At 70.6% G+C, this 57,671-nt stretch carries 46 protein-coding genes and 2 tRNA genes (1 of these 48 only partly in view); 6 read left to right on the plus strand and 42 right to left on the minus strand.

Annotated elements, in window-relative coordinates:
• Positions 1-70 precede the first annotated feature (70 nt).
• Complete coding sequence (leuS, locus tag AB0B29_RS02150; protein WP_362232763.1) at positions 71-2,950, minus strand: leucine--tRNA ligase; 2,880 nt, start codon at positions 2,948-2,950, stop codon at positions 71-73.
• Positions 2,951-3,418: 468 nt separating this feature from the next.
• Here leuS and AB0B29_RS02155 point away from each other — a divergent pair, with 468 nt between their 5' ends.
• Together AB0B29_RS02155 and AB0B29_RS02160 are read left to right on the plus strand one after the other, a co-directional pair.
• Complete coding sequence (locus tag AB0B29_RS02155; RefSeq protein WP_362232765.1) at positions 3,419-4,684, plus strand: cytochrome b/b6 domain-containing protein; 1,266 nt, start codon at positions 3,419-3,421, stop codon at positions 4,682-4,684.
• Positions 4,681-6,291, plus strand: coding sequence for an NADH-ubiquinone oxidoreductase-F iron-sulfur binding region domain-containing protein (locus AB0B29_RS02160; protein WP_344453469.1), 1,611 nt, complete (start codon positions 4,681-4,683; stop codon positions 6,289-6,291). Before AB0B29_RS02155 ends, AB0B29_RS02160 begins: the two co-directional genes overlap by 4 nt.
• A gap of 120 nt (positions 6,292-6,411) precedes the next feature.
• Here the strand turns inward: AB0B29_RS02160 and AB0B29_RS02165 are convergent.
• The 10 genes from AB0B29_RS02165 to AB0B29_RS02210 all read right to left on the minus strand — a co-directional run bounded on the left by AB0B29_RS02165 (position 6,412) and on the right by AB0B29_RS02210 (position 11,649).
• Positions 6,412-6,484, minus strand: a tRNA-Ala gene (locus AB0B29_RS02165).
• A gap of 122 nt (positions 6,485-6,606) precedes the next feature.
• The gene (locus AB0B29_RS02170; RefSeq protein ID WP_006136074.1) at positions 6,607-6,840 is read right to left on the minus strand and encodes a hypothetical protein; all 234 of its coding nucleotides are present in this window, start codon (positions 6,838-6,840) and stop codon (positions 6,607-6,609) included.
• Between the two features lie 3 nt (positions 6,841-6,843).
• The gene (locus AB0B29_RS02175; protein ID WP_104780615.1) at positions 6,844-7,017 is read right to left on the minus strand and encodes a hypothetical protein; all 174 of its coding nucleotides are present in this window, start codon (positions 7,015-7,017) and stop codon (positions 6,844-6,846) included.
• A 200-nt stretch (positions 7,018-7,217) separates the two neighbouring features.
• Positions 7,218-7,290 (minus strand) — tRNA-Ala (locus tag AB0B29_RS02180).
• Positions 7,291-7,388: 98 nt separating this feature from the next.
• Positions 7,389-8,057: a histidine phosphatase family protein gene (locus tag AB0B29_RS02185; RefSeq protein WP_362232768.1), complete on the minus strand. Its 669-nt coding sequence runs from the start codon at positions 8,055-8,057 to the stop codon at positions 7,389-7,391.
• Positions 8,054-8,500: a ribosome silencing factor gene (rsfS, locus tag AB0B29_RS02190; protein ID WP_053669099.1), complete on the minus strand. Its 447-nt coding sequence runs from the start codon at positions 8,498-8,500 to the stop codon at positions 8,054-8,056. Before rsfS ends, AB0B29_RS02185 begins: the two co-directional genes overlap by 4 nt.
• 105 nt (positions 8,501-8,605) lie before the next feature.
• A complete protein-coding gene (locus AB0B29_RS02195; RefSeq protein WP_362232771.1) occupies positions 8,606-10,318 on the minus strand; it encodes an LCP family protein in 1,713 nt (570 codons plus the stop codon).
• Positions 10,319-10,334: 16 nt separating this feature from the next.
• Positions 10,335-11,078, minus strand: coding sequence for a nicotinate-nucleotide adenylyltransferase (nadD, locus tag AB0B29_RS02200; protein ID WP_362232774.1), 744 nt, complete (start codon positions 11,076-11,078; stop codon positions 10,335-10,337).
• Positions 11,079-11,163: 85 nt separating this feature from the next.
• On the minus strand, positions 11,164-11,328 hold the full coding sequence (locus tag AB0B29_RS02205; RefSeq protein ID WP_003990192.1) for a hypothetical protein: 165 nt from the start codon (positions 11,326-11,328) through the stop codon (positions 11,164-11,166).
• A 162-nt stretch (positions 11,329-11,490) separates the two neighbouring features.
• Entirely contained in the window at positions 11,491-11,649 is a 159-nt protein-coding gene (locus AB0B29_RS02210; protein ID WP_362232776.1) for a hypothetical protein, read from the minus strand.
• Positions 11,650-11,773: 124 nt separating this feature from the next.
• Here AB0B29_RS02210 and AB0B29_RS02215 point away from each other — a divergent pair, with 124 nt between their 5' ends.
• Complete coding sequence (locus tag AB0B29_RS02215; RefSeq protein ID WP_362232778.1) at positions 11,774-12,913, plus strand: M48 family metallopeptidase; 1,140 nt, start codon at positions 11,774-11,776, stop codon at positions 12,911-12,913.
• Between the two features lie 95 nt (positions 12,914-13,008).
• Here AB0B29_RS02215 and AB0B29_RS02220 read toward each other — a convergent pair whose 3' ends face one another.
• The 5 genes from AB0B29_RS02220 to proB form a co-directional block, all read right to left on the minus strand.
• Positions 13,009-14,091, minus strand: coding sequence for a hypothetical protein (locus AB0B29_RS02220; protein ID WP_362232781.1), 1,083 nt, complete (start codon positions 14,089-14,091; stop codon positions 13,009-13,011).
• Positions 14,092-14,180: 89 nt separating this feature from the next.
• Complete coding sequence (locus tag AB0B29_RS02225) at positions 14,181-14,783, minus strand: hypothetical protein (protein ID WP_362232783.1); 603 nt, start codon at positions 14,781-14,783, stop codon at positions 14,181-14,183.
• 169 nt (positions 14,784-14,952) lie between these two features.
• Entirely contained in the window at positions 14,953-16,239 is a 1,287-nt protein-coding gene (locus AB0B29_RS02230) for a glutamate-5-semialdehyde dehydrogenase (protein ID WP_362232786.1), read from the minus strand.
• 72 nt (positions 16,240-16,311) lie between these two features.
• Entirely contained in the window at positions 16,312-16,770 is a 459-nt protein-coding gene (locus AB0B29_RS02235) for a hypothetical protein (protein ID WP_362233881.1), read from the minus strand.
• A 133-nt stretch (positions 16,771-16,903) separates the two neighbouring features.
• Entirely contained in the window at positions 16,904-18,010 is a 1,107-nt protein-coding gene (gene proB, locus AB0B29_RS02240) for a glutamate 5-kinase (protein ID WP_362233883.1), read from the minus strand.
• A gap of 475 nt (positions 18,011-18,485) precedes the next feature.
• On the opposite strand from proB, the gene AB0B29_RS02245 reads away from it, so the two are divergent.
• Complete coding sequence (locus tag AB0B29_RS02245) at positions 18,486-20,519, plus strand: hypothetical protein (RefSeq protein ID WP_362232789.1); 2,034 nt, start codon at positions 18,486-18,488, stop codon at positions 20,517-20,519.
• A 24-nt stretch (positions 20,520-20,543) separates the two neighbouring features.
• On the opposite strand, the gene AB0B29_RS02250 is transcribed toward AB0B29_RS02245, so the two are convergent.
• The 13 genes from AB0B29_RS02250 to AB0B29_RS02310 all read right to left on the minus strand — a co-directional run bounded on the left by AB0B29_RS02250 (position 20,544) and on the right by AB0B29_RS02310 (position 39,868).
• Positions 20,544-21,752 (minus strand): glycosyltransferase family 2 protein, encoded by a 1,209-nt coding sequence (locus tag AB0B29_RS02250; protein WP_362232792.1) that lies wholly within the window; start codon positions 21,750-21,752, stop codon positions 20,544-20,546.
• A gap of 212 nt (positions 21,753-21,964) precedes the next feature.
• Positions 21,965-24,079 carry a hypothetical protein gene (locus AB0B29_RS02255; protein WP_362232795.1) on the minus strand — a complete coding sequence of 705 codons (2,115 nt, stop codon included), beginning with the start codon at positions 24,077-24,079 and terminating at the stop codon, positions 21,965-21,967.
• Positions 24,080-24,253: 174 nt separating this feature from the next.
• Entirely contained in the window at positions 24,254-25,750 is a 1,497-nt protein-coding gene (locus AB0B29_RS02260; protein WP_189588927.1) for a bifunctional cytidylyltransferase/SDR family oxidoreductase, read from the minus strand.
• Positions 25,751-26,355: 605 nt separating this feature from the next.
• Positions 26,356-27,906, minus strand: coding sequence for an alkaline phosphatase D family protein (locus tag AB0B29_RS02265; RefSeq protein ID WP_362232797.1), 1,551 nt, complete (start codon positions 27,904-27,906; stop codon positions 26,356-26,358).
• A gap of 288 nt (positions 27,907-28,194) precedes the next feature.
• Entirely contained in the window at positions 28,195-29,682 is a 1,488-nt protein-coding gene (locus AB0B29_RS02270) for a VCBS repeat-containing protein (RefSeq protein ID WP_362232799.1), read from the minus strand.
• A gap of 133 nt (positions 29,683-29,815) precedes the next feature.
• Positions 29,816-31,252 carry a GTPase ObgE gene (obgE, locus tag AB0B29_RS02275; RefSeq protein WP_362232801.1) on the minus strand — a complete coding sequence of 479 codons (1,437 nt, stop codon included), beginning with the start codon at positions 31,250-31,252 and terminating at the stop codon, positions 29,816-29,818.
• A gap of 124 nt (positions 31,253-31,376) precedes the next feature.
• On the minus strand, positions 31,377-31,631 hold the full coding sequence (gene rpmA / locus AB0B29_RS02280) for a 50S ribosomal protein L27 (RefSeq protein WP_003990207.1): 255 nt from the start codon (positions 31,629-31,631) through the stop codon (positions 31,377-31,379).
• 14 nt (positions 31,632-31,645) lie between these two features.
• Positions 31,646-31,966: a 50S ribosomal protein L21 gene (rplU, locus tag AB0B29_RS02285; RefSeq protein ID WP_030836278.1), complete on the minus strand. Its 321-nt coding sequence runs from the start codon at positions 31,964-31,966 to the stop codon at positions 31,646-31,648.
• Between the two features lie 267 nt (positions 31,967-32,233).
• Positions 32,234-36,559 carry an Rne/Rng family ribonuclease gene (locus AB0B29_RS02290; RefSeq protein ID WP_362232803.1) on the minus strand — a complete coding sequence of 1,442 codons (4,326 nt, stop codon included), beginning with the start codon at positions 36,557-36,559 and terminating at the stop codon, positions 32,234-32,236.
• Between the two features lie 261 nt (positions 36,560-36,820).
• On the minus strand, positions 36,821-37,603 hold the full coding sequence (locus AB0B29_RS02295; RefSeq protein WP_362232805.1) for a TIGR03936 family radical SAM-associated protein: 783 nt from the start codon (positions 37,601-37,603) through the stop codon (positions 36,821-36,823).
• Between the two features lie 48 nt (positions 37,604-37,651).
• Positions 37,652-38,881 carry a hypothetical protein gene (locus tag AB0B29_RS02300; protein ID WP_362232807.1) on the minus strand — a complete coding sequence of 410 codons (1,230 nt, stop codon included), beginning with the start codon at positions 38,879-38,881 and terminating at the stop codon, positions 37,652-37,654.
• Between the two features lie 259 nt (positions 38,882-39,140).
• Entirely contained in the window at positions 39,141-39,371 is a 231-nt protein-coding gene (locus tag AB0B29_RS02305) for a helix-turn-helix domain-containing protein (protein WP_362232809.1), read from the minus strand.
• Positions 39,371-39,868 carry a DUF2975 domain-containing protein gene (locus tag AB0B29_RS02310; protein WP_362232811.1) on the minus strand — a complete coding sequence of 166 codons (498 nt, stop codon included), beginning with the start codon at positions 39,866-39,868 and terminating at the stop codon, positions 39,371-39,373. The genes AB0B29_RS02305 and AB0B29_RS02310 overlap by 1 nt, the downstream gene beginning before the upstream one ends.
• 705 nt (positions 39,869-40,573) lie before the next feature.
• On the opposite strand from AB0B29_RS02310, the gene AB0B29_RS02315 reads away from it, so the two are divergent.
• On the plus strand, positions 40,574-41,431 hold the full coding sequence (locus AB0B29_RS02315) for a helix-turn-helix domain-containing protein (protein ID WP_362232813.1): 858 nt from the start codon (positions 40,574-40,576) through the stop codon (positions 41,429-41,431).
• Here the strand turns inward: AB0B29_RS02315 and AB0B29_RS02320 are convergent.
• The gene (locus AB0B29_RS02320) at positions 41,416-41,685 is read right to left on the minus strand and encodes a DUF397 domain-containing protein (protein WP_362232815.1); all 270 of its coding nucleotides are present in this window, start codon (positions 41,683-41,685) and stop codon (positions 41,416-41,418) included. The genes AB0B29_RS02315 and AB0B29_RS02320 overlap by 16 nt on opposite strands.
• Positions 41,686-42,005: 320 nt before the next feature.
• On the opposite strand from AB0B29_RS02320, the gene AB0B29_RS02325 reads away from it, so the two are divergent.
• The gene (locus AB0B29_RS02325) at positions 42,006-42,218 is read left to right on the plus strand and encodes a hypothetical protein (RefSeq protein ID WP_362232817.1); all 213 of its coding nucleotides are present in this window, start codon (positions 42,006-42,008) and stop codon (positions 42,216-42,218) included.
• A 63-nt stretch (positions 42,219-42,281) separates the two neighbouring features.
• On the opposite strand, the gene AB0B29_RS02330 is transcribed toward AB0B29_RS02325, so the two are convergent.
• From AB0B29_RS02330 to AB0B29_RS02385, 12 genes are all read right to left on the minus strand, one after another.
• Positions 42,282-44,246 carry a TIGR03960 family B12-binding radical SAM protein gene (locus AB0B29_RS02330; RefSeq protein WP_362232820.1) on the minus strand — a complete coding sequence of 655 codons (1,965 nt, stop codon included), beginning with the start codon at positions 44,244-44,246 and terminating at the stop codon, positions 42,282-42,284.
• 86 nt (positions 44,247-44,332) lie between these two features.
• A complete protein-coding gene (locus AB0B29_RS02335) occupies positions 44,333-45,838 on the minus strand; it encodes a CYTH and CHAD domain-containing protein (protein ID WP_362232823.1) in 1,506 nt (501 codons plus the stop codon).
• A 67-nt stretch (positions 45,839-45,905) separates the two neighbouring features.
• On the minus strand, positions 45,906-46,514 hold the full coding sequence (locus tag AB0B29_RS02340; RefSeq protein WP_362232826.1) for a hypothetical protein: 609 nt from the start codon (positions 46,512-46,514) through the stop codon (positions 45,906-45,908).
• Positions 46,515-46,533: 19 nt separating this feature from the next.
• Positions 46,534-47,736, minus strand: a complete 1,203-nt coding sequence (rodA, locus tag AB0B29_RS02345; RefSeq protein WP_362232829.1) for a rod shape-determining protein RodA — start codon at positions 47,734-47,736, stop codon at positions 46,534-46,536.
• Positions 47,733-49,979 (minus strand): penicillin-binding protein 2, encoded by a 2,247-nt coding sequence (gene mrdA, locus AB0B29_RS02350; protein ID WP_362232832.1) that lies wholly within the window; start codon positions 49,977-49,979, stop codon positions 47,733-47,735. Before mrdA ends, rodA begins: the two co-directional genes overlap by 4 nt.
• 148 nt (positions 49,980-50,127) lie before the next feature.
• Positions 50,128-50,802 carry a rod shape-determining protein MreD gene (gene mreD / locus AB0B29_RS02355; RefSeq protein WP_362232834.1) on the minus strand — a complete coding sequence of 225 codons (675 nt, stop codon included), beginning with the start codon at positions 50,800-50,802 and terminating at the stop codon, positions 50,128-50,130.
• Positions 50,803-50,815: 13 nt separating this feature from the next.
• Positions 50,816-51,763, minus strand: a complete 948-nt coding sequence (mreC, locus tag AB0B29_RS02360; protein WP_362232836.1) for a rod shape-determining protein MreC — start codon at positions 51,761-51,763, stop codon at positions 50,816-50,818.
• A 143-nt stretch (positions 51,764-51,906) separates the two neighbouring features.
• Positions 51,907-52,926 carry a rod shape-determining protein gene (locus AB0B29_RS02365; protein WP_004001297.1) on the minus strand — a complete coding sequence of 340 codons (1,020 nt, stop codon included), beginning with the start codon at positions 52,924-52,926 and terminating at the stop codon, positions 51,907-51,909.
• Between the two features lie 274 nt (positions 52,927-53,200).
• On the minus strand, positions 53,201-53,614 hold the full coding sequence (gene ndk, locus AB0B29_RS02370) for a nucleoside-diphosphate kinase (protein ID WP_362232839.1): 414 nt from the start codon (positions 53,612-53,614) through the stop codon (positions 53,201-53,203).
• A gap of 66 nt (positions 53,615-53,680) precedes the next feature.
• Positions 53,681-54,037, minus strand: coding sequence for a DUF4233 domain-containing protein (locus AB0B29_RS02375; protein WP_362232842.1), 357 nt, complete (start codon positions 54,035-54,037; stop codon positions 53,681-53,683).
• Between the two features lie 5 nt (positions 54,038-54,042).
• Positions 54,043-55,566: a bifunctional tetrahydrofolate synthase/dihydrofolate synthase gene (gene folC / locus AB0B29_RS02380; protein ID WP_362232844.1), complete on the minus strand. Its 1,524-nt coding sequence runs from the start codon at positions 55,564-55,566 to the stop codon at positions 54,043-54,045.
• A 174-nt stretch (positions 55,567-55,740) separates the two neighbouring features.
• Positions 55,741-57,671, minus strand: the 3' portion of a protein-coding gene (locus tag AB0B29_RS02385; protein WP_362232847.1) for a valine--tRNA ligase. Its footprint extends 700 nt past the window's final position; 1,931 of the gene's 2,631 nt are visible here — the last part of the coding sequence; its start codon lies off the right edge, out of view; the stop codon is at positions 55,741-55,743.

A 57,671-nucleotide genomic window follows, 5' to 3' on the forward strand; every position in this document is an offset into this window, starting at 1 on the left:
AAGGCCACCTCCGAGAGGGTCCAGTCCCCGAGAGGACCATCCCCCCCGAGCGCGGCCGTACGCCTGGCGGCTACGCCGGAACGATGTTCACCAGCTTCGGCGCGCGCACGATCACCTTCCGGATCCCGGCTCCGCCCAGCGCTGCGACGACCTTCTCGTCCGCCAGCGCGACCTTCTCCAGCTCGTCGTCGGAGATCGACGGCGCGACCTCCAGCCGCGCCTTGACCTTGCCCTTGATCTGGACGACGCAGGTCACCGTCTCGTCGACGACGTATGCCGGGTCGGCCACCGGGAAGTCCCGGTGCACCACCGAGTCGGTGTGCCCCAGCCTGCGCCACAGCTCCTCGGCGATGTGCGGGGCCAGCGGCGCGACCATCAGCACCAGCGGCTCGGCGACCGAGCGCGGCACGGCGCCGCCCGCCTTGGTCAGGTGGTTGTTCAGCTCGGTGACCTTGGCGATGGCGGTGTTGAACCGCATGCCCTCCAGGTCGCCGCGGACCCCGTCGATCGCCTTGTGCAGGGCGCGCAGCGTCTCCTCGTCCGGCTCGGCGTCGACGACGGTCACCTCGCCGGTGGCCTCGTCGACGATGTTGCGCCACAGTCGCTGCAGCAGCCGGAACTGGCCGACCACGGCGCGCGTGTCCCAGGGCCGGGAGACGTCCAGCGGGCCCATGGCCATCTCGTACAGGCGCAGCGTGTCGGCCCCGTACTCGGCGCAGATCTCGTCCGGAGTGACCGCGTTCTTCAGGGACTTGCCCATCTTGCCCAGCAGCCGGCTGACCTTCTCGCCCTGGTACCAGTAGGCGCCGTCGCGCTCCTCCACCTCGGCGGCCGGCACGGCGATGCCGCGGCTGTCGCGGTAGACGTAGGCCTGGATCATGCCCTGGTTGAACAGCTTGTGGAACGGCTCGGCGGAGGAGACGTGGCCCAGGTCGTGCAGGACCTTGGACCAGAAGCGCGCGTACAGCAGGTGCAGCACGGCGTGCTCGGCGCCACCGACGTACAAGTCGACACCGCCGTGCGGCTGCCCCTCGCGCGGGCCCATCCAGTACTGCTCGATCTCCGGGTCGACCAGCTTGTCGGGGTTGTGCGGGTCCAGGTAGCGCAGTTCGTACCAGCAGGAACCGGCCCAGTTCGGCATGGTGTTGGTCTCGCGGCGGTACGCGCGCGGGCCGCGGCCGTCGCCCAGGTCCAGGGTGACGTCGACCCAGTCCTCGTTGCGCGACAGCGGCGTCTCGGGCTGGGTGTCGGCGTCGTCCGGGTCGAAGGTGCGCGGCGAGTAGTCCTCGACCTCGGGCAGCTCCAGTGGCAGCATCGACTCGGGCAGGGCGTGGGCGATGCCGTCCTCGTCGTAGACGATCGGGAAGGGCTCGCCCCAGTAGCGCTGGCGGCTGAACAGCCAGTCGCGCAGCCGGAAGTTGACGGTGCCCTCGCCGACGCCCGCGTTTTCCAGCCATTCGGTGATGCGTGCCTTGGCCTCGGCGACGCCCAGGCCGTCCAGGCTCACCTGGTCGTTCGAGGAGTTGATGATCTTCGCGTCGTACGACGAGAAGGCGTTCTCCCAGGTCGAGGTGTCCGTGCCGCGGCCGTCGGTCGGCTCGACGATGCAGTGGATCGGCAGCTCGAAGGCGCGCGCGAACTCGAAGTCGCGCTGGTCGCCGGCCGGGACGGCCATGATCGCGCCGGTGCCGTATCCCATCAGCACGTAGTCGGCGATGAAGACCGGGACCTGCTCGCCGTTGACCGGGTTGGTCGCGTACGCGCCGATGAAGACGCCGGTCTTGTCCTTGGCCTCGGCCTGGCGCTCCACGTCGGACTTGGAGGCGGCCTGGGCGCGGTAGGCGGCGACGGCCTCGGCCGGGGTCGCATGACCGCCGGTCCACACCTCGTGGGTGCCCTCCGGCCAGGCGGCCGGGGTGAACTTCTCGACCAGCGGGTGCTCGGGCGCCAGCACCATGTAGGTGGCGCCGAACAGGGTGTCGGGGCGGGTGGTGAAGACCGTGATGCGCTCGCCGTCGATGGGGAAGTCGACGCGGGCGCCCTCGGAGCGGCCGATCCAGTTGCGCTGCTGCAGCTTGATGGCCTCGGGCCAGTCCAGCGCGTCCAGGTCCTCCAGCAGCCGGTCGGCGTAGGCCGTGATGCGCATGTTCCACTGGCGCAGCTTGGCCTTGAAGACCGGGAAGTTGCCGCGCTCGGAGCGGCCCTCGGCGGTGACCTCCTCGTTGGCCAGCACGGTGCCCAGCCCGGGGCACCAGTTGACCGGCGCGTCGGAGGCGTAGGCCAGCCGGAACCCGCCCAGGACGTCGGCCTTCTCGGCGGCGTTCAGCTCGCTCCACGCGCGCGTGTGCCCCGGTACGGGCCGCTCACCGGACTCGAACTCGGCGACCAGCTCGGCGATGGGGCGGGCCCGGCGGGCGTCGTGGTCGTACCAGGAGTTGAAGATCTGCAGGAAGATCCACTGGGTCCACTTGTAGTAGTCCGGGTCGATCGTGGCGAACGACCGGCGCTTGTCGTGGCCCAGGCCCAGCCGGCGCAGCTGGGACTTCATGTTCTCCATGTTGGCTTCGGTGGACACGCGCGGGTGCGTGCCGGTCTGCACCGCGTACTGCTCGGCGGGCAGGCCGAAGGCGTCGAAGCCCAGGGTGTGCAGGACGTTGTGGCCGGTCATCCGCTGGAAGCGCGCGAACACGTCCGTGGCGATGTAGCCCAGGGGGTGGCCGACGTGCAGACCCGCACCGGAGGGGTACGGGAACATGTCCATGATGAACTTCTTGGGGCGGGCGACGATCTCCCGGTCACCCGCCAGGTCGCCCTTGGGGTTGGGCGCGGCATAGGTGCCGTCGGCGTCCCAGAAGTCCTGCCAGCGGGCCTCGATCTCGGCAGCCATGGCGGCCGTGTAGCGGTGCGGCGCCGCCACCTCGGAGGTGGCGGCGGGGTTCGTCTCGCTCATGATCCTCAAAGCTCCATCGATCGTCTCTGCCTGCGGCTGTCTGGTTCGAGAAACGAAAAATCCCCTCACACAGGAGGGGACGCCGCGCCGATGCCGGCCACTCGACTTCTCCGGTGGCCGGGACTGATCAGCGCGGCCCGCTAAGCAGAAGGCGTACGGCACGCATGGCGCTAGGGTACCGCAGGCCCTCAGCGTGCCGCGACGCGCTTTCGGGGGGCCGCCCCGCACCCCAAAAGCTGAACCATGGTCAATAGTTACTTCGCGTAACAGCAGCTAAGGGACATCGCTACGACCATATTGTCCTTTGATAACAACGCAATAACTCAAACCTCGTACTGATCGGTATGACTCCGCTTAGAGTTCGGCCCGGGACCGCTGCTTTCCCGAACCGCTCGGAGTTGCCCCCATGAACCCTCATCGCAGTAACACCTCCCTACCCCCGGCCGCCGGGACGCGGGGAGGCCGGTCGTGAACCCCTACGACTCCACGGCAGACGACTCGTTCGCCGAGTTCCTCAACTTCGGTGCGGGCGTGTTGTCCCTCGTGTGCCTGACGTGCTCGGTGATCTGGGGGCTGATCGCCCAGGACCGGGTCCTGCTCGACACCCGCCGCCGCATCCTGGCGCAGGCCGTGCACCGGACCACGGCCGTCGCCTCGATCGTCTTCCTGCTGGTGCACATCGGCGTGAAGCTGGCGCTGGCCCACACCTCGTGGATCGCCGCGGTGATCCCCTTCGGGCTGCTGCTCACCGATGACGAACTGGTCACGGGCCGGTCTTTCCTGATCGGCCTGGGCACCCTGGCGGGCATGCTCATGATCTTCGTGGGCATCACCGGCGTGCTGCGCAACCGCTTCGCGTCCCCCGCGCCCGTCGCGGCCCGCTGGCGGGCCATGCACATGCTGGCCTACCCGGCCTGGTGCGCCGCCCTGGTCCACGGGCTCTACGCGGGTCGCGCCGCCAAGCCGATCTTCGTGATCCTGTACTGCCTCTCCCTGGCCGGCGTGGCCGGAGCACTCGCCCTGCGCGCGGCTCCGCGCCAGGTCAAGCGCAAGGTCGCCGACAAGATCGCCTCCATGATCGGCCCCGGCGAGGGCCAGGGCCGCAGGGACCTGGAGGAGAGCCGGGCCCGGGCGGGCGGCGGCTTCGGGTTCCCCGACCAGGAGGGCCGGGGCGCGTCCGCACGCGGCGCGGCGTCCCCGTCGGGGCCGCTGTACGAGAAGGCGGAACGCCCCGCGGCCAAGGAACCGGCGAACGGCTTCGCCGCGGCCTACCGGGCCGTCTCGGGCCCTCCCCAGGGCCGCCAGGCCTTCGCGCCCGGGCCGACCACCAGCATGCAGCTGCCGCTGGACCTGCAGCCCACCGAGACCATCCCGACCGTGGACGGCCCCTCCAGCACCTCGGGCAACTGGCCGATCCCGTCCCCGCCGCCGGTCGGCGAAGCCCCGCCGTCCGCCTACGACCCGCTCCAGGACACGGGCTTCAACATCCCGCCCTACGACCCCCTGCAGGACACCGGACAAAGCATCCCGGCCTACGGCAATCCAGGCACCGCCGGTTACGGATCGAGTGACGTGTACGACACGGGTGAGACGAACGCCGCCTTCGACACGTACTACCCGAACGACACGTACAACAGCGGTCCCGCCACTGACACACGTCCCGGTGCGTCCTACGACTTCGACGCACCGGGATCGGGCGAACCTTGGAACACGCCTTCCGGAGGCTTTAAGTGAACGAGGCCCTGCCCGACGTACCCGAAGTCCGCGTGGTCGGGCTTCCCCAGCTCACGTCGGGCTTCGACCTTGTCGATCGGCTCGATCTGCCCATGCACCTCAAGGTGCACGGGCCGCTCGAGCCGATGGGCGGCGAGCAGCTCGCGCAGCTCGCCGAACGCATCAACCTGAAGGGCCGCGGCGGCGCGGGCTTCCCCTTCCACAAGAAGCTGCGCTCGGTCGCCGAAGCGGCGATCAAGCGCGGCGTCCGGCCGGTCGTCGTCGTGAACGGAAGCGAGGACGAGCCGGCCTGCCGCAAGGACACGGTGCTGATCAACCGTGCCCCGCATCTCATCCTGGACGGCGCCCTGCTGTGCGCCGAGGCCCTGGGTGCCCGCACGCTCGTGGTGGGGGTCACCCGTGAGTCGACCCAGCGCTCCATGGAGGCCGCGCTCGCCGAACGCGGCCTCAGCAACGGCCGCCGGTCGGCGCTGCGCGCGCGGGTCCAGCGCAATCCCGTCCGCATGGTCACCGGTGCCGCCGCGTCGCTGATCCGCTCGATCGACGGTGGCCCCGCCATCCCGCCCGGCCGCAAGGTCAGCGCCTCGCAGAACGGCGTCGGTGGCGCACCCACCCTGCTCTCCAACGCCGAGACTTTCGCCCAGCTGGCGATCGCCGCCCGCATCGGCCCCGAGCGCTACGGCAACACCGGTCTGTACGACGAGCCGGGCACCGTGATGCTCACGGTCTCCGGCGCGGTCGCCCGCCCCATGGTGATCGAGGTCCCGACGGGCGTGCCGCTGCGCTACGTCCTGCAGCTCGCCGGCGCGCCGCCGGTACCGCAGGGCGTGCTCACCGGCGGCTACCACGGCAAGTGGATCGACGCGGCGACCGTCAACGAGGCGGTCGTCTCCCGCAACTCGCTGGACGCGGTGGGCGGCGCGCTCGGCGCCGGCGCGATTCTGCCGATCACTCAGGACACCTGCCCGCTGGGCGAGTCGCTGCGGGTGGCGCAGTGGCTGGCCGAGGAGAGCGCGGGCCAGTGCGGACCCTGCTACCTCGGTCTGCCGGCCGCCGCGCGCGGTCTGGAGGACATCCTCAACGGCGGCGGCCCTGCCGCCCTGGAAGCACTCAAGCAGGTCGCCAAGAACGTGAAGCGGCGCGGGGCGTGCTCGCACCCGGACGGCTCCGCGATGTTCATCGAGTCGACCATCAAGGCCTTCACCGACGACCTCGCCGCCCACGTCCTCGGCAACGGCTGCGGACGGCCCGTGGAGGGCGTTCTGCCGCTCTTCGAGGGGGGCAGGGCCCCGACGGGCATCCCGGGCGGCGGCGAGTCCGAGGAGAACGGCCCGAGCCGCCAGAAGATCTACGTCGACTGGACGCTGTGCCGGGGCCACGGGCTGTGCGCGGACATCCTCCCCGAGGTGTTCCAGCTGGGCGCCGACGGCTTCCCGACCGTGGCGCAGGCGCAGGTACCGCGGTACGCCGAGGCCAAGGCTCTACGCGCGGTGCGCCGCTGCCCGGCGCTGGCGCTGCGCATCGAGGAGTCGGGGGCACCGGGCGCGCCGTCCCGCAACCTCCCGGTCCTCTCCCAGGGCCGCGGCCGCCGCGCTCTCGGCCGCTGAGCGGACACGACGGCGGGCTTCCCTCCGGGGAAGCCCGCCGTTCGCGTACGTACGACAAGCACGTCGGACGCGACAAGAAGGCGGGCCATCCGATCGGATGGCCCGCCTTCTCATCTACTGTGGAGCTAAGGAGAATTGAACTCCTGACCTCCTGCATGCCATGCAGGCGCTCTACCAACTGAGCTATAGCCCCTTGTTGTGCTCCGCCCGGTTTCCCCGGCGGCGACGCCAACATTACTGGTCCTGTGGGCCCAACACCAAATCGGTTTCGCCGTGCCCGATATGACCGTTATGTCAATCCCGGGGCTTCGAGCGTCAGGCCGTGACGAACGAATAGAACCGCTTGAGCGTGCAGTGCTCCTCCAGGAGCCGGCCGTAGATCGGCTCGCCCTCCAACTCGCGGTACGTCTCGATCGGGTCGCCTTTTATGATCAGCGCCCGCGCGCATTCCTCGCACCAGTACTGGTAGTCGGGATTGATCGGCTCCATGTCGCGGACGATCGGCGTCCCGCTGCCGCACCAGTCGCACTTCCGCCTGTGTGCACCCATCGATCAGCTCCAGCTGTGGCCGCAGGCCGTGCACACGTAGGAGATCCCGCCGTTGTCGCCGAGCATCTGGGCCACGTGCGCGGAACCGCAGGAAGGGCAGCTGAGTCGGGTGGACATGTCCCGTGTGAACGCTGCTTCGAGGAGGTGGTCGACCTCCTCGAGGATGCTCGCAGGCATCGCTACTCCTCCCGTCGGGCCGCGCCCCCTTCCGGCCGTTTGATTCTGCCACGGCCGGGCCAATACGGTCAGCGACGCCTCAGTACCAGTCCGGACACGCCACCCGGCGGGGCCGTAGAGGTATACGCCTCAGCAAGCCCGAGTGACTCAAGCCGGAGCACGAAAAATCCCGCCCCCACACCGGGAACGGGATCTTGTCGTGGAGCTAAGGAGAATTGAACTCCTGACCTCCTGCATGCCATGCAGGCGCTCTACCAACTGAGCTATAGCCCCTCACACGCGGCGGAACCGCATGTTGTTCTGTTGCCCCGCTGGCGGGGCGAACAAGAAGAACTTTAGCCTGCGACCTGCCGGAAAGTGAAATCCGGGGGTCAGTCGTCGTCGCCGAGCACCGGTTCCGGCAGCGTGCCGGCGTTGTGCTCCAGCAGGCGCCAGCCGCGGGCGCCTTCGCCGAGCACGGACCAGCAGCAGTTGGAGAGTCCGCCGAGGCTCTCCCAGTTGCGGGGGTCGAGATCCAGCAGACGGCCGATGGTGGTGCGGATCGTGCCGCCGTGGCTGACCACGACGAGTGTGCCGCCCTCGGGGAGCTTCTCGGCGTGCCGGAGCACCACCGGGGCAGCGCGATCGGCGACCTCGGTCTCCAGTTCGCCGCCACCCCGGCGCACCGGCTCGCCGCGCTTCCACGCGGCGTACTCCTCGCCGTACCGGGCGATGATCTCCTCGTGCGTCAGGCCCTGCCAGACGCCCGCGTAGGTCTCCCGCAGCCCCTCGTCGTGGGTGACGTCGAGGCCGGTGAGCGTGGCGAGCTCGGCGGCCGTGGCCGCTGCGCGCCGCAGGTCGGAGGCGACCATGGCGTCCGGCTTGAGGGAGGCGAGCAGCCGGGCGGCGCGGCGGGCCTGGGAGACGCCGGTCTCGGTCAGCTCGACGTCCGTGCTGCCCTGGAAGCGACGCTCCACGTTCCACGAGGTCTGGCCGTGCCGCCAGAGGATGATGCGACGGCCGCGGCCCTTCCCGGCGGCCGCCTCACGGGAGGAGGTCACCGCCAGTCACCGTCCAGTTCCGCCTCCTCCTCGGCCGCCCGCAGCTTGGCGTGCTCCTCGGCCTTGCCGCGGGTGGCCTTGGCCTCCTCGGGCAGGTCGAGCTCGGGGCAGTCCTTCCACAGCCGCTCCAGGGCGTAGAAGACGCGCTCCTCGCTGTGCTGGACGTGGACGACGATGTCGACGTAGTCGAGCAGCACCCAGCGGGCCTCGCGGTCGCCCTCGCGGCGGACCGGCTTCGCGTCGAGTTCCTTCGAGAGGCGCTCCTCGATCGCGTCGACGATCGCCTTGACCTGGCGGTCGTTGGGCGCGGAGGCCAGCAGGAAGGCGTCAGTGATGGACAGCACGTCACTGACGTCGTAGGCGACGATGTCGTGGGCCAGCTTGTCGGCGGCCGCCTGGGCGGCGGTGTTGATCAGCTCGTGAGAGCGGTCGGTCACGGTCACTGCAAGGCTTTCGGTCGGCGGACTCTTGACACCCAAGGGTCTCACGGACCGCCGCGGGCCCCCCACGCGACAACGGGGATCGCATGGGGAGCGCGCTCCCGCCGGTCAGCCGGCGGACGGCTTGTAGTCCTGGCCGAGGACCACGGAGACGTCGGCACTGCCGGAGGTCTTGCCCTTGGTGACGGAGCCCGCGGGCAGTCCGAGGGTCTTGGCGACCTCGGCGGCGTTCGCCTTGTCGGCGGCGTCGGCGTACACGACCTCGGAGGTGGCCCGGGCGGTGCCGGTGCCGCTCTCCAGGAAGGTGAAGCCGCCGTTGAGGAGCACGACGCGGGCCTTCTCGGTGTTGTCCTTGACGCCGGTGGCGTTCTGGACGGAGACGCTGACGGCGGCGTCCTTGTCGGGGCTCTTGGCGGTGCCGCCGAGGACGTTCTTGACGACCCCCGCGCTCGCCTGGGCGCTGAGCGTGCCGTCGCTCCGGACGGGCAGCAGGTCGGTCTTCACGTCGCCGCCCTTGGCGAGGTCGGAGAGCCCGGCGAGGAAGGTGCCGAGGTCCTTGTCGGTGAGGGACGGGTCGAGGATCTGGGCGAGGGTCTGGATGGTGGTCGTGGCGGCCTGCGGGTCGGACGACATCTTGCGCAGCACGCCCTGCATGACCTGCCCGAACCGCTTCAGCTGGGCGTCCTGGGCCTCGCCGGGAGCGCGGTAGGTGGCGTAGGCGACCGCCATCTTGCCGCTGAGGGTCTGGTCCTGGCCCTTGTTGACCAGGGGGGCCTCCCCCTTTTTCTTGGCGGCCGGGTCGGGGACGTCGGTGTCGGTGTCGACATCGATGTTGCCGACGAGGTCGACGAGGTTCTGCAGGTAGGGGGTGTCCAGGCGCCAGGTGCCCTCGATGTCGGTGCCGAGGACCGTGTCGAGCGCGTCGCGGGTGCCGTCGGAGCCGTCGTCCTCGACCGACTTGGCGAGCGTCGTCGTGGTGCCGTCGTCGCTGGTCAGGGCGAGGGAGTTGGGCAGCAGGACGGTGGTGCCGCGCCGGGTGGTGGTGTTGTCGACGAGCAGGGCCGTGGAGGTGCCGCCGCCCTTGGTGTCGTGCAGGTGGACGACGATCACGTCGCGCTTCTGGGCGCCGGCGGCCGTCGCCGTGCCCTCCTTGGAGTCCTCGGAGGACAGGCCGGGCAGCTTGCCCGCGTACCAGAGCCAGCCCACGCCGCCGGCCGCGACAAGCGCGAGGACGACCGCCAGGGCGACGATCCGGCTGCGGGCCCGGCGCCGGGCCTCCTCGCGGCGTTCGGTGCGGTTCTCGGTGAACTTCAGCCAGTCGATGACGTCTTCGGAGTTGGCGTCCGGTTCCTCGACGAAGGCGAACTGCTCGGTGTGGTACTCCCGTTCAGGCTCGGCGGGAGTGTCCTGGTCGTGGGCCGGGCCGGCCTGCTGCGGGATGTGGGCGGTCTGCTGGGCCGGCTGTTGCGCGACGCGGGGCTGCCGGCCGGTGGCACCGGCGGCGGCCTGGCCGTAGGGGTCGTGCGGGGCACCCTGCGCGGGTGCGCCCTGCTGCGGGGCGGTGCCGTACGGGTCGTAGGAGCCGTAATCGGTGGCGGGCTGTGCGCCCGTGCCGTAGCCGTACGCCGACGGGGGCTGTTGCGCCGCCTGCGCGTACGGGTCGTAGCCGTAGCCCTGCTGGTGCTGCTGGGCGTACGGGTCGTACGTCTGCTGCTGGGTCTGGACCTGCCGGTAGACCGGCCGGCCGTACTCGTCGTAGCCGACGAGCTCGTACTGGTCGGCGCCGTGGTCCGCGGCCCCCGCGTCGTATCGGTCGTTCACCGGTGCCCCTCTCGGCTCACTCGCCGCGGTACAGCTCGCGCTTGTCGATATAGCGCACGACGCCGTCCGGCACCAGGTACCAGATCGGATCGCCCTTGGCGACTCTCGCGCGGCAGTCGGTGGAGGAGATGGCCAGGGCGGGAACCTCCACCAGCGAGACACCGCCCTCCGGGAGTCCGGAGTCGTCCAGGTGGTGACCCGGCCGGGTGGCCCCGATGAAGTGCGCCAGGGAGAACAGCTCCTCACTGTCCCGCCAGGTGAGGATCTGGGCGAGCGCGTCGGCGCCGGTGATGAAGAACAGGTCCGTGTCGGGGTTGAGCGCGCGCAGGTCGCGCAGGGTGTCCACGGTGTAGGTGGGGCCGCCACGGTCGATGTCGATACGGCTGACGGAGAACTGCGGGTTCTCCGCGGTCGCGATGACCGTCATCAGGTAGCGGTCCTCGGCCGGGGAGACGCTGCGGTGGGTCTTCTGCCAGGGCTGGCCGGTCGGGACGAAGACCACCTCGTCGAGGTGGAACGCCGCGGCGACCTCGCTGGCCGCCACCAGGTGCCCGTGGTGGATCGGGTCGAAGGTGCCGCCCATGACGCCGAGCCGGCGCTTGCCCGGCCGTGCAGGACCCTTCCCGGTGCCGTCGGTGCGGGGGGCCGTCGTGGAGACACGGCGGGGCTCCGAGTGTCGCTCGGTGCCGCTCGCCGTCTCCTGTGCCGGGTCGTGCGGCGTCTCGTTCGCCGGACCGGTAGGCATGTCCTGCTCTCCCATGCGTGCAGACCCTACCGGCCCTGCCTGAGGGCTCCGGCCGCCCCCGTGGTCCCCCGGGCATCCGCGGCGGGATGCCCCGCCGGTCTCAGCGGTCGCGGTTGAAGCGGGTGGTGATCCACAGCAGGAGCAGCAGGATGAAGAGGGCGCCACCGCCGGTGAGGTAGGGGCTGAGGCTCTCGTGGTTTCCGCCGTGCTCTTCGCCCTCGGCGGCGAGGGTGACCAACTGGGCAGCGGTGCTGTGGAAGCTCATCTTCGGCAGGACCTATCGCGTGAGGGCGGGTTAAAGACGTCGGCTCATCGTAAGCGGGCGCCCGTTCCGCGATCACCCCGACTCCGCTTGTTCGTGCCGTGGGCGGTCACGCTGCCGCCCCCGAGGCCGGTCCCGGGCCCGGCGGGGAACCTTCGTGTGGCCTCAGTCGTCCTTCCGTCTGTAGCCACGCAGCAGGAACCACGCGGTCAGCGCACAGCCCAGGATCATCACGATCAGCACGATCCGCAGCAACCCCGGCCCCTCCCCCTCGGCGGCGCTCGCGGCCTCGGCGAGCCAGGCGGTGGCGGGTTGGTGGTGCATGGCGGTGGTCTCCTTCGCTGTACTGCCCGACCACCGTAACTCCGCCTAGGCTGGGCCCTGCCTCGGGGAGGCAAAAGGCCGCACAAGGGGCCGCAAAGGTCACACCAGACGCATGGGGGAAGACATGTCCGACGGCCGTGAGCACCAGGAGCACGAGCGCGTGCCGAGCAGGCAGCGCAGGCGCTTCCCCGGGATCTCCTCGCGTACGTACGAGCACCCGGCCGACCGTTCCGCCCTGGTGGCGCTGCGCAAGCTGAGCGGTTTCGACACGGTGTTCAAGGCGCTCAGCGGTCTGCTGCCCGAGCGCAGTCTGCGGCTGCTGTTCCTGTCCGACTCGGTGCGCGTCTCGGACCAGCAGTTCGCCCACCTGAACGTGATGCTGCGGGACGCCTGCTACATCCTGGACCTGGAGAAGGTCCCGCCGATGTACGTGAACCAGGACCCGCAGCCGAACGCGATGTGCATCGGCCTCGACGAGCCGATCATCGTCGTCACGACCGGTCTCGTCGAGCTGCTCGACGAGGAGGAGATGCGGGCGGTCGTCGGGCACGAGGTGGGGCACGCGCTGTCCGGGCACTCCGTCTACCGGACGATCCTGCTGTTCCTGACGAGCCTCGCCGTCCGGGTCGCCTGGATCCCCCTGGGCAATCTCGCGATCATGGCGATCGTGACCGGGCTGCGGGAGTGGTTCCGCAAGTCGGAGTTGTCCGCGGACCGCGCGGGGCTGCTGGTCGGGCAGGACCTGCAGGCCTCGATGCGGGGTCTGATGAAGATCGCGGGCGGCAACCACCTGCACGAGATGAACGTGGACGCGTTCCTGGCCCAGGCCGAGGAGTACGAGGCCGGGGGCGACCTGCGCGACTCCGTGCTGAAGATCCTCAACGTGCTGCCCCGCTCCCACCCCTTCACCACCGTGCGGGCGGCCGAGCTGAAGAAGTGGGCGGAGTCGCGGGACTTCCAGCGGATCATGGACGGCCACTACCCGCGGCGTGACGAGGACAAGGACACCTCGGTCCGGGACTCCTGGCGGGATTCGGCGAACCACTACACCTCCCACGTCAAGAGCTCCAAGGACCCGCTGATGAAGCTGGTCACGGACCTCGCGGGCGGCGCCGGCGACCTGGGCGACCGGGTCCGCCGCGGCTTCAACGGGTTCACGGCAACGCCCCCGAAGCCGCCTCAGGGGCCCGGGACGGACGCGCCGGACTCGTCGGGCCCGACGGACTCCTCGGGTGGCGGCCAGCCGCCTCGGGACGAACGCTAGGCACCCGCGCCGCACCCCGCCCCCCGGCCGGCGCGGCAGGGGTGGGGCCCTCCCGGTCCAGCCGGAGGCTTCTCTCCCGCCCGGTGAGGGCCTCTCTACACCTTCGGCTGCGCGCTCGTCGCCAGAGTGCCGCACAGGGCCGTCGCGCCGCCCGTGGCGTAGGGGTCGGTGCCCGCGGGGCCGCCCTCCTTGGCCGTCTGGCCGGCCAGCAGGGGTCGGAGGTGGTTCGTGGAGTCCTCGGCGCAGGACAGGGGCCCGGCCTGGACGTAGGAGACCACCAGCTGGGCCTGGTGCAGCCGCAGGTCGTCGCGGTCGAAGCGGAAGTGCAGCTCGCGCCGGAGGGTGAACAGGGACACCTCGTCCTTGTCACCGGAGCCGGACCGGGACCCGGCCGCCCGCAGCGCGTACACGAACGTGTGGTCGGCGGTGACCTCCAGCGTCGACGCGTCGGCCTCGGCGGCCTGCAGCGTGCCCTGGACCCGGACCTTGCGGTCGGCGAGCTCGGCGCGTGAGGGGTCGAAGCGCACCAGCCAGCCGGTGGGCGCGTGGCGTCCGTCGGCGGTGGGGCGGGCGAAGCTCTGGTCGAACTGGTCCAGTTGGTCGGCGTCGAGCAGCACGCGGACGGCGCGGACCTCACCGCCCGTGAGGACCTCGGGGTCCAGGGCCGAGCGGACGATGTAGTCCTTGGCGGTGGTCAGGGCACTCACGACCTGGCTGTCCGAGAAGTGCGCGGTGCGTCGCGAGGCGGGCAGGGGCACCCCCTCCGCGCCGGTGCGGAACTGTGCGGCGGGGCTGTGCTCGTACAGGTAGGCCGGGTCCGCCGTCCCGGGCACCTTGCCCTCGGGGGAGAGCGGGATGACGGTCATCCGCAGGGGCTCGACGGGCTCCCGGGCGGCCGGGGTCTGGTAGGGGTGCCGTACGCCCATGTAGATCGCGGTACCGAAGGCGACGGCGATCAGCAGGACGAGGACCAGGGCCTGCCGGGACAGGCCCCGGCGCAGCGGCCGGCGGCGTCGGACCGCGGGGGCGTGGTCGGCGATGCGCTCCTGCGCGGAGAACTCCTGGAGCCGGGCAGCACGGACGAACGACTCGTCGAACACGACGGATCGGTACTCGTCCTCTCCACCTCCGGGGGCGCCCTCGGCAGGCCCCTCAGGTGGGTTTCCAGGCCCGCCCATATCTTCAGGGTAGGTCGCCGGGAGCTCGGGTAAACGCCCGGCTGCTCCACAAGTTCTGACAGGTTCTCACCAAGATGGGCGGGTTCCGGTCAGGGGCTGTGGGGGATCACCGAGACGGCAGGCGGAGAGTACTCGGCGGAGGTCGAGGGGGCCACCGCGCTGCCCTGTTCCAGCCCGGTCGAGGCGGGCGGCGGCGCGGGCTCCTCGCGGTGGGAGGACGCACCCCGGTAGACCGCCGTGAAGGCCAGGGCGACCATGCCGACACCCATCACGAGAGCGAGCAGCCAGGCGACGGGGCGATGCCAGCGCACCTGTTTGGAGTACGGCCCGGTGCCGCCGTAGGGGTCCTCGAGGACGTCGGGGTCGTCGAACTCGTCGAGGCCGGGATCATGACCGAACACACCCCGCCCGTCCGGGCCGTACCGGTCGTCGTAGCGCTCGCCTCTGGTGCGGGTGCGGCGTGCCTCTGCCTCGGAGGCCTCGGCTCTCGCCTGTGCGGCGGCCAGGAGGCGCTCGACCGCCGACGGCTCGTGCACCACGGCCGCGCGTACGAAGGCCTCGTCGAAGACCACGGAGGCGAACTCTTCGTCCGACACCCCGCGGTCGTGGTCGTCGTCGGGCTCCCGGCCGTCCGGAAACGGCGTGCCCCCCACGTCCTCCGGCACGGATCCAGAGTAGACCTGGGGGGTCAATTTGGGCAGACGGTATGCACATTCATCCACCGGTCGAGACGGCTTCCACGGGGCGCGGGACGGCGCACGCCCGCCCGGCACTCCTCCTGCACGCGACTACGCCACCCGGGTGACCCTGCACGGGCATGCGACGGTGCGCATACCCGTACTGCTCCACCGGGAGCACGGCTCAGCGCCTGACGTGCCCGTCCCCGGTGACGATGTACTTCGTGCTGGTCAGCTCCGGCAGGCCCATGGGGCCACGGGAGTGCAGCTTCTGCGTGGAGATGCCGATCTCGGCACCGAAGCCGAACTGGCCGCCGTCGGTGAAGCGGGTGGAGGCGTTCACGGCGACGGTGGTGGAGTCGACCAGCTGGGTGAAGCGGCGGGCGGCCTGCTGGGAGGTCGTGACGATGGCCTCGGTGTGGCCGGAGGTCCACAGCCGGATGTGCTCGACGGCCTTGTCCAGCGAGTCCACGACCGCGGCGGCGATGTCGTACGACAGGTACTCGGTCTCCCAGTCCTCGGCCGTCGCCTCGACGACGGTGGCCTTGGAATCCTTGGCGTAGGCCTGCACGCGCTCGTCGGCGTGCACGGTGACCCCGGCCTCCGCGAGGGCGTCCAGGGCGCGCGGCAGGAACTCCGCGGCGATGTCCTGGTGGACCAGGAGGGTCTCGGCGGCGTTGCAGACGCCGACCCGCTGAGCCTTGGAGTTGATCAGGATCTCGACGGCCATGTCGAGGTCGGCCTGGGCGTCGACGTAGACGTGGCAGTTGCCGGTGCCGGTCTCGATGACCGGGACGACGGACTCCGTCACGACCGCGTTGATCAGGGAGGCGCCACCGCGCGGGATGAGCACGTCGACCAGGCCGCGGGCGCGCATCAGCTCGCGCACGCTGTCCCGGCTCTCCCCCGGGACGAGCTGGATGGCGTCGGCGGGCAGCCCGGCCCCGCCGACGGCGTCGCGCAGGACGCGCACCAGGGCGGTGTTCGACTGGTACGCCGAGGAGGAGCCGCGCAGCAGGACGGCGTTGCCGGACTTCAGGCAGAGGGCGGCGGCATCGACGGTGACGTTGGGCCGGCCCTCGTAGATGATCCCGACGACGCCGAGCGGCACGCGGACCTGGCGCAGGTCGATGCCGTTGGGCAGCGTGTTGCCGCGCACGACCTCGCCGACCGGGTCGGGCAGCGCGGCCACGTCGCGCACGTCGGAGGCGATGGCCCGGATCCGCTCGGGGGTGAGCGTGAGCCGGTCGATCATGCCCTCGCTGGTGCCGGCCTCCCGGGCCTTGGCGACGTCCTTGGCGTTGGCCTCGACGATCTCGCTCGCACGGACCTCCAGTGCGTCCGCGATGGCGAGCAGCGCGTCGTCCTTCTCGGCCCGGGGCAGCGGCGCGAGGGTCGCGGCGGCGGCCTTGGCGCGGTAGGCGGCCTCGGTGACCGGGGACATGGAGTCGTACGGAGAGAGCGTGGTCATGAGGGAAGGGTAGTGCGCCGGGCGGCTCGGTTCACCGTTCGTTCCACAGCGCGAGACACTTCGTGGAACGGGTCAAAACGGGTGGACGCCGACCGGGGACGCCGGCGGCGGACCGTAGCCCTCGGCGATGCGCTGGTGGTAGGTCACGCGGTCGATGACCTCCAGTCCGACGATCTCCCAGGGCGGCAGCCCGGCGGTCTGCCGGTGCTCGCCCCACAGGCGCAGGGCGACGGCGGCCGCGTCGTGCAGGTCGCGGGCCTCCTCCCAGTAGCGGATCTCCGCATGATCGACCGCGTACCGGCTGGTCAGGAAGAAGGGGTGGTCGTGGGCGAGCTGCTCCAGGGCGCGCCGGACCTCGGGAAGCGGGGCCTCCTTGCCGGAGACGCTGAGGGTGACGTGCCACAGGCGTGGGGTGTCCACGGGTTCCTCGCCCTCGAACCGGTCCCCGGCCGCCACGCTGGTCAGGGCGCGTTCCTCGCCGGCCGCGCGGGAGCCGGCACCACCGCGGGACCCCTGAGTCCCCGGGCGCACTCGCCTCACGACGGCCTCCTTTGCACAGTGGCGCTGCTGCGGAATAGGTCCCGAGACAAAGTTGAGCAGGCCGCAAGGGATCGCGTGGCGGTTTTGCGGAACGTCCACCACCGGGGGCGGACGTTTCGACACATTAGGGGTGCAGGACCACCAGGTCGTCCCTGTGTACGACCTCGCGTTCGTACGCGGGTCCGAGATCGCGGGCCAGTTCCCGGGTGGAGCGGCCGATCAGCCGGGGAATCTCCTTGGCGTCGAAGTTGACGAGCCCCCGGGCCACGGCGTGCCCCGTGCCGTCTCGCAGCTCGACCGGGTCGCCGGCGCTGAACTCGCCCTCGACGGCGGCGATACCGGCCGGCAGCAGCGACTTGCGGCGGTCCACGACGGCCTGCACGGCGCCGTCGTCCAGGGTCAGCGCGCCCTGCGGGGTGGAGGCGTGCTGGAGCCACAGCAACCGGTCGGCGGAGCGCTTGCCGGTGGGGTGGAAGAAGGTGCCGGTGTCCTGGCCGGTCAGCGCGTCGGCGGCGTGGACGGCGCTGGTGAGGACGACGGGGACACCCGCGGCTGCGGCGATCCGGGCGGCCTCGACCTTGGTGACCATGCCGCCGGTGCCGACGCCGGCCTTGCCGGTGCTGCCGATCTCGACGTCCGCGAGGTCGGAGGGGTCGCGCACCTCGCCGATGCGGGAGGTGCCGGGCCTGGCGGGGTCGCCGTCGTAGACGCCGTCCACGTCGGACAGCAGGACCAGCAGGTCGGCGTGGACGAGGTGGGCGACCAGGGCGGCGAGGCGGTCGTTGTCGCCGAAGCGGATCTCGTCGGTGGCGACGGTGTCGTTCTCGTTGACGATCGGGACGGCGCCCATCGCGAGCAGTTTGTCGAGGGTGCGCGAGGCGTTGCGGTGGTGCGAGCGGCGGCTCATGTCGTCGGAGGTCAGCAGGACCTGCCCGACGCGGACGCCGTAGCGGGCGAAGGACGCGGTGTAGCGGGCGACCAGCAGGCCCTGGCCGACACTGGCGGCGGCCTGCTGCCGGGCGAGGTCCTTGGGGCGGCGGCGCAGGCCGAGCGGGGCGAGGCCGGCGGCGATGGCGCCCGAGGAGACCAGGACGATCTCGCGCTCCCCGCCGCTGCGGACCTTGGCGAGGACGTCGACCAGCGCGTCCACCCGGTCCGCGTCCAGGCCGCCCGAGGCGGTGGTCAGCGAGGAGGAGCCCACTTTGACGACGATCCTGCGGGCCTCGCCCACGGCCTGCCTAGCCCCTGCCACGTCGCCGTCCGTCCCCTCGCGTCGATTCGCTCCCTCACCGGGAAATCTACGGGACGGCCGGACCGTGTGCGGCGGCGGTCCACGCTGCGGACGGTGCCGTCCACGTCACGGGAGCGCAGCCGCCCTCCCCTTGCGTCGCCCGGCCCCATGGCTGAAAACCGAGCCACCGTCTTCCCTCGGTCCGCGACAGGATCCGATCGCTGTCCCCTCGACACCACGGCGGGGAGCCGGCCCCCGCGCCCTCCGGGTCGGCCTTTCCCACGGCCGGAAACCGACCTTCCGCCCCTTCCGGGTCCACCCCACGACAGGAACAGGATCTTCCGCTACCGTCCGACGACACGCCTGACGGCAACCACCCCCACGCCCCGGCGACACGCGCGTGTCGTCGGGACGCCGCCGCGCGTTAACCCGGACGGCCGACCTGCGCCGACCCGACGCTCCTGGAGTGACCGCAGTGCCCGTACCTCTCCCCCGTCAGCAGGCCCTCCTCAAGGGGCTGGTCACCGTCGTCCTGGCAGCCGCGTTCGCCGCACAGGCGGTCGCGGCGCTGCTGCCCCACGTACCGTTGCTGATCGCCGCGACGGTCGTCTCCCTGGCCACCGAAGGCGTCCTGTACCGGTGGCAGCGCGGGGTGCTGTCGCTGTTCGCCAAGTCGCACGCGGACATCACCGTGCGCCAGGTCGTACGGGACCTGCTGCTGGTCGTGGCCGTGCTGCGGCTGGACGAGCAGGACCGGGAGACGGTGTACGCGCCATTGGTGGCGGGGCTGCTCGTCTGCTACGTGCTGCACTGCGCGATCCAGGCGGTCTCCGTGCTGGTGCGCCGCACCCGCACCCTGCCGGTGCTGACCCGGAACATCGACGCCTCGGCACTGCGGCTGTCCCCGGCCCCGTCCGTGCTGCTGCGCCGCCCCGGCCAGCGGCTGCTGGTGTTCGGCCTGCCGGCGACGGCCGGGCTGCTGGCCAGCACGCCGGGCGACCGTCCGGTGTACGCGGCGGCGGGCATCGCGCTCTCCCTCGCCCTCGGCCTCGTCGGCCTCGGCGCGCTGCTGCTCCGGCTGCTGCCGGGCCGTCGTCCGGCGGACGAGCAGGAGGTGCTCGAATGGTTCGACGCGTGGCTGGCCTCGTACCGGCCGACCGCCGGCCTGTACTTCTCCGGCGGCGCCGCCTCGGCCTACCAGGCGAACATGTGGCTGGAGCCGCTCGCCGGTCTCGAGGGCAGGCCGGTCATCATCCTGCGCGAGCGGTTCATGCTGCAGAAGATCGCGGCGACGGACATCCCGATCGTCTGCCTGCCGAAGGTGTCGACGCTGATGCGCCTGGAACACTCCACGCTCCAGGTGCTCATCCACCCGTCGAACTCCGGCAAGACCTCCCAGGTGCTGCGCATCCCCACCATCCGGCACACCTTCGTCAACCACGGCGAGAGCGACAAGCTGTCCTCGTGCAACCCGTACGCGAAGGCGTACGACGAGGTGTGGGTGGCCGGGCCCGCCGCGCGCGAGCGGTACGCCCTGGCCGAGGTCGGGGTCGAGGACAAGGACGTGGTGGAGACGGGCCGCCCGCAGCTGGACGGGGTGCTGCCCTACGCGGGTCCGCCGGCCGGGCCCTGGACGACCGTGCTGTACGCACCGACCTGGGAGGGCTGGGACGGCAACCCCGGCAACACGTCGGTCATCGCCGCCGGGGAGAACCTGGTGCGGGCGCTGCTCGCGGACCCGGGCGTGCGGCTGCTGTACAAGCCGCACCCGCTGACGGGTTCGGTGGACCCGCGCGCGGGCGCGGCCGATCTGCGGATCCGGGAGCTGATCCGGGCCGCCAACCGGGACCGGGCGGGCGCCCGCCCCTCGGACGGCACCGAACTCGCCCGGCGCACCGCCGAGCTGGACCGGCTCACCACGTCGGTCTTCCGCTCCGGGGCCGACACCGTGGAGCGGATGCTGGTGCAGTCGGCGCCGGAGCCGGGCCGCGCGGAGGCGGTGGCACGGGCGACGGCCGCGTGGGAGGAGGCGTACTGGGCCTCGCTTCCGGCGGGTGAGCACCAGATCGTCACGGACGCCCGGCCCGCGCTGTACTCCTGCTTCAACGTGGCCGACCTGCTGATCAGCGATGTGTCGAGCGTGATCAGCGACTTCCTGGCGAGCGAGAAGCCGTACGCGGTGGCCAACACCAGCGGACTGTCCGAAGAGGCGTTCCGTACGGCGTTCCCTACGGTGGTGGCGGCGACGGTGCTGACGCCGGACGCCTCCGGGGTGCCGAGCCTGCTGGAGACGGTCCGGCACCCGGAGCTCGACGAACTGGCCGAGGCACGAGCCGAGCTGAAACTGAGGCTGCTGGGCCCGGCGGAGCCGACGTCGCAGGAGCGCTTCAACGAGGCCGTCCGGGCGCTGAGCGCGGAGGCCCGGGAGCACCGGGCACGGGTGACGGAGCGGCTGGCCGCGGTGCCCGGCCAGCGTGCCTCGTCCGACGTCCCGACCGCACAGCGCTGAGCGGCGCCGGACACCCCGCGTCGGTCACGCCGCGTGGCGTATCTCCCGGGCCGTCAGCACCCGGCGGGCCTTGCGCACGGCGCGCCGCATGAACGTGTCGACGCCGCCCTCGCGGTACCCCGGGAAGGCGCGGGCCTCCCGGGGCTCGGCGAGGTAGACCGAGTCGGGGACTCCGGCGGCGCGATCCCGGAAGTGCGGGTAGGCCAGGTACACGCGGCGGCCCTTCCTCTCCAGGAGGGCCGCCGCCTGCTTCTTGCTCTTGACGAACTTCACGACGTCCGGGAGCAGTTCGGGGCGCTGCTCGGCCACCAGGTGCAGCCGAAGCCGCTCGTGGACCTTGAGGCGATGGGCGACGCCCTCGGTCCAGTAGGCGTCCATCAGCGGCTTGGCGAGCTCGAACTTGTGCCGCCGTATCTCCTCGCTGTCCGTCAGGTACTTGGGCCCGAACTGCGGCAGCAGCGTGACGAGGAAGGGCCGTACCATCAGCTGGTCACGCCGGCCGCCCGCCGGGACGAGCTCGGCGATGAGATCCATCAGGGCCCGCGCGGAGTCGAAGCGCAGCGTGTAACTGCCGCTCTTGGTCACGTGCTTGCCGTCGTCTCGGCCCACCAGGTAGTAGCAGGTGTGGTCGGCGACCACGGAGACGCCGTCCGCCCGCAGGTACGCCTCCATGGTGAACAGTGCGTCCTCGCCGGTGAACAGCGACTCGTCGAAGCGCATGCCGTACCGGTCGAGCAGCGCGCGGCGGAACAGCTTCTGGGCGCTGAGGGTGAACTTGATGTTGGAGGAGAAGACGTCCGTCCGCTCCACCGTCCTGCCCCACATGGACTTCGGTGCCGAGCGGTTGACGCCCTCGACCTTGCCGAGCACCACGTCCGTGCCGGCCCGGTCGGCCATGGCGACCATCCGCTCCAGGGCCTCGGGGCCCAGCCGGTCGTCGGCGTCGAGGAAGAACACGTAGCGTCCGGTCGCCTTTCCCAGGCCCACGTTGCGCGGGCCGCTGGGGCCGCCGGAGTTCTCCTGCCGGATCACCAGCACGTGCATGGGAGCCCGCTCGGCGAACTCCTCCAGGTACTCCCCCGTCCCGTCGGTCGAACCGTCGTCCACCGCGATGACCTCGACGCGCGTCGGATCGATGGTCTGTGCCTCGACGGAGGAGAGGCACTCGATCAGATACGGCATCGCTTCGTACGCACCGATGATCACACTCACATCAGGCTGCGTCACGGTCACGTTTCCCCCTCGTCAACGGGATATTCCCCCCGTATCGCCTCATTCGCTACTTGATAGACGGGTGATCGAGACAAGCGGTTGCCTCGCACACGGGTCTTAGTGGGATACGTCACACAGTGATCGGACAGGCTGCGGCAAATGGAAAGAGTTCGGCCCCGAGAAGCACCCTCGGGGCCGAACTCTTCAGTAACTCTTCAATCGGTGGCGGCTGTTCAGACCGTCCCCGCACCGTCCGTGTCACCGGCGGCGGGCACCCGCTGCCCGGGCACGGCGTTCGCCAGCTCGGCCTCGCTCTCCGCGAGGGCGGCCGCGTCCCGTGACTGCTGGCCGGCGTTGCGCGTCTCGGCCTTGAGGGCCAGGTTCGCGACGGCGGTGTTGAACTGCTCCAGCGACGTGGGCTCGTCCGGGCCCAGCAGGTACTGCTTGAGTTCCTTGCGGTCCCCGGCCAGCGGGTCGGCGTCCGGGGCGCGGACCGCACCGAGCAGCTCGTCCAGCTCGCCGGCGCTGTTGGACAGGATCACCGCGGCACGCACCGCCGTGTTGTTGCGCTTGAACTCCTCGACGCCCACACCGGCGGAATCCGTGACCGCGTACGGCTTGCCGCTCGCGATGAAGTCGGAGACCACGCTGGAGATGTCGGAGACCATCGCGTCGGAGACGTTGAAGCAGTCGTACAGCCGCGGCTCGGAGCCGGTGATGACGCGGTGCTCCCAGGACGGGAAGGAACGCCAGTAGGCGTCGTTCCACTCGGCGCGCAGCCGGGCGACCTCCTCGTGCCGGGCGACGTCGACCAGCCCGTCCCGGGTGGCCACGGCCTCGTCGCCGCGGTCGCCGCCTGAGCCCGACAGCTGCGCCAGCCGGGCCTCGATGCGGCTCAGCTCGGCCTTGGCCTGGGCCTGGGCGGCGGTGTCGGCGACGAACCGCGAGTTGATGGCACGCTCGGCGGCGGCCTTCTGCACCAGGGCGGTGATCCGCCGGTGCGCGGCGCCGGCTTCCTTGCTGACGTTGCCGGTGAAAGGGTGCGGCTTGTACAGGACACGGACCGGCGGGTCGGCCTGCACCAGCTGCTGCACGATGTTCTCGCCGGCCAGCACCACCGAGGTGTTGCCCGGGTTGCCGTCCCAGCCCTCCCAGGTGGGGGCGTACAGCACGGTCGGGATGCGGCCCTCGGGGACGCCCTGCCAGGTCTGGATCGGGGCGAGCTGCGGGCGGCCGACCTCGACGATGTCGTCGTCGCGGACACCGACGTCTGCGAGGGCGTAGCGGTCGCGGCCCGCGCGGCCGGCCGTCCACACCTCGTCGTAGACCTTGCTGTACGGGTTGACGCTGGCGAGCTTGTCGCTGTCGCCGTGGCCGATGAAGACGTGCTTGATGGTGGGCACGCGCAGCATGTGGATGTTCTTGCCGACGTTGGCCGCGTAGAGCGCGACGCGCACCGTGGACAGGTCCATGTTCATCAGGTGCACCCCTCCGGGCACGCAGATGACGGGGACCGTGGTGGGCGCCAGATTGTTCAGGATGGCCCGCTCACGCAGGATGATCAGCGGCTTGGACTCCAGCTTCTCCATGGTGTCGAGCCACATGTTGACCTGGTAGGCGGAGTCCTTCGATCCGGAGAAGTACAGGACCGTCTCCGGCTTGTACTCGGCCAGCCAGTCGTCGACGGCGGCCAGGACCTTCTCCGCCCTCGGGGGGATCTTCCGGCCGCGCACGAACGGCACGAGCGCCAGGACGTACAGGGTGGCCACGGCCACCGTGATGCCGATGCCGATGAAGCCGATCAGGGACGACTTCACCTGGGCGGCGAGCAGGATGCCGACGACGGCCGCGAGGTCGAGGTGGAGCATCTTCTCGGCGGAGCGGTGCAGCAGCTTGCGCGGCGGGGCGTCCGGGATGCGGATCCGGGAGGCAAGGTCGACGTTGCGGGTGGCGACCGGCATGCGGCGGCGGTTGCGGATCAGCTGGACCAGCGCGCCGTGCGGGGCCTGCAGGCCGTAGAAGGCGATGAAGCAGGCGATCGCCCCGTAGTAGATCAGGTTGTCCGCGAGGGACAGCCGGGCCAGCAGCAGGACGAGCAACAGCTGCCGTATCAGGAAGCGGATCGACAGGCCCGCCCGCACCTTGCCCAGGCGGTTGATCAGGTAGCTGCCCTTGCGGTGCAGATAGTGGTCCGCCAGGTACGTCACGGCGGCCGCTGCCGCGAAGGCGGGAACGCTCGGGACGAGCGCGGCCAGCATGAGGGCGGGGAAACCCGCCACCATGAGGACCGCCGCGGCCAGCTCGGCCGCGCTGCCCACCCGGGCGACGCGAATAGCGGTGGATATCACGGAGAAACCTGCTCTTGGGAGGGGTGTGCCGGTCTTGGTTCGGGAATGCGGCTGGTCTGTGAAATTCGCGAGACTGTATGGATTCAGGCCCCTGCGAAACCTCCTGTACAGGGAAACCCGTTCAACAGGAGGGCGCAGAGGCCTGAATTACTGAAGTCTATTTGGCGCCAATTATTACACGCCGTCCTGCCGGTCCAGCACCGTGGCCAGGGCCTGCTCGAAGCCGGAAGCCCGGGCCGCGCCGGCCGTCGGGTCCTGCTGGCGGACGTCGATGACGTGCCCGGTCAGCTCGGAGAGCAGCACGTCGAGGGAGGTGCGGGCCACGGCCTCGGAGGACAGCAGGGACCCCGAGGGCTCCTGGCCGAAAGCCTTGGTGCGCATGGGGGTGGCAGTGCGCTCGGGGTTGATGCAGTTGACGCGGACGCCGTCGCCGGCCCACTCGTCGGACAGGGCCTGGGTGAGGTTGACCATGGCGGCCTTGGTGGAGGAGTACAGGCTGTACTCGGCACGGCCGCGGGTGTAGCTGCTGGAGGTGTAGAGCAGCAACTGGCCCTTGGTCTCGGAGAGGTACTTGTACGACGACCGGGCGATCTGCACCGGGGCCAGGTAGTTGACCTTCAGCGCCTCCTCGATGGTGGCGTTGTCGGTCTCGGCGAGCTTTCCTATGCGCAGCACGCCGGCGGTGTTCACCACGTAGTCGATGCGGCCGGTCTCGGCGTACGCCTTGGACAGGGCGTCGTCGACCTCCTCCGGGTTCTCCACGTGGGTGCCGGTGGTGGAGCGGCCGAGGGCGTAGACCTTGGCGCCGTAGGACTCGGCGAGCTCGGCGATGTCCTTGCCGATGCCGTAGCTGCCGCCGAAGACGACCATGGTTTTGCCGGTGAGGAGCTCGCGGTAGGCCTCCTCGGAGACCTGCTCGGGCGCGGCCGTGGAGGCCAGCTGGAACAGCTTGTCGGCGATGAAGACGTCGACGGGCTGCGTGACCTTCATGTTGTACTCGTCACCCGCGACGACGTGGATCGGCACGTCCGGCAGGTACTTGAGCACGACGGAGCAGTCGTCGGTGGCCTGGAAGTTGGGGTCGCCGGCGGCGACCTCGTAGGCCCGCTTGATCGTGGACAGCTTGAACGCCTGCGGCGTCTGGCCGCGGCGCAGCCGGGAGCGGTCCGGGATCTCGGTGATGAACTCGCCGTCCTCGCCGTGCGTGCGCGTGACGATGATGGTGTCCGCGGACGGGATGGCCACGTCGACGGCCTGGTAGCGCTCCAGCGCGACGACGCAGTCGTCGATGACGCGCTGTGAGAGCAGGGGGCGCACGGCGTCGTGGAAGAGGACGTTGGCGTCCTCGCCCTCGGCCAGGCCCTCGCCCAGCGCGGCGATGGCACGCTCGGTGGTCTCGTTCCTCGTGGAGCCGCCCTCGATGACCTTCGAGACCTTCTTGAATCCGGCCTTCGCGACGATCTTCTCGATGTCGGGCACGTAGCCCGGCGCCATCAGCACGATGATGTCGTCGATCGAGTCGGTGTTCTCGAAGGTGGTCAGCGTGTGCTCGATGACTGCCTTGCCGGCGATCTTCAGCAGCTGCTTGGGGATCGACAGACCCACGCGCTGGCCGGTGCCACCGGCCAGGATCACTGCGGTGGTACGGGGCTTGGCTATGTGCTGGGACACAGGTGACCTACCTTGGGGCGACAGGGAACCCGGAAATGGTCCCACTTGTGGTTACCGCGATGCAAGGTGAGCGCCCTCCACCGCATATGTGCACGCCACCTCTCATTCACCTGACGACACTGGTGATTGCGGAGGTTGCGCGAGCCCCGGGAATGTGCGCTGTGAGTAACTGCACAGCTCAAGCACGGCGGAGCCGCACGGGGCGGCGGTGACCGGGGGCCTTCACGGGTTCCTCGGACGATGTCCAGTGCACGGTACGCGCTTTGGGGGCGCCCCGCGTACCACGCCCCGCGCCCCGCGGGGCCGGGCACGGGGCCCCGGTGCGCGGACCACCACTTCCCGGTACGCACGGCTGCACGTGTTCTTCACGGCGGCCGGCCGCGAATACGGCTCTCCCCGCAGCTCTTTGCCATGGAATTCCTGGTTGCGATTCCGCAGCATTTCGGTCTCGGCGAGAGCAATACGCCGCACACCCGGGTCGGACTTCTCACCCGGCCCACCCGCCCCGTACGGCGAAGAGCCCGGGACTCCGAAGAGTCCCGGGCTCGCGCGGTCAGGGCCCGGGCGGACGGCCACTCCCGGGCTCACGCGGCTCACGGCCGGGTTCAGACGACCTCGACACCCGGTCGCCCCGCCTCGACCCTCAGCCGGGCCAGCGTGCTCGGGGCCGCCGTGGGCCGGCGCACCGTGTCGACCACCCTGACCTGGGCGTCGATGCCGTCACGGCGGACGTCGAAGAGGTGGTAGCCGCGGTGCGCGTCGAGCAGCTTCCAGTGCGGGTTGTCCGGGCGCCGCGGGTCCCACTCCTTGCGGAAGGCCTCCTGGTCCTGGTCTCCGTTGCTGGAGACGGAGGTGCCGACGAACTCGGCGCCGACGACCTCCGAGTCGGGGTCGGCGTAGTCCGCCTTGAGGTCGCTGATCATCGTCAGGTGCCGGTCCCCGGAGAGCACCACGGGGTTGCGGACCTGCCGGAACTCCTCCAGGAACGCGTTGCGTTCGGCCTGGTAGCCGTCCCAGGCGTCGTAGAACCAGAGCTTGCCCTCGCCGACCTGGAGGTCCGTCTCGGCCATCATGATCTGGGAGGCGATGAGGTTCCAGCGGGCGGGCGAGTCCTGCAGCCCGTCCAGCAGCCACTGCTTCTGCCGCGCACCGAGCATGGTCAGCGAGGGGTCCTGGGCGCCGGCCTGGCTGGTGGCCTGGTCGCTGCGGTACTGACGGGTGTCCAGGACGTTGAGCCGGGCCAGCCGGCCGAACTCCAGGCGGCGGTACATCCGGATGTGCGGTCCGTCCGGGACGGCGGTGGCACGGACCGGCATGTGCTCGTAGAACGCCTGGTAGGCAGCGGTCAGCCGGGCCACGAACGCGTCGTGCGACTGCTTGTCCGGGTCCTGCGGGATCTCACCGGCGAAGTCGTTGTCCACCTCGTGGTCGTCGAAGGTCACCACGAAGGGCGCGTTCGCGTGCATCGCCGCGAGGTCGGGGTCGGTGCGGTACTGGGCGTACCGGTTGCGGTACTGGACGAGGCTGAACGGCTCACCGGTGCCCTCGTGCCGCCGTACGCCCGTGGCCGAGGGCGTGGACTCGTAGATGTAGTCGCCGACGAACACGACGACGTCCGGGTCCTGCTCGAGCATGTCCGCGTACGGCGTGAAGTAACCGTGCTGCCAGTTCTGGCAGGAGGCGAGGGCCATGCGCAGGGAGCCACCGGAGCTGTGGGGGTGGGGCGCGGTACGGGTGCGGCCGACGGGCGAGAGCTGCCCGCTGGTGCGGAAGCGGTACCAGTACGTACGGTCCGCGCGCAGCCCGCGTACGTCCACGTGAACGCTGTGCCCGTACTCGGGCCGGGCCTGGACGGTGCCTCGCCGGACGGGCTTTGCGAACCGGGGGTCCTCCGCGAGCTGCCACTCCACCGGCACCACCCGGTCGGGCATGCCGCCCCCGTTCAGCGGGTCCGGGGCGAGTCTGGTCCACAGCACGATGCCGTCCGGCAGCGGGTCGCCGGAGGAGACGCCGAGGCTGAACACACCGTCCGGGAGCGGTGTCTCCGCCGCGCGGGCGGGGGCCGGGAGCCACAGCTGGGCGGAGGCCGCGGCACCGAGCACGGCGGCACCCGCGGTCAGAAAGCGGCGTCGGTCGGGGGATACTGCTCCGGTCATCGGCTGACTCCCTTACCTCGCTGGCCACATGGACACGGGGAAGCTTCACGCTCGCGGGCGGTCCGCCCGCTGAACGCCGGGGTTCGCGTACATGACAACTAAGCAGACAAAGAGAGACTCGCCGCCAGCATCGGAACAAGCCGTTGCCGGGGCGAGTCTGACAGGTGATCAGCAAGCGGTACGGGAGCCGGGCCGGGCGCCTGCGGCGGGATGGGGCTCTGAGGCCGGCGGGTGAACCCCGCGCCGAGGGATGACTGGTTCGGCTGCGACCCGCGGGGCGCCCTGAGGTCAGCGGGCGAAGCCCGCGCCGAGGGAGGAGTGGTTCGGCACCGTGCCCAGGGTGCCGGCGCCGAAGCTGACCGAGCCGGTCGCGGTGGGAGTGTTCACCGGGTTGGGGAACGCCCAGACGCCGCCGTCCCGGTTCTCGCCGGGGGCGCCGACGAACAGCTCGGCCCTGCCGTCCCCGTTGACGTCGAGCAGTTTGGTGTCGCTGCCGAAGAAGTCGTTCTGCTCCGCCGTGCCCGGGACGCCCTTGGTGTTCTGGTTCATGCTGGAGGCGTCCTCCCCGGTGAGCCCCTTCTTGCCGCCGCGCAGGACGGTGACCTGACCGGCCGCGTACACCTCCCCGAGGGCCTCGCTCGAGCTGCCGGTGGAGACGTCCGCGTAGCCGTCGGCGTTGACGTCGCCGACGGAGATGCTCCCGCCGAAGCCGTCGGCCCACTCCGAGCTGCCGGGCACCCCGGGAGTGTCCTGCGTGATGATCGTCGTACGGGAGGTGTCGGGCCCGGCGGCAGAGCCGTGCACCACGCCGATCTGACCGCCCTTCAGCAGCGGGTCGTCGAGCTCGACCTCGCCGAAGCCGTCGTTCGGGCGGCCGATCACGAGGTCGGCGTACCCGTCCTTGTCCACGTCGCCGACGCCGAGGCTCTCGCCGCCGCGCATGCGCGTGCCGTCCGGGTTGTTCACCGGGGCGGGGGCGCTCAGGCCCTCACGGGTGCCCCGCAGGAAGACCGCGCGGCGGTGCCTGTAGTCGGGGTCGTGCATGTCGTCGTCGCTGACGTCGTGGATGAGCGCGACCAGGTCCGTGATGCCGTCGTGGTCGACGTCCCCGGCGGCCACGTCGTCCGTGACGTACGCGGGCTCGATGGCCAGGGACCGGCTCTTCGCAGCGCCCGTGGTGCGGTCGAACGGCCCGGACAGCAGGCGGTTGCCGGTGGCGAGGTCCAGATGGCCGTCGCCGTCGAAGTCGCCGAGCGCCGGGGTCTCGGCGTCGACCCGGTCCTCCTCGGTGCCGGTGGCGACGGCCGTACCGCCGGACAGGCCCTGCTTCCCGCCCCACAGCACGGCGAGCGTGCCGGCCGACCTGACCTCTCCGACGTCCTCGCCCGGGGCGCCCACGACCAGGTCGGCGTAGCCGTCGCCGTCCAGGTCGCCGGCGGCGAGACCGTCGCCGTAGTCGTCGTCGGGCTCGGCGGCACCGGGTACGCCCGGGGTGTTCTGGCTGATGACCTGCTTGTGCGTCAGGTCGATCCCCTTGGCCGAGCCGTACACGACGGCGACGTACCCGGCCTGGGCCTGTCCGTCGACCTTGCCGCGTGAGGCGGCGACGGCCAGGTCCTGGTAGCCGTCGCCGTTGAAGTCGTCACGGAGCTTCTCCACGACGGACGGGGCGGCGGGGGCGGCGTGCGCGACCACCGGTGTGGTCACGGTCGCGACGACCGCGATCGCCGCCGCGAGCGCTCCGCCGACCCTGCGCTTGCTCATGGACTGTGGCACGTCAACTCCGTTAATTCGCAGGACAGCTGGTGTGCGGGCGAGGAACAAGATCCTCACCCGCACTGCCCTGTACGACTCACCGGAGAGCGGCGTGGTTGCACCGAAGTCCGTCGCGAATTTGCTTTTCGTTAACTCAGAACGGCTCGAAGTCGTCGAACTCCTGCTGCGCCTCGTCCCGCTCGGCCTGCCGGTCCTTGCGGCGCTGCGCGGCCGGCCGCTCGCCCTCGAAACGGTGGTCCTCGCCACGCCGGCCGAGCATCTCCGCCCCGGCCGTCATGGACGGCTCCCAGTCGAAGACGACCGCGTTGTCCTCGGGGCCGATGGCGACGCCGTCACCACCCCGGGCGCCCGCCTTCACCAGCTCCTGCTCGACACCGAGCCGGTTGAGCCGGTCGGCGAGGTAGCCGACGGCCTCGTCGTTGTTGAAGTCGGTCTGGCGCACCCAGCGTTCGGGCTTCTCGCCGCGCACCCGGAACAGGCCGTCCGCCTCGCGCGTCACCGTGAAGCCGGTGTCGTCCACGGCCTTGGGCCGGATCACGATCCGGGTGGCCTCTTCCTTCGGCTTCGCGGCCCGCGACTGCGCCACGAGCTCGGCGAGCGCGAAGGACAGCTCCTTCAGGCCCATGTGCGCCACGGCGGACACCTCGAACACGCGGTAGCCGCGCGCCTCCAGGTCGGGCCGCACCATCTCGGCCAGGTCCTTGCCGTCCGGTACGTCGATCTTGTTGAGGACGACGATCCGCGGCCGGTTGTCCAGCCCGCCGTACTGCCGCAGCTCCTCCTCGATGATGTCGAGGTCGGAGACCGGGTCGCGCTCCGACTCCAGCGTCGCGGTGTCCAGGACGTGCACGAGCACACTGCACCGCTCGACGTGCCGCAGGAACTCCAGGCCCAGCCCCTTGCCCTGGCTGGCCCCGGGGATCAGCCCGGGCACGTCGGCGATCGTGTAGACCGTCGAACCGGCCGTGACGACACCGAGGTTGGGCACGAGGGTGGTGAAGGGGTAGTCGGCGATCTTCGGCTTGGCGGCGCTCAGCACCGAGATCAGCGACGACTTGCCGGCGCTCGGGTAGCCGACGAGGGCCACGTCGGCGACGGTCTTCAGCTCCAGGACGACGTCCCGCAGGTCCCCCGGCTCGCCGAGCAGCGCGAACCCGGGCGCCTTGCGCCGCGCGGAGGCCAGCGCCGCGTTGCCGAGTCCGCCCCGGCCGCCCTGAGCTGCGACGTACGACGTGCCGTGCCCGACCAGGTCGGCGAGGACGTTGCCCGCCTTGTCCAGCACCACCGTGCCGTCCGGCACCGGCAGGATCAGGTCCTGGCCGTCCTTGCCGAAGCGGTTGCCGCCCTCGCCGGGCTTGCCGTTGGTGGCCTTGCGGTGCGGGGAGTGGTGGTAGTCGAGCAACGTCGTGATCGACTGGTCGACGGTGAGGATCACGTCCCCGCCACGCCCGCCGTTGCCGCCGTCCGGCCCGCCCAGCGGCTTGAACTTCTCACGGTGGACGGAGGCACAGCCGTGGCCTCCGCTACCCGCGGCGACGTGCAGCTCGACGCGGTCCACGAAGGTGGTCATGGTGTGTGCCTCCAGGTGCGTACGTATGTGTACGGGGTTCTACGGGGTTGTTCTCTGCGTAACACGCGAAAGGCGGACCCGCTTCCCGTGAGGGAAGTGAGGTCCGCCTCGCGAAAGTTTCCGATCAGGCGACCGGAACGATGTTCACGACCTTGCGGCCACGGTGGGTGCCGAACTGCACCGAACCGGCCTCGAGGGCGAACAGCGTGTCGTCGCCGCCACGGCCCACGCCGGCGCCCGGGTGGAAGTGGGTGCCACGCTGACGGACCAGGATCTCACCCGCGTTGACGACCTGACCGCCGAAGCGCTTCACGCCGAGCCGCTGGGCATTGGAGTCGCGACCGTTCCGGGTGGACGATGCGCCCTTCTTGTGTGCCATTTCTCCTCAGTCCCTTACTTCGCAGCCGTGGGGATCTCAGTGACCTTGATCGCCGTGTACTGCTGGCGGTGGCCCTGGCGACGGCGGTAACCGGTCTTGTTCTTGTAGCGCAGAATGTCGATCTTCTGGCCCTTGTGGTGGTCCACGACCTCGGCCTGGACCTTGATGCCGGCCAGCACCCACGGGTCGCTGGTCACGGCGTCGCCGTCGACAACGAGCAGGGTCGAGAGCTCGACCGAGTCGCCAACCTTGGCAGTGGAAATCTTGTCAACCTCAACGATGTCGCCGACAGCAACCTTGTGCTGGCGACCACCGCTGCGCACGATGGCGTACACGCGGAACTCACTCTCTCGCTCGGGAAACGGCACCCCCGCAGGCCAGCCGCCCGACTCGGCGAGCAGCCTCTCCTGGCGCCCGGCGCCCGGAGGATGAAGGTTTACGGGGATGTGACGCGTCAGTCGACACGCCGACGGTCAAGGTTACGGGGCCGCGGCCGAAGGGGTCAAACCGAGCCGGGCCCGCCACCTGTGCGACCGCTCACGCCGGTCGCGCCCCCGGGGCGTGCGCGGCATTCGCGCCCGCCCCGGGGACATCGAGGCCGGTCAGCCCTCGTCGGTGGAGGCCGAGACGGAGGACCCGGCGGACGCCGACTGCTCCGCCGCGACGGTCTTCTTCGACGTGGTCTTCTTGGCGGCGGTCTTGGTGGTCTTCGCCGCCTTCTTGGCCGTCGTCTTCTTGGCCGCGGTCTTCTTCGCCGCCGTCTTCTTGGTGGTGGCGGCCTTCTTCGCCGTGGCCTTCTTGGCCGTCTTGCGGGCCGTCTTCTTGGCGGGCGCCGACTCCTCGGCGGCCTCCTCCGTGACGGCACCGTCCGACGCGGGCGCCTGCGCGGCCTCCTCGGACGCGGCCGACGGTACGACCACGACGGCCGTCTCCTCGGACGCCGTGGACGCCGTGGGCTTGCGCACGGCACGACGCCGCGGACGGGCCGGGGCGGCGCTCTCGGCGGGCGCCTCGGCGACCGGCTCGGCGGCCTCGGACTGCGCGTCCTGCTCGGGCGCCCGGGCGGCGTCGGTGGCCTCGGCCACCGGAGCGGTCTCGGCCACCGTCACCACGGTCGCCTCGGCCCCCGCCGGAGAACCGGCCGGAGCGGACACCTTGCGGGTGGCCCGCCGCCGGGTACGGCCCTTGGGCGCGGCTTCCTCGACCGGTGCGGCCTCGGCTGCCCGGTCCGTCTGCGAGGCCTGGCCGACCCCAGCGGCCGTCGGGGCCTCAGCGGCCTCGACCACCGGGTCCTCCACGGCCATCGGCTCGGCCTGCGCCTCGGCGGCCGGCTCGGGCTGCACCGGACGGGCGACCTCCTGCTCGGCGGTCACGTCCTGCGCCGTCGGCACCCCGGCCTCCGCCTGCTCGGCCCGGCCCCTGCCGCGCCGGGTCTTGTCCCGGCCCTGCTCGGCCTTGGGCTCGGCGGCCTCACCGCGCGGGGAGCCCGCCGGGGCCGACGCCCGCCGGCTCGCCCGGCGACGCGACCGGCCACGCCCGGCAGCGGCCTCCGCCTCGGCGGCGCTGCTGTACAGCTCCTCGTCGGGCTCGAACGCCGGCTCGGGCAGCGCGATCGGCTCGGCGGCCTCGGCTCCGACCTCCGCCTCGGTCTCCGCCTCCTGCTCGGCGGTCTCGGCGGCGTCGACGGCCGCCTCGTGCACGTGCGGCTGATCGGCGGCACCGGCACGAGCGCGCTTCTTGCGCTTGCCGCCGCCTCCGGGGGCCGTCGGCTGCTCCATGTGCACGATGACACCGCGCCCGTTGCAGTGGACGCAGGTCTCGGAGAAGGACTCCAGCAGCCCCTGCCCGACCCGCTTGCGGGTCATCTGCACAAGCCCCAGCGAGGTCACTTCCGCGACCTGGTGCTTGGTGCGGTCGCGGCCCAGGCACTCCAGCAGGCGCCGCAGCACCAGGTCCCGGTTGGACTCCAGCACCATGTCGATGAAGTCGATGACGATGATGCCGCCGAGGTCGCGCAGCCGCAGCTGACGCACGATCTCCTCGGCCGCCTCCAGGTTGTTCCTGGTGACGGTCTCCTCGAGGTTGCCGCCCTGGCCGGTGAACTTGCCGGTGTTGACGTCGACGACGACCATCGCCTCGGTCCGGTCGATCACCAGCGAACCGCCGCTGGGCAGCCACACCTTGCGGTCGAGGGCCTTGGCGAGCTGCTCGTCGATCCGGTACGTGGCGAAGACGTCGACCTCGGAGGTCCACTTCGACAGTCGCTCGGCGAGGTCCGGCGCGACGTGCGAGACGTACCCGTGGATGGTCGACCAGGCCTCGTCACCGCTGACGACGACCTTGGAGAAGTCCTCGTTGAAGATGTCGCGCACCACCCGGACGGTCATGTCCGGCTCGCCGTAGAGCAGCGTCGGGGCGTTGCCGCTCTTGGCCTTCTTCTGGATGTCCTCCCACTGCTGCTGCAGTCGCTCGACGTCGCGGCGCAGCTCGTCCTCGCTCGCGCCCTCGGCGGCGGTGCGCACGATGACGCCCGCGTCCTCGGGGACGATCTTCTTGAGGATGGTCTTCAGCCGGGACCGCTCGGTGTCGGGCAGCTTGCGGCTGATGCCGGTCATGGAGCCCTCGGGCACGTACACGAGGTAGCGGCCCGGGAGGGAGACCTGGCTGGTGAGGCGGGCGCCCTTGTGGCCGATCGGGTCCTTCGTCACCTGGACGAGCACCGACTGGCCGGACTTCAGGGCGGACTCGATGCGGCGCGGCCCGTTGGCCATGCCCAGCGCCTCGAAGTTGACCTCACCGGCGTACAGGACGGCGTTGCGGCCCTTGCCGATGTCGATGAAGGCGGCCTCCATCGACGGCAGCACGTTCTGCACCTTGCCGAGGTAGACGTTGCCGACGTACGAGGTCGACTGCTCCTTGTTGACGTAGTGCTCGACGAGCACGTTGTCCTCGAGGACGCCGATCTGCGTGCGGTCGCCGTGCTGGCGGACGACCATCACACGCTCGACGGCCTCGCGGCGGGCCAGGAACTCGGCCTCGGTGATGATCGGGACACGTCGGCGGCCCTGCTCGCGGCCTTCGCGGCGGCGCTGCTTCTTGGCCTCCAGGCGGGTCGAGCCCTTGATGGACTGCACCTCGTCGGACGGCTCCGCCTTGGGGCGGGGCTCGCGGACCTTGACGACCGTGCGCTCGGGGTCGTCGTCGGTGGGCTCGGAGTCGGTGCCGGAGTCCCCGGCACGGCGACGGCGACGGCGGCGACGGCGGCTGCTGCTGGAGCCGCCCCCGCCGGACTCGTCGCGGTCGGTGGCCTCCTCGGAGTCCTCGTCGTCCTCCTCGGCGCCGTCCTCGGTGTCCTGCGCCGCACTCTGCTCGGACTCGGCATCCTCGCCGCCCTCACCGTCGGCGTCGGCGGACTCACCGCGTCGGCGGCGGCGACCGCCCCGGCGACGGCGACGGCGCGAGCCGGTGCCCTCGGACTCGTCCTGCTCGTCGCCGTCGGCCTGGTCCTCGGCGGAGTCGTCGGCGTCCTCCGCCTCCTCGGCGGCGGTGTCGGCCGCAGCGGTCTCGGGGGCGGCGGTCTCGGGGGCGGGGGTCTGCGCCTCGGGCTCGTCACCGGCACCGCGGCGACGGCGGCGGCGACGCGAGCCGCCGCTCTGCTCCTCGCGCTGGGCCTCGGCCGGCGCGGACTCCTCGGCCTCCTGGGGCTCCTCGGCCCCGGTCGCCTCGGCGGCGGCTGCGGCTGCGGCCCGCTCCGGCGTCTGGAACTGGGGCTCGGTGAAAACGGGCGCCTGGAATAGCGCGACGGCGGGCCGCCTCGGCCGCGAGGACGACTCGCTCTCGCTGTCGGCCGCGTCCGCGGACACCCGGGCGGCGGCCTTCGAGGCCCTTCCGCCCTTGGCGGGCTGGGCGGGCTCGGCGAAGCCACTGGCGGCCCGGCGCACGACCCGGCGGCGGCGCCGCGGACCGGCCTCCTCGGCCTGCTCGGCAGCGCTTTGGGCGGGGGCCTCGGCAGCGCGGGCGGGCTCGGAGGCAGCGGCCTCGGACGCGCGGGCGGGCTCGGAGCCAGGGGCCTCGGAACCGCGGGCGGTCTCGGAGGCGGTGGCCTCGGACGCGGCGGTCTCGGCGGTGGGGTTCTCGGTCACAGGCGCCTTCGCCTCCTCGGCGTTCCCCTCCACCGCGTCCGCGGCGGAAGGGGCCCCGGCGGGCGCGGACGCCCGCCGCGAGGCACGTCGGCGAGTCCGACGCGGAGCAGCCTCTTCAGCGGCCTCGGCACCTTCGACGGCACCGTCTGTCACGACCGCCGGCTGCGCGGCCTCGGCCTCGACCGGTGCGGCGGCCGTCGCAGCCGTCGCAGCCGTCTCCGCAGGAGCGGCGGCGGGCGAAGTGACGGTGCGGGTGGCACGACGCCGGGCCCGCTTGGGGGCGGCGCCCTCGGCGGGCTCCGTGTTCTCGGAGTTCTGGGACACCGCGGCGGGCGCGGCGGCCTCGGAAACCTCGGCCGTCCGGTCGGCGGCGGGCGCGTCGGCGGTCGCCGGGACCACGGTCTCGGCGGCCTCCGCGGCTTCCGGAGCGCCTGCGGGTGCCGAGGCACGGCGCACGGCGCGACGCCGCTTGGGCGGGGCGGGGGCGGCGGCCACGTCGCTCTCGACGACCTCGGAAGTCTTGTCCGCCTCGGCAGCGGCTCCGTCCGCCTGGGCAGCGGCTTCCTCGACCTCGTCGGCCTCTACGGCGTCGGCCGCGAGGTCCTCGGCATCGGCGGCCGGTATGGCCGGCGTGACGGTCTCCACCGGCGCGTCGGAGGAGGCACCGGTGGGCGGACCCGCCGGGCGGGACGCGGCACGGCGCCGCCGACGGGGCGGCAGGGTGTCGCTGGGGGTGTTCTGTTCGGAGCCCGTGGAGGACTCTGCGGGTTCGGTCGGTTCGAGCATGCGGGCTTGTCTCCCGTCAGGCTCCCGGGCGCCGCGCCTGGCCCGGCGATGCCGGTGACGTCCGCGGCGCGCGCTGATGCGCGTTCGCCGCCGTCCGGGGCGCGGGCGCCGCACGGGAGCTCTCTGTGTCCTGTCTCGCCGGTTCCGTACGCCGAATGCGTACGGCCTGGCGAAAGTCTTCTGGTCGGTGCGCTGCCCGACCCAGGTGGCTCCCGAGTCCGAGGGCGGCGCTACGACGTCCGTCCCTACGCGGAACCTTCCTTACGCCGGCGCCGTCGCGGTGGCAGTCTGTTCGGCCGTTGGGTGGGCCTCGACTGCCTCGCGGTCGGGCGCGAGCGGGTCGGTCACCGTGCCGGTCTCTTCATCGAACAGCCCCTGCGCCAGCCTGGTCACCGCTGCGGGGACCGGCGGCGCCAGGTCGGCCACGGCGCGGAGACCGGACAGGACGTCGTCGGGTCGTACGGCAGGCGTCACGTGCCGAACAACCAGCCGCAGTATCGCACAGGGCTGGTCGCTCGGCCTATCAGCCTGCGAACTGTGCGTTTCCGTGAGGTCGCGGACCTCCAGGCTCGCCACGGCGGCACGGGCGTCGAACGTACGGACGCCGTTCTTGGCGAGGCGCTGGACCTCGACGGTCTCGGCCGCGTTGAAGGCGTCCGCCGCCCGGCGGGCCTCCTCGGGCGGCACTCCGTCCAGCCGGAGCTCCCAGACGGAAGCCGTCAGCCGGTCGGCGAGTCCCGAGGTGCGGGCCTCGACCGCCTCGGTGATGTCGAGCCCGGTGGGCAGCGACTCGTCGAGAAGGGCCCTGAGCTGCTCCGGGTCGCGGGGCGCGGTGAGGGCGATCTCCAGGTACTCCGCCTCACTGCCCGTGCCGGTGGGTGCGGCATTGGCGTACGACACCTTCGGGTGCGGTGTGAAGCCCGCCGAGTAGGCCATCGGCACCTCGGCACGGCGCAACGCACGCTCGAAGGCGCGCTGGAAGTCACGGTGGCTGGTGAACCGGAGGCGGCCGCGCTTGGTGTAACGCAGTCGGATGCGCTGCACCGCGGGTGCGGGCGGCGGGCCTTCGGGCTGTCGCTTGCCCAGTGTCGTTCAGTCCTTCGTGAGAGCGGTCGTACTGCTACCAAGAGTACGTGCCTCGCGTCCCGAAGGTTCCCCTCGGTCGGCGAGCTGCGGCGGGCGCGGCTCGCCGAAGAGCATCCGCCGGAAGTCGGCGCGGGCCTGGCGTACCGATTCCCGGGCGGCGGCCACCGCCTGCCGGGTGGCCCGCCGCACACTGCGGGCTGCCTCGGCGGCCGGCCGCAGGACGGTGTCCCGGACGACGTGCCCGACGGGCGTCAGCACGCTGCGGTACACCCACCGCACCGGCTCGACGAAGATCCACCGCAGGAGGGTGCCGAGGAACCGCCCGACGGCCAGCGAGAGGTGCCCGGCGATGCGCCAGGCGTGCCCCAGGGCGTCCCACACCTCCCGCCCGACGACGGCGAGGACGCGTCCGACCGGCGTGAGGACCCACCGCCAGAGGGCGAGCGCGGGCAGGACGAACAGAATGCGGACGATCCAGTAAAGGGCCACGCCGACGCCTGTGACGGCCGTGCTCAGCAGCCATACGAGCCCCTTGGCGCACCAGGCGACCGCCCGGCCGACGGGTGCGAGCACCCAGGTGTACAGCCACCCGGCCGGGACGACGACGAGGTACCTGACGAGCCAGGACACGACCGTCCAGGCACCGGTGCCGAGCGCGGCGATCACGGCGCCGAGTCCCTTGAGGACCCACGTCACCGCGTGCCCGACCGGTGTGAGCAGGTACGCGTACACCCAGCCGATCCCGGCTCCCACGCCCCGCGCGGCCCAGCCGATCGCGGCTCCGAACCCGCGGGCGACCCAGGCGATCGCGTGTCCCACCGGGGTCAGCACGGAGCGGTGGACCCACACCAGCGGCACGACGACGAGGACGTTGCCGAGCCATCCGAGGGCCTTGCCCACCGGGACGACCACGTAGCGCCACAGGCCGACGAACGGCCAGACGAACACCGCACGCCCGAGCCACAGCAGTGCCCGGCCGAGCGGCCGGAGCAGGGCGTCGTTCAGGAACCGCCCGGTGACGACGAGCGCGTCCCACAGCATCCGCACGGGGACGACCAGGACGAGCACGATGATCCGTACGGGGATCCGGACGGCGACGACGAGGCACCCCTCGGCGGCCTGCGGCTCGTGCGGGGCGGGCGGCTGCGGCTCCCGCCGTACGGACGGCCCGGCCGGCCGCTTGTGCAGATCGACCCGCGTCCCGGAACCGTCGCGGGGATGCTTCTCCAGATCCATACCGTCGATGACGCTCTCAGTGCCCCGTCCGGATCCAGCACCGCACAGTCCCGCCCCGTTCTCCCGCGATTCCTCCACTCGGCCGCAAGATCATACGGCTCGGGAACGGGTGACCTGCGCTTGCAGCGACCGGGGCGATCTGCGAAGTCCTCGCGTTCGCCGAGGTCGCCCGGAACGTTCTCGACGAGCCATTCCCACCGGAGGGTTGCCACGGCCGCGAGTCGGTCGGGCCGGGCCGGGCGGGTGCCGATGTTCGCCGTCAGGGCATCGTCGGGTCCGCCGCTCCCTCCGTCTCCCAGCGCAGCAGGTCCCCCGGCTGACACTCCAGCACCTCGCACAGCGCGGCGAGGGTGGAGAAGCGGACCGCCTTGGCGCGGCCGTTCTTGAGGACCGCCAGGTTGGCCGGGGTGATGCCGACGCGTTCCGCCAGTTCCCCCACGGACATCTTGCGTCTGGCCAGCATCACGTCGATGTCGACGGCGATCGGCATCAGATGACCTCTTCCAGCTCTGCCTGCATCTGGGCCGCCTCGAGGTCGCGTGCGACGGCCTGCGCGAGCAGCATCCGCAGCACGAGCACGACCAGCGCGACGCCGAGCACGGCGACCACGACCCCGCACAGCAGAAGGACCACCCCGGGGGCGACGGCCTCGCCCGGCGCGAGCACGACCGCGAGCGCGAAGACCAGCAGGGCAGCCGCCACGAACGCGCCGATCACGATGTGCACGTAGCGGAAGGCGGCCGTGGAGAACACCGTTCCGCGGCGCACCATCGTCACCAGCCGCCACACGCAGACCACGACGACCTGGGCGGTCATGACACCCAGGATCGTGATCACGAGGATCGGGGTGCGCAAGTGCGCGTACTCGGCCCTGAGTCCGTTCATGTCCACCGCCAGCAGCGGCACCATCACCGCCTGCACGAACAGCGACCCTGCGAGCAACACGACGAGCACCCCACGCAACGCCGCCACGGCCAGCTTCCCCATCGCCACCCCTTCGATCGAACTGCGATGGAAATCTATCGAGATTCGATAGATGACGCAAGGGTCGCTCTTCTACGCCTCGGCTGGGTCGCGCGGCCTGCCGGTGTGTGCGACACGTGACACCGTGGCAGGAGGTAGGCATGCCCGGCAGCCGGCCCGATGCGCCTTCTCCAGCGCACGCAGCCACGCCCAGCCGGCGCAGGCACTGGCCACGCCGCCCGGACCGACGGTCGGCTCGAACTGACGGCTCCCCCAGCACACATTCTGAACTGGGGGAACCTGGCCGGGTCGATCCCCCGGGGGAGCGTCACCAACTCGACCTCCTCTGCGGGTCCCCCTCACAACGGCCCCCTCACCTCCCATCTCCCCCCGCCTGCAGCGCCACGTGAGATCCGTGCTCCTCGTTGCCCTTGTTTCCCCCTTCCCCGGATGAGCCGTGGGCGCGGATCCGGCGATTCCTGAGGGCCGCCGAAACGGAAGTCACCCGCGCGAATGAATACATCGATTGCACGTTCTGGTGAACCGCATCGGTGTTTCATTCTTTCCCACTCGTCCCGTGTATCTCTCGGGAGTTCTCGGCCTCCGCATGATGCCGTGAGGCATAGTGACACGTGGCAAAAATCCGCGTAGCCTTGCGAAACTGGTCGTCCTGAACACGGTCGGAGTGCCTGGCGGCGGTACGACCTGTGGCACCAGAAGGAGCTTTCCATGCCGGATGCCGACCCGATGTTCTACCGACACTTCCTGAGCTCCGAGCTTCAGGAGGCGCGCAAAAAGGCGGGGTATTCGCAGCCTGATGTGGCGCGAGAGACCGGATGGTCCCTGTCGAAGGTCATGCGCCTGGAGTCGGGCAGGGTGAAGATCTCCATGACCGACCTCAAAGCGCTGATCAACTTTTACGATCTGAGCCCGGACGAAAGGACGAAATTGCTTCGCGCCGGGGAGGAAGCACGCCGGCAGCCCTGGTGGTACGAGTACCGGTCCCTACTGTCGGAGGGATTTCAGTCCTACCTCGGATACGAGGCGTCCGCGTCCGTGATCCGCAACTTCGAGGCGCTCTTCGTCCCCGGCCTGCTGCAGACCGAGGAGTACGCACGCGTCGCCCTCCAGCAGTCCGTGGTGCCGGAGAAGGAGGAACTGCTCGACCTCCGCCTGAAGCGCCAGGAACGCATGCTGAACGATTCGCCGGGCACCGAGCTGCGGTTCCTGATCGACGAGGCCGCGCTCCGTCGTGTGGTGGGCAGCAGCGAGTTGATGGAGGCCCAGATCCGGCACCTGCGACAAGTCAGCGCGCTGGAACACGTAAGCGTCGGGGTGGTGCCTTTCAGCAGCGGGCTCTATCCCCTGCTGCGCTCACCGTACGTCATCTTCGAGTTCGCGAAGGCCGATCAGGAACGGGTGGTGTATCTCGAGAACCCCGACGGGAGTGTCATCCTCAACAACAAGGCGATCGTCGGCGTGCAACGGAGCGTCGAAACCTATCTTGAAGCGTTCTGGGAAATCGAGAACCGTTACGCGCAGCCCGTCACCGAGTGGAGCGAGAACCTCCCTCAGCTAGCGGCATAACGGTGGGACAGGGAACCCAGAAAGGATTCCCACGCCATGGAACCAACCGCAAGGCAGGGCCCCTCGGAAACCTTCGAATCCCTGACCATCACGGGACGACCCAACGAGACTTCAACGCAGTTCTCGCCCACACTGGCGGAACTCTTCCGCCACTCCGATGTCGGATCCGCAAAGGTCACGACTCCCCCAATCCCGCACTGCGGTACTGATGGCACGGTCAGGCCGCTGGCCGTCAGTATGACGGCACGGGCCATGACTGCCAAGGCCGCCGAAAACCGGTGATCTCGGCACCCGGGAAGGGGACTCTCATGGAAAGTTGACCAAGCACATGAGTCCCCGCGAAGCGGCAAGCGTCTTTTCGGCCAAGAATGCGGGGAGTTTTTCACAGCGAGAAGGGGAGCGCTCGGTCAGCCGGCAAGCATCGTCCGAGTACTCCCCCACCGCGAAGCGCCCTCGTCCACTCGAATCAACCAGGAAGCCTCATGGCAGATAGTAACGCGAGTCGTGTCACCGGCCAGAGCCCCGGCCCGGCTCTCCCCGTCGGCCCCATAGCGAGTCCAGGGGGAGGCACCTCATGACTCAGGTGCCGCCTCCTCCTGCCGGAGGCCTGTCGCAGCGAGCCCTGCTCATCATCATCGCCTTACTGATCGGCCTTCTCACCGGCCTCGCAGCGGGCGTGCTGGCCGTTCTGCTCCACGCGACGATCCTCGACGCGGCGAAATGGGCAGGCGGCACCTTCATCGCCATCACGATGCTGCTGTTCAAGATCCGCGAGCTCCTGCGCTGACGCACCCTCCACCTGCTGTCGGCAACCCACAGGGAAGCCGACAGCAGGACCGGACGGCTCACCTCAGTGCGTGTGCCCGCCAGGAGCCGGTGCCGCGTTCTTGACCGTCAGGGGCAGCAGCTTCTTGCCCGTCGGGCCGATCTGGATGCTGGTGTCCATCTGCGGGCACACCCCGCAGTCGAAGCACGGCGTCCAGCGGCAGTCGTCGACCTCGGTCTCGTCGAGGGCGTCCTGCCAGTCCTCCCAGAGCCAGTCCTTGTCCAGGCCCGAGTCGAGGTGGTCCCAGGGGAGGACCTCCTCGTAGGTGCGCTCGCGGGTGGTGTACCAGTCGACGTCGACGCCGAACGGGGCCAAGGCCTTGTCGGCGCAGCTCATCCAGCGGTCGTAGGAGAAGTGCTCGCGCCAGCCGTCGAAACGGCCGCCGTCGTCGTAGACCGCGCGGATGACCGCGCCGATGCGGCGGTCGCCGCGGGAGAGGAGGCCCTCCACGATGCCGGGCTTGCCGTCGTGGTAGCGGAAGCCGATCGAGCGGCCGTACTTCTTGTCACCGCGGATCTTGTCCCGCAGCTTCTGCAGCCGGGCGTCCGTCTCCTCCGCGGAGAGCTGCGGGGCCCACTGGAACGGCGTGTGCGGCTTGGGGACGAAGCCGCCGATCGAGACCGTGCAGCGGATGTCGTTGGAGCGGGAGACCTCGCGGCCCTTGGCGATGACCTTCGTCGCCATGTCGGCGATCTGCAGGACGTCGTCGTCGGTCTCGGTCGGCAGGCCGCACATGAAGTACAGCTTCACCTGGCGCCAGCCGTTGCCGTACGCCGTCGCGACCGTGCGGATCAGGTCCTCTTCCGAGACCATCTTGTTGATGACCTTGCGGATGCGTTCCGAGCCGCCCTCAGGGGCGAAGGTGAGGCCCGAGCGGCGGCCGTTCCTGGTCAGCTCGTTCGCCAGGTCGATGTTGAAGGCGTCCACGCGGGTGGAGGGCAGCGACAGGCCGATCTTGTCGTCCTCGTAGCGGTCGGCGAGGCCCTTGGCGATGTCGCCGATCTCCGTGTGGTCGGCGGAGGACAGGGACAGCAGGCCGACCTCCTCGAAGCCCGTCGCCTTCAGGCCCTGCTCGACCATGTCGCCGATGCCCGTGATGGAGCGCTCGCGCACCGGGCGGGTGATCATGCCGGCCTGGCAGAAGCGGCAGCCGCGGGTGCAGCCGCGGAAGATCTCCACCGACATGCGCTCGTGGACCGTCTCGGCCAGCGGGACCAGCGGCTGCTTGGGGTACGGCCACTCGTCGAGGTCCATGACGGTGTGCTTGGAGACCCGCCACGGGACCCCGCTGCGCTTGGGCACGACACGGGCGATCCGGCCGTCCGGCAGGTACTCGACGTCGTAGAAGCCGGGGACGTACACCCCGCCCGTCCGCGCCAGGCGGAAAAGGAGCTCCTCGCGGCCGCCGGGGCGGCCCTCCGCCTTCCAGGCGCGGACGATCGCGGTGATCTCCAGGACCGCCTGCTCGCCGTCGCCGATCACCGCGCAGTCGATGAAGTCGGCGATGGGCTCGGGGTTGAACGCCGCGTGCCCGCCCGCCAGGACGATCGGGTCGTCGACGGTCCGGTCCTTGGCCTCCAGCGGGATGCCGGCCAGGTCGAGGGCGGCGAGCATGTTCGTGTAGCCCAGCTCCGTGGAGAAGGACAGGCCGAACACGTCGAAGGCCTTCACCGGGCGGTGGCTGTCGACCGTGAACTGCGGGACGTGGTGCTCCCGCATGAGCTCCTCCAGGTCCGGCCACACGCTGTAGGTGCGCTCGGCGAGGACGCCCTGCTGCTCGTTGAGCACCTCGTAGAGGATCATGACGCCCTGGTTGGGAAGACCGACCTCGTAGGCGTCCGGGTACATGAGCGCCCAGCGGACGTCACAGGAGTCCCAGTCCTTGACCGTGGAGTTGAGCTCTCCGCCGACGTACTGGATCGGCTTCTGCACATGCGGGAGCAGAGCTTCGAGCTGCGGGAAGACCGACGCAGCGACTTCGGCAGGCATGTCGCGCACCTTCGTGAGCTGGACTGAACTGACAGGGGTGACCATCCAGACTAACGCGGTCGCGGGGTACCTCCGTACGCCGGACGTCAGAGGTCCGCCGCACGGTCCTTGATCCCGGCCCAGAACCCGGGCAGTTCCGCCTCCACGCGCAGCGCCCGCTGCTCCTCGCGCTCATGGAGGAGGCCGTAGGTGAAGGCGCTCTCCCCGGCGGCGTGGGCGACCGCCGACAGCTCCCGCAGGGCCTGCCGGGCCATCACGCTGTCCTGGTGCTCGCCGAGCAGGTTCTGCAGCGCCTTCACGGACTTGACCACGGCCTTGGCCGGCTTGCCGAGGACGGGTTCGGCCGCCTCCGCCGCGTAGCGGGTGCGCTTGGCCTTCTTGCGGGCATCGTGCAGCACGGTGTCCCGGTCGGTGCCGGGCTCCAGGTCCGCCGCCCGCTCGATCAGCTCGGAGACCTTGCGGAAGTCCTTCCGTACGGCCTTGGCGATCGGTTTGCGCGGTTTCCTGCCGGCCGCCTTCAGCAGGGGCGGGTCGGCGATCAGTGCGTCCAGGGTGTCGAGCAGGGTCAGGTAGCGGTGGGAGTCCAGGACGCCGAGGAGGCGGCCGCGGGCGCTGCCGTGCTCGGCGCTCGACCAGGAGTGCAGACGCTGCGCCACCGGGCCGCGGACCAGGCCCTCGGAAACGTCGTCCACGGCCGTCGTCAGCCGCTCGGTCAGCACCTCGCGGTCCCGGTCCCGGCCCAGCTCGGCGGCGAGCCACTTGAGCTCGTCGGCGACGGGGCCGGTGACGGCCCGGTCGAGGATCTCGCCGAACGACTTGAACGTGCTGCGCAGCCGTCGGGTGGCCACCCGCATGCTGTGCACGGAGTCCTCGGCGTCCCGGCGGACGGCGGGATCGAGCTCGACGATCGCGTCGCGCTGGGCGCGCAGGTAGGCGAGCACATGGTCTCCGGCGGTCACCGGTTTCCGGGTGGGCGCCGGCCTGCGCCGCTTCCCCGGTGCCGTCTCCTCCAGGGCTCGGGCCAGCTTCGACGACGACGCCGACGGCCGTACGCCCGCCTTGCGCAGCCGCTTCTCCACTTTGTCGAGCAGGGCCGGGTCGCCCCCGTCGGCGAGCTCCACCTCGATCTCGCTCCACCGCGCTTCGCCGCCGCGCCCGGTGAGCCGCTCGGCGTGCACGGTGTCCACGCTCACCTCGGCGAGCAGTCGGCCGTCGGCGTCGAGCAGGTGCCGTACGTCCCGGTCGGAGCGGAGCCGGACCACGGGAAGCAGCTCGCTGTCGCGCACGCGGGAGCGGACCAGCGCGGCGAGGTCCTCGGGGAGGGTGTCGGTGAGCGGGGCGTGGATCTCGTCGCGGACGTCCGCAGCGATCGGGAACTTGAGGTGCCAGCCGGCGTCGGAACCGCCGGTGCGGCGGCGCAGGGTGACGGACGACGCGGCGAGGCGTTCGTCCGCGGTGTCGTGGTAGGTGGCGTCGAGGTGGGCGACGCCCTTGTCCACGACGGCCGCGACCCCGGCCACGCCGGTCAGCTCGGGAAGGCCGCCCTCGTCGGATTCGTACTTGCGCTCGATCTCGCGTTTCGTCTCCGCCATGCGACAAATCTAGTGGCTGACCGGCCAGGACAGCAGTGCTGGACGCCCTCCGGGCAGGCCGTCGCCCTCAGGTCGTCAGCAAGGCCCGCAGCTCCTCGCCGTCCGGGAAGGGCGCGTCCTTGTCCGTCCGGGAGACGAGGTACACATGGGCGTCCTCGAACTGGTGGTACGACAGCGGCTCCGGGCCCTGTCCGACGATCAGCACGTTGTGCTCCAGGCGCCAGCTGACGTACCGGGTGTCGTACCGGGGCTGCCGGATGTCGTGGTTCGGCAGCCCCAGCCGGTCGGTGAAGCGCTGCACGACCGCGGCGAAGTGGGCGTCGAACTCCGGTCGCCAGGCGCCCTCCTCGCTGGTCCAGCCGGGCAGCGGACCCCAGCAGTCCTCGTCGAGAAGGCCGCCGTCGACCGAGTAGAGGTAGGCGAAGGGAAGGTGGAGCGAGCCGTCGCCGTCACAGGTGACGAAGTGCCCCTGCGGGGTGACGTGGGTGGCGTCGGGGACGTCGGGTGTGTCCTCGTACGCCGGGCCCTGCACCGCCTGCGACCAGTCGGACCAGCCGGCCTCTCGCATCCGCGCCTCGACGGCGTCGTCGTCGGTCAGATCCAGCTCCGCCAACCCGAGGAGCTGGATCACCAGTTCCTCGGTCACCGGGCACCGGGCCACGTACTCCCCGGACATTCCTCCCCCTCCTGGGACGCTAGGCCGACAGTGGCCGCTGCACCCGGATCGACTGCAACAACCCCACCGCTATCCACACGGCGAACATCGACGATCCGCCGTACGACACGAACGGCAGCGGCAGGCCCGTGACGGGCATGATGCCGAGCGTCATGCCGACGTTCTCGAACGTCTGGAAGGCGAACCAGGCGACGATGCCCGCGGCCACGATCGTGCCGTACAGGTCCGAGGTCTCCCGGGCGATGCGGCAGGCCCGCCACAGGACGATGCCGAGGAGCAGGATGATCAGGCCGCCGCCGAGGAAGCCCAGCTCCTCCCCCGCCACGGTGAAGACGAAGTCCGTCTGCTGTTCGGGCACGAACTGGCCGGTGGTCTGCGAGCCGTGGAAGAGGCCGGAGCCGGTCAGGCCGCCCGAACCGATGGCGATGCGGGCCTGGTTGGTGTTGTAGCCGACACCGGCCGGGTCGAGCTCGGGATTGGCGAAGGCGGCGAAGCGGTTGATCTGGTACTCGTCGAGGATCCCGATCTGCCAGACGGTGACCGCGCCGAGGGTGCCCGCGCCGAGCAGGCCGAACACCCAGCGGTTCGACGCCCCGGAGGCGAGCAGCACGCCGAGCACGATGATGACCATCACCATGACCGACCCGAGGTCGGGCATCAGCATGACGATCAGCATCGGCACGGTGGCCAGGCCGAGGGCCTGCACGACCGTGCGGTGGTCGGGGTACTGCTTGTCGCCGGCGTCGACCCGGGCCGCCAGCAGCATCGCCATGCCCAGGATGATCGTGACCTTCACGAACTCCGAGGGCTGGAGCGAGAAGCCGCCGGGCAGCTTGATCCAGGAGTGGGCGCCGTTGATCGTGGAGCCGAGCGGGGTCAGCACCAGCAGGATCAGCAGCAGCGAGAAGCCGTACAGGACCGGGACGGCCGTGCGCAGGCCGCGGTGGCCGAGCCAAATGGTCCCGGCCATCAGCGCCAGGCCGATGCCGGTGTTGAGCAGGTGCCGGATGAGGAAGAAGTACGGGTCGCCCTGGTTCAGCTCGGTGCGGTTGCGGGTCGCCGAGTAGACGAGGAGCGTGCCGAGCAGCGACAGGGCCAGCGCCGACAGCAGGATCGGCCAGTCGAGGCGCCGTGCCACCGAGTCACGGGCCAGCAGCCGCGTCCAGCCGGAGCGCTCGGGCCCGTAACCGGAGACCTGGAAGCTGTTCACACCGCCGGTCATGCTGACAACCTCCGGCTTCCCCGGCGGCGCCGCCGCCTTCGGGTGTTGCGGTTCTCGGGGGACGGCGGGGCCGACGTGACCGGCTGGAGCGGGTCCGCCGGGGCGTTCGGGTCCTTCGTTTTCGCCTGGCCGTCCTTGGCGGGGTCCTTGGGGACCTTCGGGGAGGCGATGGTGCCGTCCGTCTTGATCTTCGGCAGGGTCTTCTGCGGCGTGGGCAGCAGCGCCTTCTTCGTGTCGATGTCGCCGTCCTCGGAGACGCCGTACAGCGCGTTGTAGATGTTGCGGACGGCGGGGCCCGAGGCGCCGGAGCCGGTACCACCCTGGGAGATCGTCATGACGATCGAGTAGTCCTTGGTGTACGTGGCGAACCAGGAGGTCGTCTGCTTGCCGTAGACCTCCGCCGTACCCGTCTTGGCGTGCATCGGGATCTTGTCCTGCGGCCAGCCGCCGAACCTCCAGGCGGCCGTACCGCGGGTGGCGACTCCCGCGAGGGCTTCGTCTATCCGGTCGCGCGTCTTCTGCGTCATCGGCAGCCTGCCGTGCGACTTGGGCTTGATCGGCGTGACGGTCTTGCCGTCGGCGCTGATGACGGCCTTGCCGACGGAGGGGTTGTAGAGGGTGCCGCCGTTGGAGATGGCCGAGTAGATGGTGGCCATCTGGATGGGTGTGACGAGGGTGTCGCCCTGGCCGATGGAGTAGTTGACGGAGTCACCGGCGCGCATGCGGTTGCCTTCGAGGCAGTTCTCGTAGGCGATCTTCTCGGCGTAGCTGCCGTTGCGCTTGCCCGTGCGGCACCAGGCGTCCTTGTTGGCCTTCCAGTAGCTCAGCTTCCACTGGCGGTCGGGGACGCGGCCGGTGACCTCGTTGGGCAGGTCGATGCCGGTTTCCTTGCCGAGGCCGAACTGGTGGGCGGTCTTGTAGAACCAGTCGTTGGCGTTCTTCTTCGGCTTGGTGCCGCCGTCGCGCTTCCACTCCTCGTGGGAGAGCCGGTAGAAGACCGTGTCGCAGGAGACCTCCAGGGCGCGGCCGAGGCTGATCGGGCCGTACCCCTTGGACTCGAAGTTCTTGAAGACCTGTCCGCCGAGGGAGTACGAGCTGGAGCACTCGTAGGGGCCGTCGAAGGAGTAGCCGGCGTTGATCGCAGCGGCCGTCGGGACGACCTTGAAGATCGAGCCGGGCGCCGACTGGCCCTGGATGGCGCGGTTGAGCAGCGGGTAGTTGGAGCTCTTGCCGGTGAGTCGCGCGTAGTCCTTGGCCGAGATGCCGCCCACCCAGGCGTTCGGATCGTAGGTGGGGTTGGAGGCCATGGCGACGACGCGGCCGGTCTTGGCCTCCATGACCACGACCGCGCCGGAGTCGGCCTTGTAGTTCGTGCCCGTGTTGCGGTCGTTCTGCTTGCGGGCTTCCTTCATCGCCTCGTTCAGCTGGTACTCGGCGATCCGCTGGACCCGGGAGTCGATGCTGGTGACGAGGTTGTCGCCGGGGTGGGCCGGGTCGGCCTCGGCCTGGCCGATGACCCGGCCGAGGTTGTCGACCTCGTAGCGGGTGACGCCCGCCTTGCCGCGCAGTGCCTTGTCGTACTGGCGCTCCAGGCCCGAGCGGCCGACCTGGTCGGAGCGCAGGTAGGGCGAGTTGGTGTTCTGCGCCTTCTTGATCTCCTCGTCGGTGACCGGCGAGAGGTAGCCGAGGACCTGGGCGGTGTTGGCCTTGCCGGGGCTCGGATAGCGGCGCACGGCCTCCGGCTCGGCGGTGATGCCGGGGAAGTCCTCGGCGCGCTCACGGATCTGCAGGGCCTGCTTGGGGGTGGCCTCGTCGGTGATGGGGATGGGCTGGTAGGGCGAGCCGTTCCAGCAGGGCTGGGGCGTCTTGGCGTCGCACAGCCGGACCTTCATCCGGACGTCCTCGGGCGTCATGCCCAGGACCCCGGCCAGCTTGGTGAGGACTTCCTTGCCGTCGTCCTTCATCTTCAGCAGGTCGGTGCGGGAGGCGGAGACCACCAGCCGCGTCTCGTTGTCCGCGATGGCCACGCCGCGCGCGTCCAGGATCGAGCCGCGGACGGCCGGCTGGACGACCTGCTGGACGTGGTTGCCCGACGCCTCCTTGGCGTAGGCGGCGCCCTCACGGATCTGGAGGTACCACAGGCGTCCACCGAGGGTGAACAGGAGGGAGAGGACGAGGACCTGGATGACGACGAGCCGGATCTGGACCCGTGAGTTCCTGCCGGTCTCGGGAATGTTGGTCACTGCGGCTGCCTCCCCCTCTCGGTGTGCGTACGGGTGTGCGGATGCGACGGTGCGTCCGGGCACGGGTGTGCGGATACGAGTGATGAACGACCGGCCCACGAGCCGGCGTTCCTACTGGACCGCCCCGTTCGGGTGAACTTCGTTGCGGTCACAGCCGCTTGACCCCCTTGATGCGCCCGGCGCGCGCCATCCGTGCCCGGGCGGCCTTCACGCGCAGCCCGTTGCGCTGGCTGCCGATCCTCAGGCCGGTGCCGCCGGAGAGCCAGCCGGAGGAGATGTCCGTGGCCTTGGCGGCGGCCGAGGTGGACTCGGCGAGCGGATCGTTGTCGGCGCGCCGGGCCAGCGCCATGATCCCCGGCACGACGAACGGGGCGAGCAGCAGGTCGTACAGGGCGGCCGTGAACAGCAGGCTGCCGAGGCCCACGTGGCGGGCCGCGGTGTCGCCGACGAGGGCTCCCACCCCGGCGTAGAGCAGGGTGGAGCCCACCGCGGCGGCCACCACGACGACCATGGGGGCGGTGGCGGACTTCAGCCGCCCCGACTCGGGTTTCACCAGGCCCGCGAGGTAGCCGATGACGCACAGCACCAGGGCGTAGCGCCCGGCGGCGTGGTCGGCGGGCGGGGCCAGGTCGGCGAGCAGACCCGCCCCGAAGCCGACGAGGGCGCCGCCCACGTGCCCGTACACCAGCGCGAGGCCGAGCACGGTGAGCAGCAGCAGGTCGGGCACGGCGCCCGGCAGGTGAAGGCGGGCGAGGACGCTCACCTGGATCACCAGGGCGACGACGACCAGGGCGGAGGAGAGCAGGATCCGGTTGACGCGCATGGGGTGACAGCTCCTACTGCTCTTGCTGGTTCTGGCCGTCCACGGGTGCCTCGGGGGACGGCGTCACGGTCACCGTCACCGTCGGCCTGGGGGTCGGCTTGGGCTTGGGCGGGAGCACCGTGTCACGCGGGTCCTTCTTCGGGGCCTCGACGACGACACCGACGATGTCGAGCTTGGTGAAACCGACGTACGGCGTGACGTACAGCGTGCGGGTCAGGCCGCCGCCGGAGGGGTCCACGCGGGACACCACGCCGACCGGCACGCCGGGCACGAACGGCCGGTCGGCCTGGGAGCCGAAGGTGACCAGGCGGTCGCCCTTCTTCACCTCGGCCTTGCCGTTGAGGAGTTCGACGCGCAGCGGGCGGTCGCCCTGCCCGGAGGCGAAGCCGAGCTCGTCGCCGGACTCCATGCGGGTACCGACGGTGAAGTCGGGGTCGCTGGCCAGCAGGACCGTCGCGGTGTTGGGGCCGACGGTGGTGACGCGGCCGACGAGCCCCTCGCCGTTCAGGACGGTCATGTCGCGCTTGATGCCGTCCTTGGCGCCCACGTCGACGGTGATGGTCCAGGAGAAGCCCTGCGCGGCTCCGATGGCGATGACCTGGGCGCCCTTGATGCCGTACTGGCCCTGACCGGCGATCTTCAGCATCTTGTCGAGCTGCTTGAGGCGGCTGCGGCTGCGGTCGTCGCTGCCGAGGCGGGCCTTCAGGGCCGCGTTCTCCTCTTCCAGCGCGGCGAGCCGGTCGTGCCGGTCACCGGAGTCGCGGATGGCGGAGACCGCGTTGCCGACCGGGTCGACCGCGGCGGAGACGCCGCTCTCGATCGGGCCGAAGACCGTCGCCGCGCCCTGCCGGGCGCCGTCGACGGGCGAGTCCTCCCCACCGCGGATGTCCACCGTGATCAACGCGAACGCGACGGCGATCAGCAGCACCAGGAGCAGCCGGCTCTCTCGTGTGTCCCTCACGTGCGGCGGCCGTGCCTTCCTCATAGGAATTCGGGAAGCCCCAGGGAATCCCGAGGGGCTGCTTTGTGGGAGCTTATGCATCAATATCAACGATCCGCCGCACGAGAGGAGATCGTCCCGTACGGCGGAATCGAAGAGTTATGTCATCTGCGCGGCTGGGCGTCCAGCACCTGCTGGAGCGCCTCGAACTCCTCGACGCACTTCCCGGATCCGAGCGCCACACTGTCCAGCGGGTCCTCGGCGATGTGGATCGGCATGCCGGTCTCCCGGCGCAGCCGCTCGTCGAGACCGCGCAGCAGCGCTCCGCCACCGGTCAGAACGATTCCCCGGTCCATGATGTCGCCGGACAGCTCCGGCGGACACTTGTCGAGGGTCGTCTTGACGGCGTCGACGATCGCGTTGACCGGTTCCTCGATCGCCTTGCGGACTTCGGCCGCGGAGATGACCACGGTCTTGGGCAGTCCGGAGACGAGGTCCCGGCCGCGGATTTCGGTGTGCTCGTCGGAATCGAGGTCGTACGCCGAACCGATCGTGATCTTGATCTGCTCGGCCGTGCGCTCACCCAGCAGGAGCGAGTACTCCTTCTTGATGTGCTGGATGATCGCGTTGTCCAGTTCGTCGCCCGCGACCCGGATGGACTGGGCGGTGACGATGCCGCCGAGGGAGATGACCGCGACCTCCGTGGTGCCGCCGCCGATGTCGACCACCATGTTGCCCGTGGCCTCGTGGACCGGCAGGCCGGAGCCGATGGCAGCGGCCATGGGCTCCTCAATGATGTGCACCTGACGGGCGCCGGCCTGGGACGACGCCTCGATGACGGCGCGGCGCTCGACGCCCGTGATGCCCGAGGGCACACAGACGACGACCCGCGGACGAGCCAGATACCGCCGCTTGTGGATCTTCAGGATGAAGTAGCGCAGCATCCGCTCGGTGATCTCGAAGTCGGCGATCACGCCGTCCTTCAGCGGCCGCACGGCAACGATGTTGCCGGGGGTCCGCCCGATCATCTTCTTCGCTTCGGCACCGACCGCGAGGATGCCACCGGTGTTGGTGTTGATCGCGACGACGGACGGCTCGTTGAGTACGATCCCGCGACCCCTGACGTACACCAGCGTGTTGGCGGTCCCGAGGTCGACAGCCATGTCACGGCCGATGAACGACATTGAGTTCCCCATCAGGATTCGTCTGGCCTTCCCAGGAGCTTTTGAGGGCTTTTCAGGTAGGCAAAGGTGGGTGCTGTGACGTGAAGGCTTCCATCGTAGACGCGCCTTCGCGAACACTGCGGGAGGGTCTCCGCCATTGTCAGCAGATGCCGTCCGCATTCGCTTCTGGAGACGGGCGTTCGGGGCCCATCGTTCCCTCGATCGCCACGCATATGCCGCAAAGTCCGGGGGCCCGCCCCCAGACTCTGCCGTATGTGCTGGTGAGGTGCGGACGCTACGACCGGCCGGGGAAGAAAATCTTCACCTCGCGCTCGGCGGACTCCTCGGAGTCGGAGGCGTGGATCAGGTTCTCCCGGACGATGACGCCGTAGTCACCGCGGATGGATCCGGGGGCGGCGGCGATCGGGTCGGTCGGGCCGGCGAGCGCGCGCAGCCCCTCGATGACCCGCTCGCCCTCGACGATCAGCGCCACGACGGGCCCGGACGCCATGAACTGAACCAGCGGCTCGTAGAAGGGCTTGCCCTTGTGCTCGCCGTAGTGCTGCTCCAGCGTGTCCTGGTCCAGGGTGCGCAGCTCCAGCGCGGTGATCTGCCAGCCCGCCTTGCGCTCGATGCGGCTGATGATCTCGCCGGTCAGGCCACGACGGACGGCGTCGGGCTTGAGGAGGACGAGGGTGCGCTGGCTCACGACGGGCTCCTTAGAAGGTGAAGGTCTTGCGGTGGGACGAGATTACCCGGCGTGTCGGCGCGCCTTTTACGCAGCGTCAGGTGTGGACGAGCTCGCCCGGTCCGCGAATCTCGCCTTCGCCTCGTCCACCTTCCGCCCGTAGTGGACGGACGCCCACCACAGGGCCGCGAAGATCGCGCCCAGGAAGTACATGGTCGGCACGATGAACCCCGACGCGATGAGCGCGATCTGCAGCGCCCAGCCGAGGGCGACCCCGCCCGGGCGCGTCACCAGGCCGCACAGCACCAGGCACAGGAACATGGCGATGCCGCTGACCGTCCACACGGTCGCCATGGACAGGTCCGGGTCCTTCATGGCGACCAGACCGGCGAACCCGATGACGAAGAACTCGCCGATCAGCGTCGAAGAACAGAGTGTGCGCACGGGACTCAGCCCCTCCCCAGGAGCAGTCGGGCCTCGCCGACGGTGATGACGGAACCGGTGACGAGCACACCGCCGCCGGAGAACTCGCCCTCCTCCTCGGCCAGCGTGATGGCCGCCTCCAGGGCGTCCGGCAGCCGCGGCTCCACCTGGACGCGCTCCTCGCCGAACACCTCCACGGCGATACCGGCGAGCTCGTCGGCGTCCATGGCACGGTGGCTGGAGTTCTGCGTGACCACGACCTCGGCGAACACCGGCTCGAAGGCCTCCAGCAGCTCCCGCACGTTCTTGTCGGCGCTCGCGCCGACCACCCCGATGAGGCGGCTGAACTGGAACGCCTCCCCGATCGCCGCGGCCGCCGCCCGGGCACCCGCCGGGTTGTGGGCGGCGTCCAGCACGACCGTCGGCGAACGGCGCACGACCTCCAGCCTGCCGGGCGAGGCCACGGCGGCGAAGGCCTTGCGGACGGTGTCCAGGTCCAGCGCGTCGGCCCGCTGCGCGCCGACACCGAAGAACGCCTCGACGGCGGCGAGCGCGACGGCCGCGTTGTGCGCCTGGTGTGCGCCGTGCAGCGGCAGGTACACCTCGGGGTACTCGCCGCCGAGCCCGCGCAGCGTCACCAGCTGCCCGCCGACGGCGACCTGCCGATCGACGACGCCGAACTCCAGCCCCTCCCGGGCCACGGTCGCGTCGACCTCGACGGCCTTCTTCAGCAGCACCTGCGCCGCGTCGACCGGCTGCTGCGCCATGATGACCGTCGCACCCTGCTTGATGATGCCGGCCTTCTCCGTGGCGATCTCGGCGTGCGTGGTGCCGAGCCGGTCGGTGTGGTCGAGGTCTATGGGCGTGACCACGGCGACGTCCCCGTCGATCACGTTCGTGGCGTCCCAGGAGCCGCCCATGCCGACCTCGACGACGGCCACATCGGCGGGAGCGTCGGCGAACGCCGCGTACGCCATGCCGGTGAGCACCTCGAAGAACGACAGCCGGTACTCCTGCGCGGCGTCGACCATCTCCACGTACGGCTTGATGTCCTGGTACGTCTCGATGAAGCGCTCGGGCGCGATGGGGGCGCCGTCGAGGCTGATGCGCTCGGTGATCGACTGCACGTGCGGAGAGGTGTAGCGGCCGGTGCGCAGCTCGAAGGCGCCGAGCAGGGCCTCGATCATGCGGGCCGTGGAGGTCTTGCCGTTGGTCCCCGTGATGTGGATCGACGGGTACGACCGCTGCGGCTCCCCCAGGACGTCCATCAGCGCGGCGATACGGCTGACGGAGGGCTCCAGCTTGGTCTCGCCCCACCGGGTGGCGAGCTCGGTCTCGACCTCGCGCAGGGCCCTGTCGACCTCGGGGTCGGCGGGGCGCGTCGGGATGTCGGCGTCGGGCGGGCCGCCCTGGGTGCGCAGGGTTCGGCTGCCGGCTTCGATGACGGCGAGGTCGGGGTCGCGGGTGGTTTCCTCCGCGATGATCTCGTCGAAGCTGTCGAGGGGGTCGGGCTGGTCGTCGGCGTTGTGGTCTGGAGGGAGCTCGCTCACGGGGCCCAGTCTACGGAGACCGACTGACATTGTTTGCGGTGGCTTGTGACCGTGAGCGGCTGCGGGCCGGTGGGGGCTCGTCGTGCAGTTCCCGCGCCCCTGGGGGCGTGTCCCTCGGGTATGGACGAGACCCCCGGGCCTGACGGCTCCGGGGGCCTCACCTCATGCGTGTCCCTACGCCTGCGGCAGGCGCCCCAGCTGGGACTGGATGCGGGTGATGTCGTCCTCGGCCTTGGTCAGGCGGGTGCGGATCTTGTCGACGACGTGGTCGGGGGCCTTCGCCAGGAACGCCTCGTTGCCGAGCTTGGCGTTGGCCTGGGCCTTCTCCTTCTCGGCCGCGGCGAGGTCCTTGGCCAGGCGCTTGCGCTCCGCCGCCACGTCGATCGTGCCGGAGAGGTCGAGGGCGACCTCGGCACCGGCGACCGGGAGGGTCGCCGTGGCGGTGAAGGACTCGCCCTCCGGCTGGAGGCGGAGCAGCTGGCGGATGGCGGCCTCGTGCGGCGCGAACCGGGTGCCGTCCAGGGTGAGGCGGGCCGGGACCCGCTGGCCGGGCTGGAGGCCCTGGTCGGCGCGGAAGCGGCGGACCTCGGTGATGACCGACTGGAGGGACTCGATCTCGCGCTCGGCGTCGGCGTCCCGGAAGCCGCTGTCCGTCGGCCACTCGGCGATGACGACGGACTCGCCGCCGGTGAGCGTGGTCCACAGGGTTTCGGTGACGAACGGGACCACCGGGTGCAGCAGCTTCAGCGTGACGTCGAGGACCTCACCGAGGACCCGCTTGGAGACCTCGGCCGCCTCGCCGCCCGCCTGGAACGTCGTCTTGGACAGCTCGACGTACCAGTCGAAGACCTCGTCCCACGCGAAGTGGAACAGGGCGTCCGACAGCTTCGCGAACTGGTAGTCCTCGTAGAACGCGTCGACCTCGGCGACGACCGAGTTGAGGCGGGAGAGGATCCAGCGGTCGGTCGACGACAGCTTCGAGGCGTCCGGCAGCGGACCCTCGATCGTCGCACCGTTCATCATCGCGAAGCGGGTGGCGTTCCAGATCTTGTTGGCGAAGTTGCGGGAGCCCTGGACCCAGTCCTCGCCGATCGGGACGTCGACGCCCGGGTTGGCGCCACGGGCGAGGGTGAAGCGCAGGGCGTCGCTGCCGTACTTGTCCATCCAGTCCAGCGGGTTGACCGCGTTGCCGAAGGACTTCGACATCTTCTTGCCGAACTGGTCGCGGACCATGCCGTGCAGGGCGATGGTGTGGAACGGCGGGGTGCCGTCCATCGCGTACAGGCCGAACAACATCATCCGGGCGACCCAGAAGAAGAGGATGTCGTAGCCGGTGACGAGGACCGAGTTCGGGTAGAACTTCGCGAGCGACGCGGTCTGTTCGGGCCAGCCGAGCGTGGAGAACGGCCACAGGCCGGAGGAGAACCAGGTGTCGAGGACGTCGGTGTCCTGACGCCAGCCCTCGGCCTCGGTCCCGGGCGCCTCCTCGTCGGGGCCGACGCAGACGACCTCGCCGTTCGGGCCATACCAGACCGGGATGCGGTGACCCCACCACAACTGCCGCGAGATGCACCAGTCGTGGAGGTTGTCGACCCAGTCGAAGTAGCGCTTCTCCATCTCCTGCGGGTGGATCTTGACCTTGCCGTCGCGGACGGCGTCACCGGCCGCCTTGGCGAGCGGGCCGACCTTGACCCACCACTGCATCGACAGGCGCGGCTCGATGGTGGTCTTGCAGCGCGAGCAGTGGCCGACGGAGTGGACGTACGGCCGCTTCTCCGCGACGATCCGGCCCTCGGCGCGCAGTGCTGCGACGATCGCCGAGCGGGCCTCCAGCCGGTCCAGGCCCTGGAAGGGACCGTGGGCGGTGATCACGGCGTGCTCGTCCATGATCGTCAGGGCCGGGAGGTCGTGGCGCTGGCCGATCTCGAAGTCGTTCGGGTCGTGCGCCGGGGTGACCTTGACGGCACCGGTGCCGAACTCGGGGTCGACGTGCTCGTCCGCGACGACCGGGATGGAGCGGTCGGTCAGCGGCAGCTTGACCTGCTTGCCGACCAGGTGCTTGTAGCGCTCGTCCTCGGGGTGGACGGCGACGGCCGTGTCACCGA

It is taken from the genome of Streptomyces tibetensis (genome assembly GCF_040647715.1).
GTDB lineage: Bacteria > Actinomycetota > Actinomycetes > Streptomycetales > Streptomycetaceae > Streptomyces > Streptomyces tibetensis_A.

Excerpts from the sequence above, each read along its gene's own strand:
- AB0B29_RS02320 (WP_362232815.1), bottom strand. The coding sequence starts at position 41,685 with ATGGCCCGTGCCGTCATACTGACGGCCAGCGGCCTGACCGTGCCATCA.
- AB0B29_RS02330 (WP_362232820.1), bottom strand. The coding sequence starts at position 44,246 with ATGCCTGCCGAAGTCGCTGCGTCGGTCTTCCCGCAGCTCGAAGCTCTG.
- AB0B29_RS02175 (WP_104780615.1), bottom strand. The coding sequence starts at position 7,017 with ATGCCTGCGAGCATCCTCGAGGAGGTCGACCACCTCCTCGAAGCAGCG.
- AB0B29_RS02340 (WP_362232826.1), bottom strand. The coding sequence starts at position 46,514 with ATGTCCGGGGAGTACGTGGCCCGGTGCCCGGTGACCGAGGAACTGGTG.
- AB0B29_RS02215 (WP_362232778.1), top strand. The coding sequence starts at position 11,774 with ATGTCCGACGGCCGTGAGCACCAGGAGCACGAGCGCGTGCCGAGCAGG.
- AB0B29_RS02315 (WP_362232813.1), top strand. The coding sequence starts at position 40,574 with ATGCCGGATGCCGACCCGATGTTCTACCGACACTTCCTGAGCTCCGAG.
- AB0B29_RS02300 (WP_362232807.1), bottom strand. The coding sequence starts at position 38,881 with ATGGATCTGGAGAAGCATCCCCGCGACGGTTCCGGGACGCGGGTCGAT.
- AB0B29_RS02205 (WP_003990192.1), bottom strand. The coding sequence starts at position 11,328 with ATGAGCTTCCACAGCACCGCTGCCCAGTTGGTCACCCTCGCCGCCGAG.
- AB0B29_RS02365 (WP_004001297.1), bottom strand. The coding sequence starts at position 52,926 with ATGTCGTTCATCGGCCGTGACATGGCTGTCGACCTCGGGACCGCCAAC.
- AB0B29_RS02210 (WP_362232776.1), bottom strand. The coding sequence starts at position 11,649 with ATGCACCACCAACCCGCCACCGCCTGGCTCGCCGAGGCCGCGAGCGCC.
- rpmA (WP_003990207.1), bottom strand. The coding sequence starts at position 31,631 with ATGGCACACAAGAAGGGCGCATCGTCCACCCGGAACGGTCGCGACTCC.
- AB0B29_RS02305 (WP_362232809.1), bottom strand. The coding sequence starts at position 39,371 with ATGCCGATCGCCGTCGACATCGACGTGATGCTGGCCAGACGCAAGATG.
- obgE (WP_362232801.1), bottom strand. The coding sequence starts at position 31,252 with ATGACCACCTTCGTGGACCGCGTCGAGCTGCACGTCGCCGCGGGTAGC.
- AB0B29_RS02335 (WP_362232823.1), bottom strand. The coding sequence starts at position 45,838 with ATGGCGGAGACGAAACGCGAGATCGAGCGCAAGTACGAATCCGACGAG.
- leuS (WP_362232763.1), bottom strand. The coding sequence starts at position 2,950 with ATGAGCGAGACGAACCCCGCCGCCACCTCCGAGGTGGCGGCGCCGCAC.
- AB0B29_RS02265 (WP_362232797.1), bottom strand. The coding sequence starts at position 27,906 with ATGACCGGAGCAGTATCCCCCGACCGACGCCGCTTTCTGACCGCGGGT.
- AB0B29_RS02325 (WP_362232817.1), top strand. The coding sequence starts at position 42,006 with ATGACTCAGGTGCCGCCTCCTCCTGCCGGAGGCCTGTCGCAGCGAGCC.
- AB0B29_RS02290 (WP_362232803.1), bottom strand. The coding sequence starts at position 36,559 with ATGCTCGAACCGACCGAACCCGCAGAGTCCTCCACGGGCTCCGAACAG.
- AB0B29_RS02220 (WP_362232781.1), bottom strand. The coding sequence starts at position 14,091 with ATGGGCGGGCCTGGAAACCCACCTGAGGGGCCTGCCGAGGGCGCCCCC.
- AB0B29_RS02230 (WP_362232786.1), bottom strand. The coding sequence starts at position 16,239 with ATGACCACGCTCTCTCCGTACGACTCCATGTCCCCGGTCACCGAGGCC.
- mreD (WP_362232834.1), bottom strand. The coding sequence starts at position 50,802 with ATGCGCGTCAACCGGATCCTGCTCTCCTCCGCCCTGGTCGTCGTCGCC.
- AB0B29_RS02310 (WP_362232811.1), bottom strand. The coding sequence starts at position 39,868 with ATGGGGAAGCTGGCCGTGGCGGCGTTGCGTGGGGTGCTCGTCGTGTTG.
- rodA (WP_362232829.1), bottom strand. The coding sequence starts at position 47,736 with ATGACCGGCGGTGTGAACAGCTTCCAGGTCTCCGGTTACGGGCCCGAG.
- nadD (WP_362232774.1), bottom strand. The coding sequence starts at position 11,078 with ATGGGAGAGCAGGACATGCCTACCGGTCCGGCGAACGAGACGCCGCAC.
- AB0B29_RS02170 (WP_006136074.1), bottom strand. The coding sequence starts at position 6,840 with ATGGGTGCACACAGGCGGAAGTGCGACTGGTGCGGCAGCGGGACGCCG.